The sequence below is a fragment of the Virgibacillus necropolis genome (assembly GCF_044793635.1).
In the GTDB taxonomy this organism is placed as follows: Bacteria; Bacillota; Bacilli; order Bacillales; family Amphibacillaceae; genus Virgibacillus_F; species Virgibacillus_F necropolis_A.
The window spans coordinates 980,416-1,038,086 of sequence record NZ_CP084992.1; the positions used below are offsets into that span (position 1 = coordinate 980,416).

Annotated in this window: 55 protein-coding genes, 1 tRNA gene and 1 other RNA gene (2 of these 57 only partly in view); 13 read left to right on the forward strand and 44 right to left on the reverse strand. The window is 38.1% G+C overall.

Going from position 1 to position 57,671, the window contains the following annotated elements; translation table 11 throughout:
- On the reverse strand, positions 1-8 hold the start of the coding sequence (locus LG329_RS04960; protein WP_404454125.1) for an ABC transporter permease. The gene continues 745 nt to the left of window position 1, outside the view; 8 of the gene's 753 nt are visible here — the first part of the coding sequence; it begins with the start codon at positions 6-8; the stop codon falls past the left edge of the window.
- Complete coding sequence (locus LG329_RS04965) at positions 1-924, reverse strand: ABC transporter ATP-binding protein (RefSeq protein WP_404454127.1); 924 nt, start codon at positions 922-924, stop codon at positions 1-3. The genes LG329_RS04960 and LG329_RS04965 overlap by 8 nt, the downstream gene beginning before the upstream one ends.
- Before the next feature lie 80 nt (positions 925-1,004).
- Positions 1,005-1,697, reverse strand: coding sequence for a response regulator transcription factor (locus LG329_RS04970; RefSeq protein ID WP_404454130.1), 693 nt, complete (start codon positions 1,695-1,697; stop codon positions 1,005-1,007).
- Positions 1,698-1,744: 47 nt separating this feature from the next.
- Positions 1,745-3,445, reverse strand: coding sequence for a beta-N-acetylhexosaminidase (nagZ, locus tag LG329_RS04975; RefSeq protein ID WP_404454133.1), 1,701 nt, complete (start codon positions 3,443-3,445; stop codon positions 1,745-1,747).
- Between the two features lie 200 nt (positions 3,446-3,645).
- Complete coding sequence (locus LG329_RS04980; protein ID WP_404454135.1) at positions 3,646-3,828, reverse strand: anti-repressor SinI family protein; 183 nt, start codon at positions 3,826-3,828, stop codon at positions 3,646-3,648.
- Between the two features lie 139 nt (positions 3,829-3,967).
- Positions 3,968-4,573: a TetR/AcrR family transcriptional regulator gene (locus LG329_RS04985; RefSeq protein WP_404454137.1), complete on the reverse strand. Its 606-nt coding sequence runs from the start codon at positions 4,571-4,573 to the stop codon at positions 3,968-3,970.
- Between the two features lie 747 nt (positions 4,574-5,320).
- On the reverse strand, positions 5,321-6,358 hold the full coding sequence (locus tag LG329_RS04990) for a M42 family metallopeptidase (RefSeq protein WP_404456409.1): 1,038 nt from the start codon (positions 6,356-6,358) through the stop codon (positions 5,321-5,323).
- Positions 6,359-6,573: 215 nt separating this feature from the next.
- On the reverse strand, positions 6,574-7,011 hold the full coding sequence (locus LG329_RS04995; RefSeq protein ID WP_404454140.1) for a CBS domain-containing protein: 438 nt from the start codon (positions 7,009-7,011) through the stop codon (positions 6,574-6,576).
- 246 nt (positions 7,012-7,257) lie between these two features.
- Between LG329_RS04995 and LG329_RS05000 the strand changes: the two genes are divergently transcribed.
- The gene (locus LG329_RS05000) at positions 7,258-8,844 is read left to right on the forward strand and encodes a peptide chain release factor 3 (protein ID WP_404454142.1); all 1,587 of its coding nucleotides are present in this window, start codon (positions 7,258-7,260) and stop codon (positions 8,842-8,844) included.
- A gap of 592 nt (positions 8,845-9,436) precedes the next feature.
- Here the strand turns inward: LG329_RS05000 and ssrA are convergent.
- The 6 genes from ssrA to secG all read right to left on the reverse strand — a co-directional run bounded on the left by ssrA (position 9,437) and on the right by secG (position 14,975).
- Positions 9,437-9,776, reverse strand: a transfer-messenger RNA (tmRNA) gene (ssrA, locus tag LG329_RS05005).
- A gap of 121 nt (positions 9,777-9,897) precedes the next feature.
- Complete coding sequence (smpB, locus tag LG329_RS05010) at positions 9,898-10,359, reverse strand: SsrA-binding protein SmpB (RefSeq protein ID WP_404454144.1); 462 nt, start codon at positions 10,357-10,359, stop codon at positions 9,898-9,900.
- An 84-nt stretch (positions 10,360-10,443) separates the two neighbouring features.
- Positions 10,444-11,253 carry a zinc transporter ZupT gene (gene zupT / locus LG329_RS05015; protein ID WP_404454146.1) on the reverse strand — a complete coding sequence of 270 codons (810 nt, stop codon included), beginning with the start codon at positions 11,251-11,253 and terminating at the stop codon, positions 10,444-10,446.
- Between the two features lie 359 nt (positions 11,254-11,612).
- Positions 11,613-13,841, reverse strand: a complete 2,229-nt coding sequence (rnr, locus tag LG329_RS05020) for a ribonuclease R (RefSeq protein ID WP_404454148.1) — start codon at positions 13,839-13,841, stop codon at positions 11,613-11,615.
- 52 nt (positions 13,842-13,893) lie between these two features.
- Positions 13,894-14,646, reverse strand: a complete 753-nt coding sequence (locus tag LG329_RS05025) for an alpha/beta hydrolase (RefSeq protein WP_404454151.1) — start codon at positions 14,644-14,646, stop codon at positions 13,894-13,896.
- 98 nt (positions 14,647-14,744) lie between these two features.
- A complete protein-coding gene (secG, locus tag LG329_RS05030) occupies positions 14,745-14,975 on the reverse strand; it encodes a preprotein translocase subunit SecG (RefSeq protein WP_404454153.1) in 231 nt (76 codons plus the stop codon).
- Positions 14,976-15,147: 172 nt separating this feature from the next.
- Between secG and LG329_RS05035 the strand changes: the two genes are divergently transcribed.
- On the forward strand, positions 15,148-16,065 hold the full coding sequence (locus tag LG329_RS05035) for a lysophospholipase (RefSeq protein WP_404454155.1): 918 nt from the start codon (positions 15,148-15,150) through the stop codon (positions 16,063-16,065).
- Between the two features lie 352 nt (positions 16,066-16,417).
- Positions 16,418-18,130 (forward strand): phosphoenolpyruvate--protein phosphotransferase, encoded by a 1,713-nt coding sequence (gene ptsP / locus LG329_RS05040; protein WP_404454157.1) that lies wholly within the window; start codon positions 16,418-16,420, stop codon positions 18,128-18,130.
- A gap of 42 nt (positions 18,131-18,172) precedes the next feature.
- On the opposite strand, the gene LG329_RS05045 is transcribed toward ptsP, so the two are convergent.
- The 9 genes from LG329_RS05045 to LG329_RS05085 all read right to left on the reverse strand — a co-directional run bounded on the left by LG329_RS05045 (position 18,173) and on the right by LG329_RS05085 (position 27,929).
- Complete coding sequence (locus tag LG329_RS05045; protein ID WP_404454159.1) at positions 18,173-18,751, reverse strand: nitroreductase; 579 nt, start codon at positions 18,749-18,751, stop codon at positions 18,173-18,175.
- Positions 18,752-18,885: 134 nt separating this feature from the next.
- Positions 18,886-19,839 (reverse strand): nucleoside hydrolase, encoded by a 954-nt coding sequence (locus tag LG329_RS05050; RefSeq protein WP_404454162.1) that lies wholly within the window; start codon positions 19,837-19,839, stop codon positions 18,886-18,888.
- A gap of 128 nt (positions 19,840-19,967) precedes the next feature.
- Entirely contained in the window at positions 19,968-21,254 is a 1,287-nt protein-coding gene (gene eno, locus LG329_RS05055; protein WP_404454165.1) for a phosphopyruvate hydratase, read from the reverse strand.
- Positions 21,255-22,805: a 2,3-bisphosphoglycerate-independent phosphoglycerate mutase gene (gene gpmI / locus LG329_RS05060; protein WP_404454168.1), complete on the reverse strand. Its 1,551-nt coding sequence runs from the start codon at positions 22,803-22,805 to the stop codon at positions 21,255-21,257.
- Entirely contained in the window at positions 22,802-23,560 is a 759-nt protein-coding gene (gene tpiA, locus LG329_RS05065; protein WP_404454171.1) for a triose-phosphate isomerase, read from the reverse strand. The genes gpmI and tpiA overlap by 4 nt, the downstream gene beginning before the upstream one ends.
- A gap of 476 nt (positions 23,561-24,036) precedes the next feature.
- Complete coding sequence (locus LG329_RS05070) at positions 24,037-25,218, reverse strand: phosphoglycerate kinase (RefSeq protein WP_404454174.1); 1,182 nt, start codon at positions 25,216-25,218, stop codon at positions 24,037-24,039.
- Between the two features lie 251 nt (positions 25,219-25,469).
- Positions 25,470-26,477, reverse strand: coding sequence for a type I glyceraldehyde-3-phosphate dehydrogenase (gene gap, locus LG329_RS05075; RefSeq protein ID WP_404454177.1), 1,008 nt, complete (start codon positions 26,475-26,477; stop codon positions 25,470-25,472).
- Positions 26,478-26,524: 47 nt separating this feature from the next.
- On the reverse strand, positions 26,525-27,544 hold the full coding sequence (locus LG329_RS05080; RefSeq protein ID WP_404454180.1) for a sugar-binding transcriptional regulator: 1,020 nt from the start codon (positions 27,542-27,544) through the stop codon (positions 26,525-26,527).
- 127 nt (positions 27,545-27,671) lie between these two features.
- Positions 27,672-27,929, reverse strand: coding sequence for a glutaredoxin family protein (locus LG329_RS05085; RefSeq protein WP_404454183.1), 258 nt, complete (start codon positions 27,927-27,929; stop codon positions 27,672-27,674).
- 226 nt (positions 27,930-28,155) lie between these two features.
- On the opposite strand from LG329_RS05085, the gene LG329_RS05090 reads away from it, so the two are divergent.
- A complete protein-coding gene (locus tag LG329_RS05090; RefSeq protein WP_404454186.1) occupies positions 28,156-28,743 on the forward strand; it encodes a protein kinase family protein in 588 nt (195 codons plus the stop codon).
- 233 nt (positions 28,744-28,976) lie between these two features.
- Here the strand turns inward: LG329_RS05090 and LG329_RS05095 are convergent, their stop codons facing one another.
- Both LG329_RS05095 and LG329_RS05100 read right to left on the reverse strand, forming a co-directional pair.
- Positions 28,977-30,278, reverse strand: a complete 1,302-nt coding sequence (locus tag LG329_RS05095) for a transposase (RefSeq protein ID WP_404451027.1) — start codon at positions 30,276-30,278, stop codon at positions 28,977-28,979.
- Positions 30,279-30,714: 436 nt separating this feature from the next.
- A tRNA-Arg gene (locus LG329_RS05100) sits at positions 30,715-30,787 on the reverse strand.
- Between the two features lie 402 nt (positions 30,788-31,189).
- On the opposite strand from LG329_RS05100, the gene LG329_RS05105 reads away from it, so the two are divergent.
- The 9 genes from LG329_RS05105 to clpP all read left to right on the forward strand — a co-directional run bounded on the left by LG329_RS05105 (position 31,190) and on the right by clpP (position 40,390).
- Positions 31,190-32,191 carry an ABC transporter ATP-binding protein gene (locus LG329_RS05105; protein WP_404454189.1) on the forward strand — a complete coding sequence of 334 codons (1,002 nt, stop codon included), beginning with the start codon at positions 31,190-31,192 and terminating at the stop codon, positions 32,189-32,191.
- The gene (locus LG329_RS05110) at positions 32,188-33,177 is read left to right on the forward strand and encodes an ABC transporter ATP-binding protein (protein WP_404454191.1); all 990 of its coding nucleotides are present in this window, start codon (positions 32,188-32,190) and stop codon (positions 33,175-33,177) included. Before LG329_RS05105 ends, LG329_RS05110 begins: the two co-directional genes overlap by 4 nt.
- A 47-nt stretch (positions 33,178-33,224) precedes the next feature.
- The gene (locus LG329_RS05115; RefSeq protein WP_404454194.1) at positions 33,225-34,841 is read left to right on the forward strand and encodes an ABC transporter substrate-binding protein; all 1,617 of its coding nucleotides are present in this window, start codon (positions 33,225-33,227) and stop codon (positions 34,839-34,841) included.
- 116 nt (positions 34,842-34,957) lie between these two features.
- Complete coding sequence (locus LG329_RS05120; RefSeq protein ID WP_404454197.1) at positions 34,958-35,962, forward strand: ABC transporter permease; 1,005 nt, start codon at positions 34,958-34,960, stop codon at positions 35,960-35,962.
- A 70-nt stretch (positions 35,963-36,032) separates the two neighbouring features.
- Positions 36,033-36,944, forward strand: coding sequence for a nickel transporter permease (gene nikC / locus LG329_RS05125; RefSeq protein WP_404454200.1), 912 nt, complete (start codon positions 36,033-36,035; stop codon positions 36,942-36,944).
- Positions 36,945-37,025: 81 nt separating this feature from the next.
- The gene (locus tag LG329_RS05130; RefSeq protein WP_404454201.1) at positions 37,026-37,619 is read left to right on the forward strand and encodes a DUF6305 family protein; all 594 of its coding nucleotides are present in this window, start codon (positions 37,026-37,028) and stop codon (positions 37,617-37,619) included.
- Positions 37,620-37,638: 19 nt separating this feature from the next.
- A complete protein-coding gene (locus tag LG329_RS05135; protein WP_404454203.1) occupies positions 37,639-39,030 on the forward strand; it encodes a sensor histidine kinase in 1,392 nt (463 codons plus the stop codon).
- On the forward strand, positions 39,005-39,616 hold the full coding sequence (locus tag LG329_RS05140; RefSeq protein ID WP_404454205.1) for a response regulator: 612 nt from the start codon (positions 39,005-39,007) through the stop codon (positions 39,614-39,616). The genes LG329_RS05135 and LG329_RS05140 overlap by 26 nt, the downstream gene beginning before the upstream one ends.
- Before the next feature lie 177 nt (positions 39,617-39,793).
- Positions 39,794-40,390 carry an ATP-dependent Clp endopeptidase proteolytic subunit ClpP gene (gene clpP / locus LG329_RS05145; protein WP_404454207.1) on the forward strand — a complete coding sequence of 199 codons (597 nt, stop codon included), beginning with the start codon at positions 39,794-39,796 and terminating at the stop codon, positions 40,388-40,390.
- A gap of 214 nt (positions 40,391-40,604) precedes the next feature.
- On the opposite strand, the gene LG329_RS05150 is transcribed toward clpP, so the two are convergent.
- The 19 genes from LG329_RS05150 to LG329_RS05240 form a co-directional block, all read right to left on the reverse strand.
- On the reverse strand, positions 40,605-40,868 hold the full coding sequence (locus LG329_RS05150; protein WP_404454209.1) for an HPr family phosphocarrier protein: 264 nt from the start codon (positions 40,866-40,868) through the stop codon (positions 40,605-40,607).
- 92 nt (positions 40,869-40,960) lie between these two features.
- Positions 40,961-41,911 (reverse strand): DNA-binding protein WhiA, encoded by a 951-nt coding sequence (whiA, locus tag LG329_RS05155; protein WP_404454212.1) that lies wholly within the window; start codon positions 41,909-41,911, stop codon positions 40,961-40,963.
- Positions 41,912-41,953: 42 nt separating this feature from the next.
- On the reverse strand, positions 41,954-42,913 hold the full coding sequence (yvcK, locus tag LG329_RS05160) for a uridine diphosphate-N-acetylglucosamine-binding protein YvcK (RefSeq protein ID WP_404454215.1): 960 nt from the start codon (positions 42,911-42,913) through the stop codon (positions 41,954-41,956).
- The gene (gene rapZ, locus LG329_RS05165; RefSeq protein ID WP_404454218.1) at positions 42,910-43,800 is read right to left on the reverse strand and encodes an RNase adapter RapZ; all 891 of its coding nucleotides are present in this window, start codon (positions 43,798-43,800) and stop codon (positions 42,910-42,912) included. Before rapZ ends, yvcK begins: the two co-directional genes overlap by 4 nt.
- A gap of 13 nt (positions 43,801-43,813) precedes the next feature.
- Positions 43,814-44,278 carry an NUDIX hydrolase gene (locus tag LG329_RS05170; protein WP_404454220.1) on the reverse strand — a complete coding sequence of 155 codons (465 nt, stop codon included), beginning with the start codon at positions 44,276-44,278 and terminating at the stop codon, positions 43,814-43,816.
- 573 nt (positions 44,279-44,851) lie between these two features.
- Positions 44,852-45,802, reverse strand: coding sequence for a thioredoxin-disulfide reductase (gene trxB / locus LG329_RS05175; protein ID WP_404454223.1), 951 nt, complete (start codon positions 45,800-45,802; stop codon positions 44,852-44,854).
- 92 nt (positions 45,803-45,894) lie between these two features.
- Complete coding sequence (locus tag LG329_RS05180; protein ID WP_404454225.1) at positions 45,895-46,899, reverse strand: tetratricopeptide repeat protein; 1,005 nt, start codon at positions 46,897-46,899, stop codon at positions 45,895-45,897.
- A 244-nt stretch (positions 46,900-47,143) separates the two neighbouring features.
- Positions 47,144-48,805 carry a glycerol-3-phosphate dehydrogenase/oxidase gene (locus LG329_RS05185; protein ID WP_404454228.1) on the reverse strand — a complete coding sequence of 554 codons (1,662 nt, stop codon included), beginning with the start codon at positions 48,803-48,805 and terminating at the stop codon, positions 47,144-47,146.
- Between the two features lie 245 nt (positions 48,806-49,050).
- On the reverse strand, positions 49,051-50,544 hold the full coding sequence (glpK, locus tag LG329_RS05190) for a glycerol kinase GlpK (protein ID WP_404454230.1): 1,494 nt from the start codon (positions 50,542-50,544) through the stop codon (positions 49,051-49,053).
- A gap of 124 nt (positions 50,545-50,668) precedes the next feature.
- Entirely contained in the window at positions 50,669-51,208 is a 540-nt protein-coding gene (locus LG329_RS05195; RefSeq protein ID WP_404454232.1) for a glycerol-3-phosphate responsive antiterminator, read from the reverse strand.
- Positions 51,209-51,230: 22 nt separating this feature from the next.
- A complete protein-coding gene (locus tag LG329_RS05200; protein ID WP_404454233.1) occupies positions 51,231-51,749 on the reverse strand; it encodes an acyltransferase in 519 nt (172 codons plus the stop codon).
- Between the two features lie 3 nt (positions 51,750-51,752).
- The gene (gene ppaX, locus LG329_RS05205) at positions 51,753-52,388 is read right to left on the reverse strand and encodes a pyrophosphatase PpaX (protein WP_404454235.1); all 636 of its coding nucleotides are present in this window, start codon (positions 52,386-52,388) and stop codon (positions 51,753-51,755) included.
- Entirely contained in the window at positions 52,363-53,322 is a 960-nt protein-coding gene (locus tag LG329_RS05210) for a nucleoside recognition domain-containing protein (RefSeq protein ID WP_404454237.1), read from the reverse strand. The genes ppaX and LG329_RS05210 overlap by 26 nt, the downstream gene beginning before the upstream one ends.
- A 24-nt stretch (positions 53,323-53,346) precedes the next feature.
- Positions 53,347-54,192 (reverse strand): prolipoprotein diacylglyceryl transferase, encoded by an 846-nt coding sequence (lgt, locus tag LG329_RS05215; protein WP_404454239.1) that lies wholly within the window; start codon positions 54,190-54,192, stop codon positions 53,347-53,349.
- 5 nt (positions 54,193-54,197) lie between these two features.
- Entirely contained in the window at positions 54,198-55,139 is a 942-nt protein-coding gene (gene hprK / locus LG329_RS05220) for an HPr(Ser) kinase/phosphatase (protein ID WP_404454241.1), read from the reverse strand.
- Between the two features lie 900 nt (positions 55,140-56,039).
- Complete coding sequence (locus LG329_RS05225; protein ID WP_404454244.1) at positions 56,040-56,399, reverse strand: phage holin family protein; 360 nt, start codon at positions 56,397-56,399, stop codon at positions 56,040-56,042.
- Positions 56,399-56,593: a PspC domain-containing protein gene (locus LG329_RS05230; RefSeq protein ID WP_404454247.1), complete on the reverse strand. Its 195-nt coding sequence runs from the start codon at positions 56,591-56,593 to the stop codon at positions 56,399-56,401. Before LG329_RS05230 ends, LG329_RS05225 begins: the two co-directional genes overlap by 1 nt.
- A 24-nt stretch (positions 56,594-56,617) precedes the next feature.
- Complete coding sequence (bshB2, locus tag LG329_RS05235) at positions 56,618-57,289, reverse strand: bacillithiol biosynthesis deacetylase BshB2 (RefSeq protein ID WP_404454248.1); 672 nt, start codon at positions 57,287-57,289, stop codon at positions 56,618-56,620.
- Between the two features lie 30 nt (positions 57,290-57,319).
- On the reverse strand, positions 57,320-57,671 hold the 3' portion of the coding sequence (locus LG329_RS05240; RefSeq protein WP_404454250.1) for a YojF family protein. The gene runs 8 nt beyond the window's last position; only the last 352 of its 360 coding nucleotides appear in the window; its start codon lies beyond the right edge, outside the window — the gene reads right to left on this strand; the stop codon is at positions 57,320-57,322.

Here is a 57,671-nt window from a genome sequence, read left to right on the forward strand (position 1 = left end):
TTACCCATGCTGCACACCACCAACCAAGTTGGTAAAGTAGCCTTCTAAGTCTTCACCCATCGGCATAAACTGTTCGATGACCAAACCTGTAGCCGATAGCGCTTGCGAGACTTTACCTGGTTGATCAACATAGCTGTATAATTTGATCGTACCATCAGGCATCACCTCAAAATCGGTGGTAACAAGTTCGTTTTCAATCATAGTTACTGCTTTGTTCGAATTATCTACCTTAATGTGCAGGTATTGTTGACATTTTTCATGTAGGTCCTTCGCTGTTAACTCCTCAAGCAACACTCCCTTATGAATAATCCCATAATGGGTCGCAAGTAAATGGAGTTCACTTAAAATATGACTGGATATTAAAATGGTAATTCCATTTTCACGATTAAGCTTTAATAATAGCTCTCTCATTTCAACAACACCCATTGGATCTAATCCATTGGTTGGCTCATCAAGAATTAAAAATTCTGGATCACCTAGTAAAGCAATTGCGAGGCCGAGCCGCTGCTTCATGCCCAGTGAAAAGTTTTTTGCTTTCTTTTTACCGGTCCCTTGTAATCCAACTAGTGTAAGTATCTTTTTAATACTATCGTTTCCTGGAATCCCTTTTAGAAGTCGATGAGCCTCTAAATTCTCATTTGCGGTCATATTTGGAAACAATGCTGGCCCTTCAATGATTGTACCAATTCGCTTCCGGGCTTGAATAAGTTCACGCCCATTGCTTTCACCGAATAATTCGACCGAACCATTAGTAGGAAAAGCAAGTCCTGTAGCCACTTTTATTAACGTTGATTTCCCAGCCCCATTCTGCCCGATAAAACCATATATAGAACCCTTTCTTATTGAAAGGTCAACTTTATCCAGAGCAAATTGGTTTTTGTATTTCTTTGTTAGGTTATTTGTTTTAAGTACATAATCGTCCATACCCGTTTACCTCCCTCATGTATAGTTTAATTATAAAAACGAAAACATAAGAAAGGCTTAAGACAATCCTTAAGAAAACCTTAAGTTTTAAGTCGATAACCCATCCCCCAGATTGTTTCGATATATTCTTCTTCCGGATTGGCCTTCGATAACTTATTTCTTAGGTTACTCATATGAACATTAATCGTATTATCATCACCATGGAACTCTTCATTCCAGACACTTTCAAACAAATTGGCTTTCGTAAATATTTTTTTAGGAGATGATAAAAGAATAACTAGAATTGCGTATTCGCGTGCAGTAAGAGTAAGCACATTCGCGTTTACCTGCACTGTCTTGGAATCTGTATCAACGGAAATATCCTTATATATTAATTCTTTCCTTGTTTGGGGTTCCGTGTTGCGCCTGTATCTCCTTAGGTGCGAATCAATTCTTGCAGATACCTCATCAATATCAAAGGGTTTGGTAATATAATCATCTGCACCTGTTCGTAACGAATCGATTTTCGTCTGCTGGTCTAACTTTGCTGAGATTATAATAACAGGGACAGGTTTTTGTTCAACGACCTTTGCAAGTATTTCCTCTCCTGTCATACCGGGAAGCATTAAATCCAGCAGTACCATATCCCAATCCTGTTTTTCCAAATAAATCATTGCCTCTGTTCCTGAATAAGCAGGTTGTGCCAGATAACCGCTTTTTTCTATGATGTTACATAACAATTGATTAATATCATTATCATCTTCAACTACTAAAATATTAATTGGATCATCCATTTTATCTACACCTTGTTTGTTGAGTTTAATACCTATAGCATATCATTTTACTCATACTTATTAAGCACTTTTTTTATCGATTGATTCAGTTCATTTACATTGATGTTTTCTACTTTTTTATTTTTTAAGTCATACTTTTGTTTTAATTCAATGATTCGACGTACACTTTCATTGATTCTTCCCTCCGATATTTCACCTTGTTTAACAGCACTTTTTAATGCATCTATTGTGGACGTAATTTTGTCATAGTCATGGGCTACCAAAATAATGTCACTACCTGCCTTCACAGATTTAACAGCAGCATCACCAATGTTAAAATTGTTTGTTATTGCATCCATGGTCATGTCATCCGTGATCACGACCCCGGTAAAATTAAGTTGCTTTCTTAGGATGCCGGTAATAATTTTTTTAGACATAGATGATGGATTTGTTGGATCAAGTTTTGGTAGTAAAATATGAGCAACCATTACAACGTCAGCGCCGTTGGAAATAGCATTTTTAAATGGGATAAGTTCTAGGTTGTTCAATTCTTCCAGACTTTTATTGACTTTCGGTAATTTTAAATGTGAGTCAACAGATGTGTCACCATGTCCCGGAAAATGTTTAATGACCGAAATTATCCCCTGTGATTGAATTCCCTTCATGGTTTGAATCCCTAACTTGCTTACGATCTCAGGGTTATTACCAAATGAGCGATTTCCGATAATAGGATTATTTGGATTACTATTTACATCAAGCACAGGCGCAAAGTCAACATTAAAGCCAAATTCATTTACTTCTTTTCCTAAAAGTTTACCTATTTCATAGGAATACGTAGCGTTGTTTACCGTTCCAATCTCTTTATTCGCAGGAAAATTAATTAGATCCCCAGGCAGCCTGGAAACCGCTCCCCCTTCTTGATCTATGCTCATAAAGAGTGGCAGTAGGTTTTCTTCATTTTCTGTTTTTATCTGATTGAGTAGGTTCTTGGTTTGCTTAGGACTTGTGAGATTGTTCGCGTAAAAAATAAATCCTCCAACTTTGTGCTTGTTCACTAATGATTTAGTAGTTGAATTGATTGTAGTACCGGAAATGCCAGCAATAATCATCTGACCAATTTTTTCATCAAGACTCATTTTTTCGATGACTTTTGAAAATGATTTTTCATTTTTATTCTGGTTACTTACCTGTGTGAAAACTGAAACATGATGCACTTCAGGGTTTTCTTCACCTTTTGGCAAAATCCATTTTAGTTGATAGTTTTCATTAACATGGTAAACAAGAATAATCTGATCATGTGTTTTATCTTTATAATAGCGGACATCGTCTGGAACACCATGAGCCGCTTTGATTTGGTTTAAGTGTATTTTTTGCAACTCAGAATGATATGACCGTACATCAAAAATAAGGTCACCCTGATAACCGACCGTTACATTGTATGCCGAATAAGTTTCATAATAGCCGTTCGGGGTTTTAGTCGATTTCTCTGGATCTCCCCACTTTTTGTATACATCCTGTATTTTTGTTTTGCCAGCAATTATTGATGTATGCAACACCTTGCCTTTTTTAGCTAGCGTAAAAATGTCATTGATTAATGTATCCGTACTACTATGTTCATCATCTGGATTGGACGGCGGTTTTTCCTCGATTTCGGGAAACTGAGCTTTATCGGAACTGTCTTTATCTTGATTTTTCTCATCACCTAAAAACCAGCTGATAACCAGAACTCCAGCTAGAGAAATAAGTAAGAATCCGACCTTTTTAAGCATACGATACCCTCCACAACTAAAAAGCATTACTATCTATACTACTCACAAAACATGTATTCTATAATTTCTTCTTTCCACTATGAACCTAATGTCTTACTATAATTATATGTACCACAAGTAAAATAATCAAAAAAGACCTACCATTAGTGGTAAGTCCGATAAGTATATTGACTATGACATAACTCAGTATAGTTAACAATTTAATTCCTTTTGTCCTGGATAAACTGCAGATAAATTTTTTTACTCCTAAAATCTCGGTGTTCTATGATAAACTTTCTAACTTCTGTTGAAGTTAGCCCTGCACTTTTTGCATGTAAAACAAGATCAACCCACTCTTCATCAAGACTATTCTCCAGCGATTCCTTCATCGAACTCTTGATCATAATCAACTCCCTTAAATTTTTAAAACGACAAGGAACCCTTGTTTTATAAGAATATTTATCTTGGTTGAAATGTGGATTTCTGCTGTTTTTACCCTAGTACCCAGCCGTTTCATGTTTACACGGATACGAATAATAACAGTTACCTGTCATTATTATTGGAAATGATCCCAAATAATAAAAGATTTACTATATCATCTGCAAGCCTCTCTGGCCCTTTTAATCCCGTAAATAATTTAGTGACAGTTAAACGCTCCATTATACCTACTAAACTTTCCGCAACAATTCTTATATCAACGATTGATTGGAAATAACCTTCATCCATTTCACTCTTAAGGTTATCCGTTATTTGAGTTGCTAACTGACTTTTCATTTCTTCCGCTTCTGGTGCAATAAAAAATCCAATTGATGTTAAATTCGGGTTTTTCATAAAGAAGGTAAATATCGCAGTTAACCCTTCTTTGATTTTATCCGGTAAAGATTTTAATTCAATTCCCGATTCAAGACGGCTTTTTCCAACAAGTCCAAATAAATTAGTACGAAATGAATGGATCAGTTCTTGAAAAATCTCTTCCTTACTTCGGAAATAAAGATAGAATGTGGGCTGTGTTAACTCCGCCCGTTTAACAATGGTACTTATTGTCGTTTCATAATAGCCTTTACGAGCAAATTCCTCAGCAGCAATTTTCAGTAATAGGTCTCTACTCTGTTCCCCATTCGCTCCTTTTTTTCTTCCTCTTTGACCCATAAATGACAACCCCATGTTTGATTAGATATGTAAGTATATTACTAATTATTATTATCCTCCATAGACCATCACTAAGTCAAGATAGATTTCAGAATATTATTTGAAATCCTTGTAAAAAAGGAACCTCCCACTATTTTAACGGGTACCATTACCTATCACGAACATTAGAAATGCACAATAAAATGACCATCAACGCGATGCTTTGATGGTCATTTTTTGTTGGCATAGTAGTATTTTCAGTTAAATATCCAATAAGATTTTAGTGTGAATTGTACCCAAATTTTATTAAACTGTGTCATAGCATACCGTACCGCTCCGGAAAAACACTCCGCTGGTGCAATGTCCATTAATGGAATGATAGAAATCACTTCATTGACTAGAACTTGAATTTACACTATTATGACAGTTGATTTTCGCTGCGGACAAGTTGACTCCTGTGGGAACAGCACGAGTCTAAAGACCTCGCAGCGGTGGTAGGTGATGAGGGCCGACTAAAACCGTTCTTCGCGGACATCAGATACGCTATTTATAGATAACAAACAATATTAAGGTGTTAAACGGACACCAGGTCCCTTATCTGGAAGAAATACCCCTATTTCACTTCGATATATGTGAAATAAAGGATTGTATGTCCGCATACCGCCTGAAAATCATTGTTTTAATAGAAATAGCGAATCGTAGGTCGGACATTTCCAGTTAATGTGTAGCTATCCATCATTGGTAAGTTCTTTTGCTCAAGGAATAACTTTAATTTGAAACCATGCCGGAAAAAATATAATGGTAAAGCAATCGCTCTGTATAATCCAATGATGACACATGTGTTCTTTCAAATGCGTGGGAGGAATCAATTCCTGGTCCAATAAGTCCATGAATAATATCATGACCTGCCGCAATAGCTGCGGATGCATCTGATCCATAGTGCGGATAAATATCCAATTTATAGCCAATATTATTTGACTCTGCTAACTCAACAAGATGTTTGCGTAGACCATAATGATATGGTCCACTTGAATCTTTTACACAAATGGATACTGTATACTCATCAGTCGATTGACCATCACCAATAGCACCCATATCAACAGCTAAATATTCAATGGTTTCTTCTGGAATATTTGAATTACCACCATAGCCAATTTCTTCGTTATTGGAAATGAGGAAATGAGTCGTGTATGGCAGTGTTGCATTCTCTTCTTTTAATCGTTTTATCAGCTGCAATAGGATGGCAACACTTGCCTTATCATCTAGATGGCGAGATTTAATGAAGCCATTATCCGTAATTTGGACGCGGGGATCAAACGAAACAAAGTCCCCTACTTCAATTCCAAGTGCACGAATTTCTTTATCATTTTCGACCTGCGCATCGATTCGGACTTCCATGTTTTCTTGATTACGCTTAGCAGTTCCAGCATCCTTATACACATGAACTGAAGTTTGATGCATTAAGATTGTTCCCGTGTAAATCTTTCCTGTAGAAGTATGGATTTCACAATACTCACCTTCAACCGAGTTATAACCAAATCCGCCAATAAGGTCGAGACGAAGACGTCCATTATCTTTAACTTCTTTAACCATTGCACCTAGCGTATCAACATGTGCAGTCAACATTCTATGTTCTTTATTATTTGTTCCAGGAAGTGTTGCGATTAAACCTCCTTTACGATTTCGCGTTGTTTCTACTTTCAATTCCTTTAAAAATTCCTCAACAAATTGTATTACTTTTTTGGTGTTGCCTGAAGGACTTGGTATGGAAACCAGTTGTTTAACAAGTTCTTTCGTTTCATTCATGTTCGGATATGTATTCAAAATAATCTCTCCTTTCACTACTATTCTATCGATAAATGCTGTATTTTTCCAAAATTCAACACAAATAATACATGAAAGAAATTATTAAGTTTCAATATTAACTAAAAAACTTCTATAGAAAATGTGAAAAGAACGTCAAACATAAATCAATGTTTAACGTTCTTTTCCCTTACCTTTATATTAATATCATTTCACACCTATTGTTGAGGACTTGAAGGTGCCGATATACTTGAAAGCGCCTGTCCTGCTTCATTTCCAAGTTGTTCATTACTAGCCAGATCACCTAATGCAACCATCCCGACAATTTGTCCATTTTCAACAACAGGTAAACGACGAATTTGTTGTTGGGCCATTAATTCAGCTGCTTGATGAACGTCCATGTCTGGTGTCCCCTGTACTACTTGTTGAGCAGTCATCACCTGGGAAATTGGTGTTTGTGAAGCTTCCCCCTGTGCTGTAGTGCGTAATGTAATATCACGATCCGTTATAATCCCGACCATCTGACCATTATTATCGGTAACTGGGATTGCCCCAATATTATGTTCACTCATGATGGCTGCTGCTTCTTGTACGGATTGCGTCTCAGTAATTGTAAAAACACTTGGAGTCATAAAACTTCTTAATTGCTGATCCATGACATAACCTCCTTTTCATAAGTAGGATTTGTCAATTTCGTGCATTTTATAATAGAGAGATTTTTCCATACTTGGATGGATTGCTACTTGCGTTGTGTTAATTGACTTAAATCCACTAATCATGCTATCTTTTGATGGTAGTAATAAGCAATTAAAGGAGAATTATCCCAATGTAAACTTAAAATCCCCGAATACAAGTATAACGATGAAAAACGAACAAAGTATAGAAATGGAAGGGATTTTTTTATGAGTCTACATGATGAGGTTAATAAACGAAAAACATTTGCTATCATATCGCACCCTGATGCGGGAAAAACAACATTAACAGAAAGATTACTTCTGTTTGGAAATTTAATTCAATCAGCCGGAACAGTTAAAGGTAAAAAATCCGGAAAATTTGCTACATCAGACTGGATGGAAATAGAAAAGCAACGTGGAATCTCGGTCACATCAAGTGTTATGAACTTTCTATACGATGGAAACCAGGTAAATATCCTGGATACTCCTGGTCACGAGGACTTCAGTGAAGATACCTACCGAACGTTGACCGCTGTAGACAGCGTTGTCATGATTATTGATGCTACGAAAGGGATCGAGTCACAAACGATAAAGTTATTTAAGGTTTGTCGTATGCGTGGTATACCTATTTTTACTTTTATAAATAAATTGGATCGTGAAGGAAGAGAGCCACTCGAATTATTGGAAGAAATCGAGCAGGTTTTAGATATCGAGACCTATCCGATGAGTTGGCCAGTGGGAATGGGAAAACGATTTCTCGGAGTTTTTGACCGCCACGAAGAACAATTTGTTCAATATAATGGAAATGAAGAAGAAACGTATATTCCATACGCAGATTTAGATAATCCTGAACATCAGAAAATGAGATCCCTGGAAGAATATCAAGTAGCAGAAGATGAACTTTCTTTATTGGATGAAGCCGGAGATAAGTTTTCATTAAATGCTGTTTTATCTGGAAAACAAACGCCAGTATTTTTCGGAAGTGCCTTAGCGCCATTTGGGCTACAAACATTTTTTGATACCTTTATTTCTATGGCACCAGCACCTACACCGAGAAAATCAACAAGCGGAGCCATTCTTCCAGATAGCCCGGATTTTTCTGGATTTATCTTTAAAATTCAAGCCAATATGAATCCTTCACATCGCGATAGAGTTGCGTTTTTACGTGTATGCTCCGGTAAATTTGAACGTGGAATGACTGTGAAGCTCGCAAGAAACAACAAACAGATTAAACTGGCACAATCACAGCAATTCGTTGCATCTTCAAGGGATACAATCGAGGAAGCGTATGCAGGTGACATTATCGGTATTTATGATCCGAACGTCTATCAAATCGGAGACACTCTAATTGAAGGTAAAGATGACTTCGAATATGAAGAATTACCACAATTTCCACCAGAAATATTTAAAAAGGTGACAGCAAAGAACGTGATGAAGTCCAAACAATATAGAAAAGGCATTGAACAGCTTGTACAGGAAGGTGCAATCCAATTATATTATAGACACCGCACAGAATCATTCATTCTAGGAGCAGTAGGTGAGCTGCAATATGAAGTATTCAAATATCGGATGAAAAACGAGTACAATGTGGAAGTCCTGTTAGAATCAATTGGAGAAAAAGTACCCCGCTGGCTACAGGCAGACCAAGTAGATGAATCTCTCTTTGATGAGCAGAACTTACTCGTCCGTGATCGAGAAGGAAATTACATTGTATTATTTAGAAACGAATATGCGCTTCGATGGTTTAAAGATAAAAACCCTGACGTTGAATTGATTGATTTGCTTGAAGTGAATCGGTATGATCAGGAGTATTAACTTATCATTTTACATTTCATTGACCGTCATAAAAGCCTTTCAGCAAAAATGCTGAAAGGCTTTTTAAATGATAAGTTTAATTTTTTGTTTTCATTGCTTTCGATTTTATAGTTCATTGTAAAACAAAAAACCACCAACATATGTATTGGTGGAGACGGTGGGACATGCTCTTCCATGCTTTCGACATGGCACTGACTATATCTTGAACCTAATCATTATTAGGCTCTCCGGCGTCTTATGCAGAATATATATTTACCTTATGAAGGCCGGATTCTGCATCCTAGTACTACCATGAATGGCAGTCTATAAGTCGATACACGGCTGTTGGATTGCTCCACATACCGCTCGGCATTGCCCTATTACTTAGTGGATATTCAAAATTTAACCAAATGATAAGCTGCGCATCTCTTCGTTGGCTTGTCTTTGCGGTCCTCATGTAGTCAACTACATTCCGGTCCTCAAGACTACACCGCATCGATCTGCTTGCTTCTAATTTGTTTATATTTTGAATTCATTATCTAATAAGCAACTTAGGTTTCACCGATAAAGCCGGATTATCACTTTTGTATTACTACAAAAGGCGACTATTTACTAATCGAACCCACGTCCAAGGATATCGCCACTCAAGCTTCTACGCGTGTAGTTGGTATATTATCATTCGCTAGCATTTCGGCCTACCAACAGGCTTCAATGTAGCTAGTCTGATTAGTTTCAACCACTATCCGCAGACGGAGGATAATAGTGTAGCCCGCTTCATTTGAGACCCTTCAATCTGCATCACGGGCGAATGCAGGAAGGATCGCTTTAGAACTACTTACGCAGCTGCTAAAGCAGGTTGATTATTTTTGCCAGTTATATTTAGGCGAGTAACGTTTTACGAGCCGTAACCTCGACGCGCAACCTGAGCTCAATCTATCCCTGTCGAATCCTAAACGTCCCCGTTAAGAGAAGCGCTCGGAAAAAATTGAGCATCTATTAAATTGTGTTAGCTTTTTTTGTTACAGTACTTATTATAGCATATTCAGCTTAAATTGCAACAACCTATAGGTCTTTCTACTCACGGTCCTTTATAGCACGGTCGATGTCACGCTTCATTTGCTTCTGCTTCAGATCTTGCCGTTTATCATACTTTTTCTTTCCTCGACCTACACCAATCAGGATTTTTGCATAGCCATTTTTAATATAAATCTTTAGTGGTACCAATGCATAACCCTGTTGCTGTGTTACGCCGATTAATTTATCAATTTCTTTCCGATGCAACAGTAATTTCCGCGTTCGAGTTGGGTCATGGTTAAATCTATTTCCCTGTTCATAGGTTGAAATATGCAGGTTGATTAGCTTTAATTCACCCTTATCGATTCTTGCATGTGAATCCTTAATGTTTACGCGACCAGCACGAATGGACTTTATTTCTGTTCCTTGTAGTACGATTCCTGCTTCATATATTTCCTCAATAAAATAATCATGGGATGCTTTTTTATTTTGAGCTAGTGTTTTTCCAAGTCCTTTTGGCATAGTGTTTCCTCCTACTGCTTACGTCCACTTATTTTATCAAAGATTCTAGTTTATTCCAATCATAATAAGCCGCAGCACGTCGATTTAGATGAATAACAACAAACTAACCGCCATTAATGCCATACCTCCAACCAATCCATAAATCGATGTGTGTGCTTCATCATATTTTTTTGCAGCCGGTAACAATTCATCAAGTGATATAAATACCATGATCCCTGCTACACCTGCAAATATTACACCAAACATTACATCATTCAAAAAAGGCATGAGAATTAAAAACGCCAGAACAGCTCCTACTGGTTCAGATAATCCCGACAAAAATGATAGCTTGAATGCCTTTTTCTTATCATTTGTTGCGTAATAAATTGGTACGGACACTGCAATTCCCTCAGGTATATTATGAATAGCAATAGCTACAGCAATTGCAAAACCGACCTCTGGATTTTGTAATGTTGCGGTGAATGTTGCAATGCCTTCAGGGAAATTGTGAATTCCGATCGCTAAGGCGGTGAATGTCCCCATTTTTAATAAGTCTGGATTATGGATTGCTTTACTTGAGTCCTTCATATCTTCTACTTTCTTCAGTTCATGTGGATTGGATTGCTTCGGAACAAAACGATCAATTAGTGCTATTACTAATATTCCACCGAAAAATGAACTTACAGTTAGCCAACTGCCGGCAACTTTCCCAAGATCACCAATTAAGGCATCTTGTGCTTTTACGAAAATCTCTATCATAGACACATATATCATTACACCTGCAGAAAATCCTAAAGCAAATGATAAAAATTTTGTGTTTGTTGTTTTTGTAAAAAAAGCTAATACACTTCCAATTCCGGTTGCCAAACCAGCAAACAAGGTAAATAAAAACGCAAGAATAACTTCTTCGGACATCATTCATCCTCCTCTTTTGTTGTACATGTTTATCAAAGTTTCCCTTGGTAAACATTTTTATATGTAGTTATACATTATGCTATAAGCTAACAAAATGCAAATGTTTTTAAAACCTTTTTTTCGACACGGAACAAAAGCGCAAGCGCCTTGGTCAGCCCCGACAAGTTTAAGTCGAATCTCTTAGTGATGATTTTTATCACAAAGAGATTTGACTTAAAACCTCAGGCGGTCTAGGCGCTGGAGCTGGACGTGGCTGACAAGTAGATACGTTATCCCCAATTATAAGATTTTTTTGTTTACGCTAAACAGTAAAAAAAGACTAATCCAGCGCTCTGCCGAATTAGTCTTTCGTGAAAAGGTTATTTTTTACGTTTACCTTTTGTGTTGGTTTTATTTTGCTTTTTCTTATCTTTATTATTTACTTCACCTGTACTAGGTTTCTTACCTTTTTTACCTGAACCATTTACCATTTCAAAATCGACCACTCGTTCATCAATATTTACAGCAATAACGCGGACTTCAACCGCATCACCGATTCTGTAGATATTACCTGTACGTTCACCAATCATTGCGTAATTACGTTGGTCATAATGGTAATAATCATCAGTTAGTTGACTAACATGGACAAGACCCTCTACAGTATTTTCCAATTCAACAAAAAGTCCAAAGTTAGTAACAGAACTAATAACACCTTTAAAAACTTCGCCGATTTTATCTTCCATGAACTCAGCTTTTTTCAAATCATCTGTTTCGCGTTCCGCATCAACTGCCGTACGTTCTTTACCGGATGTATGACGTGCTATTTCAGGCATGCTTTCTTTCCACTTCTGAATTGTCTTGTTGTCCATTTTCTTATCAATTAAATAGGTACGTATTAATCGATGTACGATTAAATCCGGATACCTTCTAATCGGTGAAGTGAAATGCGTATAGAAATCTGTTGCCAATCCGAAATGTCCAATACTGTTCGGATCATATTTCGCCTGTTGCATGGAACGAAGCATCAACTTAGAAATAATCATTTCCTCTGGTTTATCTTTTACATCTTCGATAATCTTCTGCAATGCTTGCGGGTGAATCTCATTTGCTGTTCCTTTTACTTTATACCCAAGTCCACCGATGAACTCAAAGAAATGTTGTAGTTTAGACTCATTTGGATCCTCGTGGATACGATGGATAAATGGTACATCCATCCAATGAAAATGCTCGGCAACCGTTTCATTTGCTGCAAGCATAAACTCTTCAATTAAACGTTCAGCAACTCCGCGTTCACGGATAACAACATCAACCGCTTTACCAGCATCGTCTACCAGAACTTTCGCTTCTTTAAAATCAAAATCAATGGCACCACGTTTTGCCCGTTTATGACGTAGAATAGAAGCCAATTTTTCCATTCCTTCAAACATCGGAACAAGCGCATCATATCGCTCGCGTACCTCTTCATCTTTATCGACTAAAATTTTATTTACATCACTATATGTCATGCGTTCATTCGTTTTAATTACACTTTGAAAAATGGAATGATTGACAACCTCACCAGATTCATTTATTTCCATTTGACACCCAAGCGTCAGTCGATCAACCTGTGGATTTAATGAACATATCCCATTCGACAGACGATGAGGAATCATTGGAATTACACGGTCAACTAAGTAAACACTTGTCCCACGTTCAAAAGCTTCTTTATCCATTGGTGTATTTTCACCCATATAATAACTAACATCGGCAATATAGACACCTAGCTGGTAATTCCCGTTATCCAATTTCTTTACGGATACGGCATCATCCAGATCTTTTGCATCTGCGCCATCAATCGTAACAGTTACCTCATCACGCAAATCTTTACGGTTTTTAATTTCATCTTCATTTATTGTTTCTGGTGTATTTTCTGCTTGATCCAATACTTCATCAGGAAAATCGATGGTAATCCCATGCTTGTAAATAATCGAAATAATATCAATTCCAGGATCATTTTTATGACCCAGGATTTGAATGATCTCTCCTTCAGCACTCTTTCTTCCCTCAGGGTATTTCGTTATGTTGGCAATGACTTTGTGCCCACTTACAGCACCTTTCGTAGCACTTTTTGGAACAAATATGTCATTTGGAATTCGCTTATCATCGGCAATCACAAAACCAAAGGAGCGATTGTCCTCGAATGTTCCGACTACTTGATGTACAGCTCGTTCTAAAATGCGAATTACCGTACCTTCAGGGCGGTTACCCGCGTCATCTTTTTTCTCTAAACGAACCAGAACGGTGTCATTGTTCATTGCTGAAGCTAAATCAGAATGATGAATATACACATCCGTCTGCTCTTCATCTTCAGGAATTAAAAAAGCAAATCCTTTCGCATGCATTTGGACTCTACCTTTGATTAGGTTCATCTTTTCGGGTAATCCAAATCTATTTTTCCTGGTGCGAACAAGCTCGCCCTTTTCTTCCAGTTCATTTAGTGATTTAATAAGAATTTTAAAGTCCTCGGAATCATTGATATCTAATGCTTCTTTTAGCTCTTCCACTGCCAAAGGCTTCGTATTATTTTCTTTAAAATATCCTTGTAATGTTTCTACCATATTATCTGCCATTTGTTCACCTTCCTTCTCTTTTATTGTTACCCTATTTTACCAATCTATAATGCTAAACATTTGATTTCCAATCAAGGTCTTCTAAAAAGTCGTAAATATCTTCATGCAATTGTTCCTTTTTCTTATCAAGTGTAATCACATGACCAGAATTTTCATACCATTTAATGTCCTTTATATCGGATTCTATATTTTCGTAAATGTATGTAGCACTTTCGGTATTAATCATTTCATCCTTTTCAGCTTGTACAACAAATGCAGGCGTATAAATAGTATCGACATTGCCTTTTACATCAGTAATTAACTGGCCCAATTGTTCAAACATTGATGCAGATTGATTCATCAGGCTGTTAATTTCTTCCTCTATTATATCATTGTTTTTTCCTTCAAGCTGTTTGTATTCTTTTGCAAAAGTTTTAAATCCGATTGTTAATTGTGTTTCATTGTCAAAAAACATCGGTGCACACATCGGAATAACACCCTTTACTATTTCCGAATACGCCAATTTTAAACCAAGTACACCACCAAGTGACAATCCAACGACTGCAATCTCTGTATGCCCTAAATTCTTCAAATGGTTATAGGCACCCCTAACATCCTCCCACCATTGTTCAGGAGTAGCGTCAATTAGGTCTTCTGGTGGTTTACCATGTCCTCTGTAGATGGGTGCATGACAGGTGTAACCCTTTTTTTCCAAATATCTGCCAAGCATACGTACATCAGCAGTATGTCCAGTAAATCCATGTAATAATAATACAGCACGTTCTCCTGCTTCAAATGTAAAAGCTTTCGGTTCTTTTATTTTCATATTCATCAATCTCCTTTGATACTGGTACCAAGTATTGTTGCCTCTGAATAATAAATAATCCCTTACCACATTAAATGCGATAAGGGGTTAATTGTCTGTTACATAACATATGCACTTATGAAAGCTAAAACAAAAAACAGTGTACCAGTTATTACGGTACCTCGGTGTAAGATTAAATCAACACCCCGAGCCTTTTGTTTCCCAAATAATTGTTCAGCACCACCAGAAATTGCTCCAGAAAGTCCCTCGCTTTTACCTGATTGTAAAACAACTAAAACGATCATAATAATAGCATCTATTACTAATATAATATTTACTATTTCTTCCATGCTAAAACGACACCCCTTCATTAGAAAAAACGTACAAATACCTATTTGTACTTTAGCATAATTTCTGTTTATTTAGCAAGTTTATTTTTAAAATACGACTATATTTTGGACGTAACACTTATTTCAGCTTATCATAGAAGGAATAGAATTTGTAGAAAAGGATGGATAAATGATGATGGATAAAGATTTTTGGTTAACCATGTATGATGATGTCGAAGTCTATGTTAAAAAGTGGTTCAAACCTGGACATAAACCAAAAGCAATTGTTCAGATAGCTCATGGCATGGCTGAACACATTAACAGATACGATACATTTAGTGAACATTTAGTAGAAAACGATATTGTGGTATTTGGAAATGATCATCGTGGGCACGGTCAAACCGGTAATAAGCAGGGCACACTTGGATATTTTGCAGGAGAGAAAGGATTTGAAAAGGTAACAAATGATCTTTATGAAGTAACAATGGAAATTAGAAAAGAATACCCTGACACCCCTTTATTTCTCTTAGGGCACAGCATGGGTTCCTTTTTAGCAAGAGCCTATATCCAACGTTATAGCCAGGAGATTAATGGCATTATTCTTTCTGGAACAGGTTATATTCCAAGAATACGATCAGGTGCTGGAAAACAGCTTGCATCTGTATTACCACCAAAAGAAGAAACAAAGCTTATGAATATGCTGACATTTGGCTCTTACAACAAACGAGTTGAAAATGGAAGCACATCCTATGACTGGTTAAGTCGCGATAAGGAAATGGTTCAATCATATATTGATGATCCTTACTGCGGATTTGTTCCAAAAGCACGGTTCTTTTATGACCTTATGGACGGAATTGGCATGATACAGGACGCGAGGCGTAACGAGGCGATTCGCAAAGACATCCCGATGCTTCTAATAAGTGGGGATGCAGATCCTGTTGGTGACTACTCAAAAGGCATTTGGAAAACAGCCAGTTTATACGAAAAAGCCGGACTTGAGAATGTTGCTGCGATGTTCGTCCACGATGGCCGTCATGAACTGTTAAACGAAATGAATAAGGAAGAAGTTTTTAATTTAATTACCAATTGGCTACAAAAACAAATGAGCTAAGAAAAGCGCAAGCGCCCGTTAAGCGACGTATGGACTGTGCCCACGCAACGTGGGTAGTTCGATGTTGCCACGCAAAGTGGCGGTTTAAATCGAACCTTCCTTCTAACAACCGATGTTGACTTATCGTACGGAGGTGAAGGAAGTCCACTAGTCGCTGGGCTCTGGAGCTAGACAGACTTTCATTTATACTTTCCCCGCTGCTAAGAAAACTTATAAAAAGCCCAAAGTTAACTTAAGCGTTTACATCCCTTTTTCCAGTTATAAGCATACTTGATTCCTTGAAAGACTAGGTTTTTGTGGGTAAAATGGAACAAGGTTATGAATTTATTTTGAAGGGTTGGACATATAATTTATGAAACAAATACAAGGAATTGCCGCTTCAAGTGGAATAGCAATCGCAAAAGCATATCAACTGGTAACACCTGATTTAACTTTCGAAAAAAAGACTATAGATAATCCTAACGATGAAATTGCAAGACTTGATAAAGCATTGGAAACGTCAAGATACGAATTAGAAAAAATTAAAGAACATGCAAAAAGAGAAATCGGAGACGAGCATGCGGAAATTTTTTCAGCGCACCTCCTTGTGTTAAGTGACCCGGAATTAATTAAGCCAATTAAAGATAAAATCACAAGTGAAAATGAGATGGCTGAAGCAGCATTAAAAGAAACAGCGGACATGTTTATCGACATGTTTAAAAATATGGATAACGAATACATGCGCGAACGTGCTGCTGATATTCATGATGTGACAAAGCGTGTAATGGCTCATTTACTGGAAGTAACATTTCCTGATCCAGCATTAATCGATGAGGAAGTAATTGTTATCGCCCATGATTTAACGCCATCTGATACAGCTCAACTAAATCGTGAGTTTGTAAAGGGCTTTGCAACAGACATCGGAGGACGTACTTCCCATTCTGCAATTATGGCGAGATCGCTTGAGATTCCAGCTGTTGTAGGAACGAAAGAAAGTACCCAAACAATTAAACAGAACGATATCGTTATTGTTGATGGAATGAATGGTATAGTTTTAATTAATCCAACCGAGGAAGAGTTAAACAATTATAAAGAAAAACAAGCAGAACATGAAACACAAAAAGCCATATGGGCAAAGATGAAGGATGAACCATCTGTAACATCAGATGGAAAACAGGTAGAGTTGGCAGCTAATATTGGCACACCGGAAGATGTAGAAGGTGTGTTGAATAATGGTGGAGAAGGAATCGGACTTTACCGTACTGAATTTTTATACATGGGCAAAAACCAACTTCCTACTGAAGATGAGCAATATGATGCATATAAATCTGTCCTGGAAAAAATGGGTGACAAACCTGTTGTCGTGCGTACTTTAGATATCGGCGGCGATAAGGAATTAAGCTATTTGGATTTACCGAAAGAAATGAATCCATTTTTAGGATTTAGGGCAATTCGTTTCTGTTTAGAAAATCAATCCGTTTTCCGCACACAATTACGTGCGTTACTACGTGCAAGTGTACATGGCAATTTAAAAATTATGTTCCCAATGATTGCAACACTTGAAGAATTCCGTCAGGCTAAAGAAATTTTATCGAATGAAAAAGACAACTTGACTGGCGAAGGTATAGCTGTTTCTAGTGATATTGAAGTTGGAATCATGGTGGAAATTCCTTCAACTGCTGTAACTGCTAGACAATTTGCAAAAGAAGTTGATTTCTTCAGCATTGGAACAAACGATTTAATTCAGTATACAATGGCTGCAGACCGTATGAATGAACAGGTTGCTTATCTATATCAACCATATCATCCAGCAATTTTGAATTTGGTTAATACAGTAATTGAAGCCGCACATAATGAAGGAAAATGGGTTGGCATGTGTGGTGAAATGGCTGGAGATCCGATTGCAATTCCTATTTTGCTTGGACTTGGCCTGGATGAATTCAGCATGAGCGCAACATCGATTTTACCAGCAAGATCTCAGCTCCGGAACTTATCTGAGAAGGACATGCAATCTTATAAAGATGCATTGCTATCGATGGGAACTGCAGATGAAGTTGTCGAATTTGTAAAAGAAAAGACAGAGTAAAAATAAAATCCGCATGAAGCTGCTTAGCTTCATGCGGATTTTTCAGTCTCGAATTACTTCTAATTTTTGTTCAATGGGAGTTCTCCCCTTATCTCGTGGAACACTTTTCGGGTACCCAATTTGTAATACAGCGGCTATTTTATGCCTGTCTTTCTCTAATCCTATAGCACGGGCAAATCCTGGGTCATGTATGAACGGGGTTATTGTCCATAGCATGCCAACACCAAATTCCCATCCAGCTAATTGTGCATTCTGAATAAACGCACAGACGGCAGCATTTTCTTCCTCAGCACGAACTTGATCGGTTTCTTTTTCATAATAAACGACTGCATGATGTGGAATACGTAATAAAAAGTCTTTCATCGAATCGATCATTTTAACTGTTTTAACGTCATTATCTGTCTTTAACATTCCAATTCTTTGATAGCTTTCAATTATATTTTCCACGAAGTTAACTTTTCCTTGCTCCTGGTACAGCTTTATTTCCCATGGCTCCTTCATATAATGCGTCGGGGCGTATGAGCCATATGTAAAAATCTCTTTCAGCCTGTCCAATGGTACTTCTTCTCTTTTAAATGTATGTATGGACCTTCTTTCCCTGATTGCCTGCAGAATATCCACGATAATCACCTCGTTACCTATTATGTTACCAGAATCTGAACGAGGATTGGTGGATATATTTTGATGTGGGTTGATAAAATTGAATAACGGCCGATATTATAAAACTAAAGTCCATATAGCAACAAGATTTAACTTCAACCTTGTTCCCCAGTCATTACAGACATGAATTCGGTATAAAACTTACGGTAATCCAGACTAAAAGCAATTCGATGTTTCTTTTCACCAGCATTCCCATTATTTATATATGGGCGAATATCAGCAATACTTTGCCCTCTTTCTTCCCCTCCTCTCGCTTGAACGATATGAACTGGTAACATATCATACGTAAACATGTCTTCATGTATCGGTGCCATCAGAGTAAGGACATCATGCATCGGACTACCTTGTATGGTAGGGTTGCGGCTTTTATAAAAATCATAATAATAGTCTAACAACGGTTTTATAATCTTTGCCTTTCCAATATTGGCTATATAATCTACCATTTGCGGTGTTACAATCGCTTGGAGCGTGACATTCAGCGGAATGATTGTTACGTTATGGGCTTGTTCCAACACAATCTTCGCCGCTATTGGGTCTGCATAAAGATTAGCTTCCGATACAGCAGTAACATTACCAGGAACCCAGAATGCGCCACCCATAATATAAAATCCTTTAACCTTACTCATTAAAGTCTGATATAAAATAAACATGGTAGCAAGTGAGGTCAGCCTGCCAATATTAACGATAATTAATTCTTCCTGATATTTTTTTATAATATCTACAATCTGAAAAAAATTTTCAATTTCATAGTCTTGATTAGCCGTTGAAGGAATGATTGGACCAAGGCCATATTCCCCGTGGATTTCTGGAAAGAACTTCGGTTTTTCCCCTGTCATGGGAAGCTCAGCCCCACTAATAATAGCAAGTTCGTCTGGAATATTGAATAACTCCTTAATATACCTAACATTAGCTAACGCTTTATCCTGTGGAACATTACCATAATCAGCAACAACACCTACCACCTCTATTTGTTCATTTAGATGAGCATATATAAGAGCAACAGTATCATCTATACCAATATCACCAAATAGCAAGACCTTCTGTGTCATTTGATCCACTTCCTTCATAACTGCATTTTTCTATGTGTATGCAAGTGGAAGGATGTCCTATGAAACATTAGGACCTGCGACCAAAGAAAAAGAGAGACAGATCTCCCTGCCTCTCTTCAAAATAACTTTTACTTATTCAAATTATAAAATGCATTCAATCCTGCATATTGACCAAGACCAGATAGTTCATCTTCAATACGTAGTAACTGGTTATACTTAGCCACACGGTCTGTACGTGATGGAGCACCAGTCTTAATTTGACCAGCATTAGCTGCAACAGCGATATCTGCAATTGTTGCATCTTCTGTTTCACCAGAACGATGGGAAATAACTGCCGTATAGCCTGCGCGTTTTGCCATTTCGATTGCATCAAATGTTTCCGTTAATGTACCGATTTGGTTTACTTTAACTAAGATGGAGTTTCCAACACCCTGTTCGATTCCTTGAGACAATTTCTTCGTATTCGTTACGAAAAGGTCATCCCCAACTAATTGAACTCGGTCACCAATACGGTCTGTCAGCATTTTATGGCCATCCCAGTCGTTTTCGTCTAATCCATCTTCAATAGAGATGATTGGATATTTATTTACCATCTCTTCGTACCAATCAACCATTTCTTTTGATGTGCGGACGACACCTTCACCTTTAAGGTTGTACTTTCCATCCTCATAAATCTCAGATGCAGCAACATCCATTGCAAGCTGAACTTCTTCTCCAGGTTTATATCCTGCAGCTTCAATTGCTTCTACAATCGTTTGTAGTGCTTCCTCATTTGATTTTAGGTTTGGAGCGAATCCACCTTCATCACCAACACCTGTATTATAGCCTTTGGACTTTAATACTTTTTTCAATGAATGAAAAATTTCTGCGCCAGTACGAACCGCTTCTTTAAATGTTGGTGCTGCAACAGGCATAACCATAAATTCTTGAATATCTACATTATTGTCTGCATGCTCCCCACCATTTAAAATGTTCATCATTGGTGTTGGAAGTGTTTTGGAATTAAATCCACCTAAATAATTATACAACGGAATTTCTAAGTAGCTAGCCGCTGCATGCGCTACAGCCATTGATACACCAAGGATTGCGTTCGCACCTAGTTTCCCTTTATTTTCAGTACCATCTAATTCGATCATGATTTCGTCGATAATGTTTTGGCGTGTAACATCTACACCAAGTATTTCTGGCCCAATAAGCTCATTTACATTTTCAACTGCTTTTTGTACGCCTTTTCCTAGGTAACGATCTTTGTCGCCATCACGTAGTTCAACTGCTTCATATTCACCAGTTGATGCACCACTTGGAACTAAGGCAGCACCAAATGCGCCTGACTCTGTAAAAACTTCTACTTCAACTGTCGGATTTCCACGTGAATCTAATACCTCTCGTGCATAAACGTCTGTAATGTATGGCATTTAAATCGCTCCCTTATTTTTTATTAAAGATGTGCCAGTCATTTCTGCTGGCAAATCAATATTTAGCAAGTCTAAAAGCGTTGGTGATAGGTCTGCTAAAATTCCACCTTCACGTAATGTTGCGTTTTCTTGTGTCACGATGACCGGCACGGGATTTGTCGTATGTGCTGTCATTGGACCACCCTCAGGTGTAATAACCTCGTCCGAATTACCGTGGTCTGCTGTAATAATAGCATTACCACCTAATTCTACTATTTTATCAACAATTTTGCCAAGACATTCATCAACTGCTTCAATTGCTTTTATTGTCGGCTCCAGTTTTCCAGAGTGCCCAACCATATCAGGGTTGGCGAAATTTAAGATAATCGCATTCGGTGGATTAGAATTCAATTCCGTAAGTAATGCATCTGTAACTTCATATGCACTCATTTCAGGTTTCAGGTCATAGGTCGCAACCTTTGGTGAATCAATTAAGATTCGTTTTTCTCCTGGGAATTCCTTTTCCCGACCACCACTCATGAAAAACGTCACATGTGGGTATTTCTCTGTTTCAGCGATACGAATCTGTTTCATATTCTGCTGGGACAAAACTTCTCCAACCGTGTTATCGAGATTAACAGGATTGTAGGCTACGTACCCATCTACCGATTCACTAAAATTCGTGAGCATGACAAAATGTAAACCTTTTGGTACCTCTTCCCCACGGTCAAAATCACGGAAATCATCATCAGAAAATGTGCGTGAAATTTGAATAGCCCGATCTGGTCTGAAGTTGTAAAAAATAATTGAGTCTTCATCCTCGATAGTGGCTCTCGGCTCACCATTTCCATCCGTTAAAACAGCTGGAATAACAAATTCGTCATGGATCCCATTTTCATAGGAATCATCGACCAATTCGTATGGATCTGTATACTGTGGTCCTTTTCCATAAACCATGGCATCGTATGCTTTTTTCACACGATCCCAGCGCTTATCTCTGTCCATAGAGTAATAACGGCCAGATATCGTTGCGAATTGTCCTACACCATACTCGTCCATTTTTTCTTCTGCCTGTTTTATATACGTTTTCGCAGTTTGTGGACCTACATCTCGTCCATCCAAAAATGCGTGTACATAGACATCTTTCAAATCATTATCACTTGCCAATTTTAAAAGTGCAATCAGGTGACTAATATGACTATGCACGCCACCGTCTGATAATAACCCAAAAATGTGTAATGCTTTATTTTTTTCTTTTGCGCTTTTGATAGCACTGATAAACGCATCTTTTTCAAAGAAGTCGCCTTCTCTTATCGAAAGGTTAACTCTGGTTAAACTTTGATAGACAATTCTTCCGGCACCAATGTTTAAATGCCCGACTTCTGAGTTACCCATTTGACCTTCTGGAAGTCCAACAGCTTCCCCACTTGCTTGGAGCTGATTATGTGGATACTTACTCCAATACCGGTCAAAATTAGGCGTGTTTGCTTGTTTAACCGCATTTCCCATCTCTGTATCACGAAGTCCAAATCCATCTAGGATGATTAATGCAGCTAGTTTTTGATTCGTCATTTTTTACCGGCCTCCACTAGCTGGATAAATGAGTCTGCATCAAGACTTGCACCGCCAACCAATGCACCATCAATATCAGATTGCGCTAGTAACTCATCAACATTTGCTGGTTTAACACTACCACCATATTGAATGACAACTTGATTAGCAGTTTTCTCTGAAGTCATCTCTTTAATCACATTACGAATATGCAGGCAGACCTCATTGGCATCACTACTTGAAGCAGTTTTACCAGTTCCGATTGCCCAAATTGGTTCATAGGCAACAATAGTTTTTGCAATTTGTGCCTCTGTTAATTCTTTCAAACCTTCTTTAACCTGTTTTTCAATATGATTCATCGTTTCATTTGCCTCGCGTTGATCAAGCGTTTCACCGACACATACAATTGGTGCCAGGTCATGATCAAATGCTGCATGTACTTTTTTATTAACTGTTTCATCTGTTTCAGCAAAATATTCCCTGCGTTCTGAGTGGCCAATGACAACATGTGTCACGCCCAAATCTTTAAGCATTACAGGGCTAACTTCACCTGTATATGCTCCGTTTTCTGCAAAATGCATATTTTGGGCAGCAATTTTCACAGATGTGTTTTTTGTCTGATCAACGAGTTTCGCCAAGAAAGGGAAAGGCGCACATACAATTGCTTCAACACCTTGATCAGTTGGATCCTTTTTCACAACCTCTTGAACGAATTGTTCCGCTTCTGCTAACACTTTATTCATTTTCCAGTTTCCAGCAATTACTTTATTGCGCATCGTCTCACCTCATTTTTTTATTTAGGCTGCATTAGTAAAGATTGTTGCTATTAATATAAACTGTGCGTAACATGCCGCTCCGGAAATACACTACGCTTTCCGCGGGCTCGCGTTGAGCCTCCTCGCGCGCAAAAACCGCTCACTGCGGGGTCTCAGCGTCTTCGCTGTTCCCGCAGGAGTCTACGTGTATTTCCACCGCTAGGGTGGTGTCCAATAATGGAATGATAGTAATAACTTTATTGGTAAGAGCATGAATTTCCACTATTATGGCAGTTGATTGTAGCGGAGGACAGTTGACTCCTGCGGGAACAGCACGTGTCCGAAGACCCCGCAGAGTGGTTTTCTCGAGGAGGCTGAGGCCGTGCCCGCGGAAAGCAACTGTCCGCAGCGGAAATCAACCAGCAGTTACGACGTATTTTATATCAACTACTTATTCAGTTTTTTTGTTAAAAGCACCAATCTATTAGAAAACAGCCTTATTTGTCATCTAATGCTTCTAAACCTGGAAGTACTTTTCCTTCCATAAACTCAAGTGATGCTCCGCCACCTGTTGATACATGATCCATTTGATCAGCAAAACCAAATTTTTCAACAGCCGCAGCAGAATCTCCACCACCAATTACAGTATAACCGTTTGTCTCTGCTAATGCTTCTGCAACTTTTTGTGTTCCACCTGCAAATGCATTAAATTCGAATACACCCATTGGTCCGTTCCAAATAACAAGCCTGGATTCAGCAACAATTCCACTGAATGTTTCACGTGTTTTTGGCCCGATATCAAGTGCTTCCCAATCAGCTGGTATCTCATCGATAGCAACAATTTTGGTATTAGCACCTTCTGAGAAATCATCTGCGACTACGGCATCTTCTGGAATTAACAAGCGAACACCTTTTTCTTTCGCTTTTTCCATAAATTGTTTCGCAACATCTATTTTATCTTCTTCAAGCAACGATTTACCAATTTCATGTCCTTGCGCCTTAACAAATGTGTAGGCAAGTCCACCACCAATAATTAGGTTGTCCACCTTATCCAACAAATGATTAATTACATCAATTTTGTCTTTTACCTTAGCACCACCAATTATTGCTGTAAAGGGGCGTTCAGGGTTTTCTAAAGCTTTCCCTAACACATCGATCTCTTTTTCCATCAAAAACCCAGCAGCAGATGGTAGCTTTTGAGCTACACCAGTTGTCGATGCATGGGCACGATGAGCTGCACCAAATGCGTCATTAACATATACATCTGCCATATCTGCAAATGCCTGTGCAAGTGTTTCATCATTCTTTTCCTCACCAGGTTCGAAACGAACATTCTCGATTAGTAAAATATCGCCATCACCTAAACGTGACAATGCCTCGTTAACTTCTTTACCGTGCACAGCATCGGTTTTCGTAACATCTTTGCCAAGTAAATCACTTAAACGTTTGGCAACAGGATCAAGTCGTAATTCTTCGACCACTTCACCTTTGGGACGACCAAGATGGCTTGCCAGGATTACGATCGCACCTTGTTCTGTTAAATAATCAATAGTTGGAAGCGCAGCCTTTATTCGAGTATCATCAGTTACCTCGCCATTCGACATCGGTACGTTAAAATCAACACGGCAAAAGACTTTCTTTCCTTTTAATTCAAGGTCTTTCAGAGTTTTTTTATCCATTCGTTAAAAATCCTCCTTGCGTTATAATTTATGTATTTATTCTCCTGGTTGTTTTCCCCATATACCGGACAATAATCCGTAGTAAAGAAAAAGAGGAGGAAAAAGTTCCCCCTCTAGTATATATGAACTTTCTGTCTAGCTCCAGCGCCCAGCGACTAGCAAATAGATCGTTCTGATGAATACGGACATTTCCCCGTACTTTCACGGCCCTATCTATTTGTACGTCGATAAACGAGCGCTTGCGCTTTTCCTTATAGTCCTTGGTTTTTAATATAAACTGCTAAATCAACACAACGAGCTGAATATGCCATTTCATTGTCATACCAAGATACTACTTTTACCATATTATCTTCAAGAACCATCGTTGATAATGCATCAAACAATGATGAATTTGTATTACCTACGATATCAGCGGATACAATTGGCTCTTCAGTATATCCAACAATTCCTGCTAGATCCCCTTCTGCAGCTTCTTTAAACGCTTTGTTTACGTCATCTGCAGTAACATTTTCATCTAGTTCAGCAACAAGATCTACGATAGAACCATCTGGTGTTGGGACACGAATTGCCATTCCGTTTAGTTTACCTTCTAGTTCAGGCAATACTTTTCCTACAACTTTTGCAGCTCCAGTTGTAGTTGGAATAATATTTTGTGCTGCTGCACGTGCGCGACGATAATCTTTATGTGGTAAATCAAGAATTTGTTGATCATTTGTATAAGAATGGACTGTTGTCATTAGGCCACGTTTAAGACCAAATTTATCATGTAAAACTTTTGCCAATGGTGCGATACAGTTTGTTGTACATGAAGCATTTGAAACAATGTGATGTTTTTCAGCATCGTAATCCTGCTCATTAACACCCATTACCATTGTAAGGTCTTCTTCTTTTGCAGGAGCAGAAATAATAACTTTTTTAGCACCAGCATCAATATGTTTTTTAGCATCTTCGCGAGCTGTGAAACGACCTGTAGATTCAATTACAACTTCTACACCAAGGTCTCCCCAACCTAAGTTTGCTGGGTCGCGTTCTGTTAACACTTTAATTTCTTTTCCACCAACAACGATGTTTGACCCACTTACCTTTACTTCTTGTTCAAGCTGACCATGTACAGAATCGTATTTTAATAGATGTGCAAGCATTTCTGCATCCGTTAAGTCGTTTACAGCTACAACCTCAACATCGTTATTTTTTAATGCTTGACGGAATACATTACGTCCAATACGTCCAAAACCGTTAATACCTATTTTTACTGTCATTTTATTTCCTCCTAATTGAATGGTTTAATATTTTTTATTGAAAGAATTTATTCATTGATGATTGCTTCAGCAGCACCTTCATCAGTTATGAGTAAATCCGCTTCTCCCTGATTAAAATAAGATGAAATGGCCCGAGCTTTAGAGTTCCCACCGGCAATTGCCACTACCTTATTCACTGACTTTAAATCTTCCAATTGAATCCCAATCGTTCGTACCTTGTGAACGACATCACCAAAGCTATTAAAATAATAGCCAAATGCTTCACTTACCGCTTCATCCTGTTCAAGCTGATGGATGACTTTATCATTTGTTTTTCTTCGGTTCGCCATAGTTAGGGCATCACCAATTCCATGCAAAATAATGTCAGCTGAACGAATCAGCTCCGTAATCTCCTGGATGGATGGCTCCTTTAACATCGTTTGGTACGATTGTTCACTTAGCGGATCTGGTACATATAACATTCGGTAATCGCCATGCGTATGTTTTGCCATTTCAGCAACAATCGTATTTGCCTGGCTTTCTACCTTTTCTCCGATTCCACCACGTGCTGGAACAAACAAACAATTATTCGCATTTTTAAATGGTGACATGACATGCGCAACGGCTGCCATAGTCGAACCACCCGTAACAGCAATAGTTTGTTTGGTTGATACCTGGGTTTTTAAATAGGCTACTGCTGCTTTTCCCATTTCTTGTTTTACCCAATCATCGTTATCACTATTACCACGGACAACTATAACCTGTCCTATGTTCAATTTCTCTTGTAGCTGTGTTTCTAAAACGCTCAATCCTGTAACATCTCTCATAAATAAGGCCAATTGATTGAGTATACCTTTCCCCTCTTCGGTAATCTGCATTCCTTTTCCAGAAACATCAATCATATGGTGCTTCTGCAAAAAATCAACCTCACCACGAACAGTACGTTCTGTCATCTTCGCTCGTTCAGATAGACTTCGTCGTCCGATTGGTTGAAAAAGATTGATTGTATGCAAGACTGCATATCGTTGCTTCATTACCTCCAACAGGTCAGGAAATATCTTTTTTTGCAATTCAATTAATGATTGCATAAAGTAAGTAACTCCCTTTACATCGGACAAATAAGTCCCGGATGGTTATTTTTTGTCCTGCCAACTGTAAAAAAATACGCAAATGCTTTATTTGCTTATTTTTATTTTATCACAATAGATTCATAATTCAAGCCTTATGTTTCCTATGTGCTTCTTTAAACGCTGCTTCTAGTGTCTCAAAAGAAATTTCCTCACAGTTTAACTCGATGCCATCAATATTAACAACAGGAATTGATAAATGGTATGCTTCCAACCAATTGTCATTCGAATAAATATCTCTCATTTCGAGTGTGCAAGGATAATCATGCTGCAGCATTTCAACTAATGCCAATGCCTCATCACAAAGTGAACAATTTTCTTTTGTATAAAAGTTAATATGTATCATACTGAATCACCTCTATTTTGTGCGTTAGATCAAAATCTATTCATATTTTGACATAATTGAAGGAACTTTTCACGTTATAACACAATATATCTAGTTCTCTTTCCTTATACCTAACAATACAATAATACAATATAGTAGCGATAATGCTTTTCACCCTATATTATAGATGAAAGGGGTGTTTAACTTGAATTCGACCGTCGACCTAGTCAATAGTATTAAATTAAAAATGGACAAGAATGGCATCTCTATCCTAGAAAAAGATTCGACTTTGGAATTCATAGGAGCGGGTAGAAGTGCTGTTGTCTTCAAAATACTATCTACTAACAAAGCACTCAAAGTATTTTATCCAAATTTTACGGGTATAGCCAAAGAAGAAGCAGAAATATATGAAATTCTTAAAGGGAATCCGTATTATCCAACATTATATGAAGCAGGAGAAAATTTTCTACTTATAGATTATATTGAAGGCTACACATTATTTGAATGTCTGTCACAAGGAATCCCGCTTAATGAGTCAACAATTAATGAAACGGATTACGCTCTTTCTTTAGCTAGAAAAGCTGGATTAAACCCTTCAGACATTCATCTCCGAAATATAATACTGACCCCTGAGGGAAGGGTTAAGTTAATTGACGTAGCCAGATTCAGACAAACGAAAGATTGCCAGCAATGGACCGATCTTAAGAAAGTCTTTTTTACCATGTATAGTAAAACTTACTTCCCTAAAAAAATCCCCGTTTCCGTGTTGAACACAATTGCTTATTTATATAAGAAGCGTATTCTTCACGCAGATTCTTTTAGGAAAACTAGTTAAATTAATTATAAAAAATCTAATAGTATTTAAGAAAAACCGGGCATAGACCGCCCGGTCCTTTTCTGTGCTAGAGAACATCCGTTAGTTTGTATTCCTGGCCATGTATTCCCTTGTAATACTCTGGATACATTTCTCCACCACAATGTTCGCATCTAAACTGAGGCGGATCCGTTGGATCACCGCCATCCATCAAATCAAAATCTCTAACTACATCATAAGGTATTTTTTCTTCCTCATGACACGTTAAACAAACAAAGTTGATTTTCGTTTTCTTTTTCGCTAAGTGGTCGTTCCCCTTTTTCTTTTTCCCTTTTTTGCGGTTTTTGGATTGGTGTGTAATAAGCTATCACCCTTTCTAAGTACTTTCTTGCTTCCTTGGTTAAAGCTACTTTTATTTCTAATTGTCCATTCTCAAGACAGACCTCTCCCTGATACACATAATAATTATTGCAGTGCGGGCATATTAGGGGATCTTTTTGTCCACCAGCGATAACACGTTCTCTCCATGTTTGACGGCGTATTGTTTTCCACACTTTTATGATCCAACGCCGCCTTCCTTCTTGCCACTTACTTAATAGCTTCTTACTTAGACGTTTACTTCTTCTTGAATACATACCATAGTGGCGTATTGTTTTAAATTGGTCATCTGGTATATGACGAATCAAACGACTGATAAAGGCTTCCACCGTCAGCGTTTCATGCTTTTCTTTCCCATCTGTTTTATCGATGTATTTAAAAGTCACCTGTTGTCCATCATATGCCTCGATCCGATTGACTCCAATCGCTGGTCGACGAATATAACGGCCAATGTAACGAAGTTGTTCCTTTATTTTCCCCTTCTGTTTCGGCGCATGCACATAGAAGCCTTCCCCATTTTCGGAAAAAGCCTTTTGCAGTCGTGGTTGTACACGCCTCTTTTCCTGTTTGGTTAAGTTCCTACGGATTAACTTTAATACCACCGTTTGCCATTGCTTTCGAAGCATTTGGAAAGGGATATAATCATAGTCCTTCCATTTTCCTTTTCTCGTTATCCCTCCCATGGTTACCAACATATGGACATGGGGATTAAAATTTACCCTGGAGCCAAATGTGTGTAATCCGGAAATGATACCTGGTGTCACCTTTGCCTTCTTTTGAAAAAAGTTTGTAATTAATTTAGCTGCCTCATCCATTAGCGGTTTCAAAAGATGACGGTGTAAAAGAAATATTTCCCGTAACCCTTCATCGATTGTAAAAATCATGTGCCGATGATTTACCTGTAAAACGTCTTCCGTTAATAATCGGCTCCACTCTTCACTTTCCCCAATAGAACAGGTCGTGCAAAAACGCCCTTTACACCGGAATGCTACTTTATGTACGTCGTTACAGCCCTCGCAAACAAAGAGTTTGAATCCATTTTTCATATCTCCACAGCCTTGAAATTTTTCTACCTCCTTCAGAACGACTGGGCGGATTTTTTCTCTGTGTTTCTTCTTGAATGTTTCCCAATGATTGTAGTTATCAAAAAAGATTCGTTTCAGAATATTTTTCTCCATACATAGAAACTACCACAGTTACCTTTACTGTAGTAGGGGTTAATTTTATACTTTCTTTCCTTTTTAGAAAAGCGCAAGCGCCTTGGTCAGCCCCGACAAGTTTAAGACGAATCTCTTAGTGATGATTTTTATCACAAAGAGAGTTGACTTAAAACCTCAGGCGGGCTAGGCGCTGGAGCTAGACAGATTAACGCCAAAGTTTTATACTTTCTTTCCTAATAAGAAAAGCGCAAGCGCCTTGGTCAGCCCCGACAAGTTTAAGACGAATCTCTTAGTGATGATTTTTTTCACAAAGAGATTTGACTTAAAACCTCAGGCGGGCTAGGCGCTGGAGCTAGACAGATTAACGCCAAAGTTTTATACTTTCTTTCATAAAAAGAGGACAAGGGAGCGAAACATCGCTATATCCCTTGTCCTTTTTGCGTTTACCTATAAGCGCGCCCAGAGGGATTTGAACCCCCGACTCTTGGTACCGGAAACCAATGCTCTATCCCCTGAGCTATGGGCGCATACTAATTTTTAAAATCGACACATAGGATATTATAACGCCCCATGAGTAAACAAACAAGTGTTTTTTCTAATTTGATCTTGAATTGTCTGTTCTGGGCGGGTGTTTCCCGAGTTTCAGGTGGTGGGTCACTTGAATGCGTGGCTCCGTCTCCCGAGTTCGTGTTGCGCTCTCCTGAATGCGTGGCTCTGTCTCCCAAGTTCACAGCTACCCTTCCCGGATGCGTAGCTTTGTGTCCCGAGTTCGGGATACGCCCTCTCGTATGCGGAAAATGCCACCCAAGCGGAAAGCTTTTCCTCATTATTTTTGAGAAAAATGAGAAAAAAACAAATTTGTTACAAAACTATGTATAATAATTCAAAAGAGTCAAATTATTTTTACATCACAAACAAGGAGGATACAAATGAGCACTGATACTCCTATTTTACAAGTTGATCAGTTACATACACATTTCTTCACCAAAGCTGGTGTTGTGAAAGCTGTTGATGGTGTCAGCTTTGATGTTAAGCCTGGGGAAACCCTGGGTATAGTTGGTGAATCTGGTTCTGGGAAAAGTATTACCGCGATGTCAATCCTCGGACTGGTCCCGTCACCACCTGGTGAAATTGTAAACGGCGAAATCTTATTTAATGGAGAGAATCTTTTACATAAGTCAGAGAAGGAAATGCGTCAAATTCGCGGAAAAGAAATTGCGATGGTTTTCCAGGATCCTATGACATCTCTTAATCCTGTATTTACAGTTGAGAAACAAATAATTGAAACACTTCTGGCACATGAAAAAATGTCCAAAAAGCAAGCAAGAGAACGCGCTATTGAGCTGCTGAATTTAGTCGGTATACCTGATCCAGCTAAACGTCTTAAGAATTATCCGCACGAATTTAGTGGTGGTATGCGACAACGAGTCATGATTGCCATGGCATTATCCTGTAATCCTTCCCTGCTCATTGCTGATGAGCCAACAACAGCATTAGATGTAACCATTCAAGCACAAATCCTAGAGCTATTTAAAAAAATGCAAAAAGAATTGAACATGGCAATTATCATGATTACGCACGATTTAGGAGTTGTTTCCGAGGTTTGCGACCGTGTCATGGTGATGTACGCTGGTAAGCCAGCAGAATTCACCGATACCATAAAACTTTTTGACAATGCAAAGCATCCTTATACATTAGGTCTGATGAATTCCATTCCTAAAATAACAAATAAAAAACGGAAACTAGAAGCCATCGATGGCGTACCACCAGATTTACGCGCGTTACCACAAGGTTGTAGTTTTGCACCTCGCTGTAAAAATGTGATGAAAAGCTGCTTAACCGCCGATCCCGGGTACACAGAAGTAGACAACGATCATTATGTCCGCTGCTTATTATACGAAGAAACTGATGAAAAGGCGGTATCAGAATGACAAATTTATTAGAAGTAAAAAACTTAAAAAAACATTTCCCATTAAAAAGCGATACGTTATTTTCCCGAGAGAAACCTGTATTAAAAGCGGTAGATGGTATATCATTCGCGATTAAACCCGGAGAAACCTTAGGGTTAGTTGGCGAAAGTGGTTGCGGCAAATCCACGGCTGGACGAGTTTTACTAAAGCTACTTGAGCCTACTGACGGAGAAATATTTTTTAAGGGTGAAAATATCACGAATTACAAAGGTGAACAGTTACGTAAATTGCGTCGCGAAATGCAATTGATCTTCCAGGATCCGTATGCATCATTAAATCCTAGAAAGACCATCGAACAAACAATCACAGAGCCAATGAAAATTTTTAATATGGATAAGCATGAACGTACAAAAAAACTGAATCGATTACTCGACGTTGTTGGACTAAGCTCCTATCACAAACAGCGTTATCCACACGAATTCAGCGGTGGTCAACGGCAAAGAATCGGTATCGCTCGCTCATTAGCACTTGAACCTGAACTAGTTATCTGCGACGAACCAGTATCCGCACTTGATGTTTCCATCCAAGCACAAGTAATTAACTTAATGGAAGATTTGCAGGATGAATTCGATTTAACGTATATGTTTATTGCACATGATTTAAGTGTTGTGCATCACATCAGTGATCGTGTAGCAGTCATGTATCTTGGTAATCTAGTTGAAATTGGTGATGCCGACGAACTTTATGCCAATCCAACACATCCATACACACAAGCATTGTTATCGGCAATCCCGGAAGCACGACCAGAAAACACAAAACAACGGATCATTTTATCTGGCGACCTTCCATCACCTGCAAACCCACCCACTGGATGTAAATTCCACACACGGTGTCCATATGCAGAAGAAATTTGTCGTATGGAAACACCAGAATTGAAAACAGTTTCAACAAATGGGCAACAGTCTGCTTGTCATTTTGTTAAGGAGGTGGTTGAGGAAGAAGTCTAATTCATTTTCCAACCAACTTTAGCACTAAAATTTAAGGGGGATTTGATTTGAAAAATCGTAATTATTTATCACTATTTAGTCTTTTATTACTTGTAGTGCTAGTCCTTAGTGCATGTACAGGGGACAGTACATCAAAAGATGCAGACGCAACTGACGATACAAAAGGAAATGATGACAAAACCTTAATCTTTGGTCGTGGAGCCGATTCGATTCAACTTGATCCATCTAAAGTAACGGATGGAGAATCAATTTATGTAACGAATCAAATCTATGACACGTTAGTTCGATACAAAGAAGAAAATACAGAAGTACGTCCTGCCCTAGCTACAGAATGGAAAGCAAGCGAAGACGGAAAGACTTGGACATTCACATTACGTGAGGGCGTTAAGTTCCATGATGGAACAGATTTCAATGCAGAAGACGTTGTATTCAACTTTGAACGCTGGGCAACATCTGGTGAGTTCATTTATTACGGATACATGTTTGGCGCATCTGAGGGTGATTTAGGTGGGATTATTGAAAAAGTAGAAGCGACTGGTGACTATGAAGTCCAATTTACACTATCTGAGCCAAATGCACCATTCCTTCAAACATTAGCAATGCCTCCATTTGCAATTGCTAGTCCTGATGCAGTTAAAAAGTATGGAGAAGATTACTTTAAAAATCCGGTGGGAACAGGACCATTTGTATTTGAAGAATGGATTCCAGATGACAAAATTACACTATCTAAAAACGAAAACTATTTTGGTGAAGTTGCCAATGTAGATACTGTTATCTTCCGTACAATCCCAGATAATGGTGCACGTTTCTTGGAGCTTCAAGCGGGTTCCATTGATATGATGACCGGTTTAAACCCACAAGACATTCAAACAGCTGAAGGTGATGAGAATTTACAAATTATCCGCAGACCGTCTATGAATGTTAGTTACATGGCAATGAACACAAGTAAAGAAGGTCCGATGTCTAGTAAAAAAGTTCGTCAGGCAATTAACTGGGCAATTGATAAAGAAAAACTTCTCACTTTATACGAAGGAATTGGAAAGCCAGCTAAAAATCCAATACCACCTTCTCTATGGGGATACAATGACGAAATCGAAGACTATGGATTTGATGTTGAAAAAGCTAAATCATTGTTAGCAGAGGCAGGCTACGCTGATGGATTTGATATACAACTATATACATTTGCAAATCCTAGACCATATATGCCACAACCAAAAATAACTGCTCAAGCAATTAAAGAAATGTTAAAAGACGTTGGCATTAACGTAGAAATAATTGTAAATGACTGGGATACCCACCTTTCCGTAACTGAAAATGGTGAGCATGACATGGCGTTCTTAGGCTGGACTGGTGATAATGGTGACCCGGATAACTTCTTATACGTATTGTTAGACAAAGATAATGCGAAGAAAGGTTCTGCCGGTAACATCGCTTTCTATAAGAGTGATGAAGTACACGATCTATTAAAAGCAGCACAAACTGAAATGGATCAAGCGAAACGAACAGAATTGTATCTGAAAGCACAAGAGCTTATTCATGAAGATGCACCATGGTTCCCGATTGCTCATACGACACCACCAATTGCAGCAAAGAAGAGCATTGTGAATTATGTTCCACATCCAACTGGTAGTGAGCCGTTAAACTTACTGGACATTAAAGAATAGCAATAACTTTTAACTGGTTTCATATACTCCCTGGAGCCTATTACCAGGAACAGCCTTGCGAGCTGTTCCTGGCAATACTCCAAATAAAAGCTGATTTACAATGGAGGAATTCAACCATGCTGAAATACATAATACGAAGAGTTCTCATGCTTATCCCTGTTCTCCTTGGTGTGACTGTCCTCACATTCTCATTACTTCATCTCATACCAGGTGATCCCGCAAAAAGTATGCTTGGTGAAAAGGCAACAGAAGCACAACTGGAGTTGCTACGTGCTGAACTTGGACTGAATGATCCGTTAATCGTACAATATGGAAACTTTTTAGGAAACATTATCCAAGGTGATCTCGGTGAATCTATCCAATCAAAAGAAAATATTGCCACTGAGATGATGGTCAAACTCCCAGCCACGGTTGAGTTAACCATTTTCGCAATGATATTAGCTGTTACAGTAGGGGTTTTAGCTGGAACGATTGCAGCCGTAAAACAATACTCCTGGTTTGACAATATAAGTATGACCGGAGCTTTATTCGGTGTTTCACTTCCAATATTTTGGCTGGGGTTAATGATGATATGGCTCTTTTCCGTACAATTCAATATTTTACCCCCCTCAGGTAGACTAACTGCTGGGATAGAACTGGAAACCATAACAAACTTCTATTTACTAGATAGTATGTTAACTGGAAATTGGATAGCCTTTAAAGATGCATTCTTACATTTATTAATGCCGGGACTTGCACTTGGTACTATCCCGATGGCAATTATTGCCCGGATGACGCGATCCAGTATGTTAGAGGTTATGCGACAGGATTATATTCGCACAGCAAATGCGAAAGGGTTAAAAAAGCATTTGGTAGTCTTTCAACATGCACTGAAAAATGCTTTCTTACCTGTGCTAACCGTGATTGGGTTACAGTTTGGACTATTATTAGGCGGGGCCGTCTTGACCGAAACAATCTTTTCCTGGCCAGGCGTTGGTCGCTATGTATATCTAGCAGTATTAGGGCGTGATTTTCCAATCGTACAAAGTACCATCCTGATTATTGCCCTTATATTCGTACTAGTAAACTTAATTACAGACATCTTATACAAATACTTTGACCCAAGAATAAAGTTTGAATAAATTGACGGCAGCTTCTTGGAGCCGCAGCTAGATAGAAATAGTAGCTATATTAAAGAAAGGATGTGTATCTATGTCATTACAACCAGATCCAATTCCGAATCCAGATTCTGTAGAAATTGATGAACATAAACAATCTAAAGCTAGCAGACTATGGGTAGATTCCTTGATGCGAATAGTAAAAAGTAAGACATCCTTTATTGGACTATTGATAATTCTACTCTTGATTGTTACAGCTCTATTAGCACCACTAATAGCAACACACAGCCCTACTGAGCAACATATCATTAATAACTACCAGTCGCCTTCAGCAGAACACTGGCTAGGAACTGATGCGCTGGGACGTGATATTTTTAGTAGAATTGTTTACGGATCACGAATTTCGATTCAGATTGGTCTGATTGCTGTAGGTATATCCATGATTATAGGGGTCACTTTAGGTGGTGTAGCAGGATACTTTGGCCGTTGGATTGACCAAGTCATTATGCGTTTAGTAGACATCCTGTTGGCATTTCCTAGTATTCTATTAGCAATTGCCTTAGTAGCTGTTCTTGGACCTAGTTTACAAAACGCTATGATTGCGGTAGGGATAGTAGGCATACCACAATTTGCGAGAATTGTACGGTCTGCCGTACTAGCCGTAAAAGAAACCGAATATGTTGAGGCAGCAAAGTCCATTGGAGCAAAAAATGGTAGAATATTAACCCAGCATGTATTACCAAACTGCGTAGCACCAATCATTGTTCAAGCAACTCTAGGTATTGGTACTGCTATTTTAGATGCTGCTGGACTAAGTTTTCTAGGTTTAGGGGCACAACCACCGACACCTGAATGGGGAGCCATGCTAAGTGATGGTCGTGCAGCCTTACAAAACGCACCATGGGTTGTAGCATTTCCAGGTGTAGCAATTTTCTTAGTTGTACTCGGATTTAACCTTTTCGGTGATGGACTTCGAGACGCATTAGATCCTCGTTTAAAAGAATAGAACAAAAATTTGCAAAATATAGTATGATTAAGGTAAAGCAAATGCTTTACCTTTTTTATTAGTTTCCAAGGAGGTTGTATGATGTATAAAAAGTTCATTCCTTCGCTCGTTTGTCTTGCCTTTGCCTTCATATTTCTTTTAGCTTCTAATGCATTAACAAAGAGTAACTACATAAATTCATACCCCCATCTCCCTGCACCAATTGGACAGGAAAAGTTACTCATCACTTCTGCGGGCCAATCTGCTGAAGGAATGATTGCACTAAATATGGCTGAAAACCTGAATTTACACGTTGATTATCGCCCACTAGCTCTCGCAACAGATCTTTATGATTACAAAAGCGTAGTCATTATATTAGGATATAGCCCGAATGGTTTGGCACAAACACAGCGGTCATTCGAAGAGGAAAAGAAACGTATAAATGCCTTACTTGCAGAAGCAAATAATACGAATTTACCAATTATCCTGGTTCATATCTCTGGTAAATTTCGTGAAGAGGATTATACAAGGCAATTTATAGAAGACGCCATACCGTATGCGGATTATTTTATCGGTTTAAAAGAGCTAAGCCTGACAAATGAAGTTATTATGAAATTAAAGAAAAATAACGTCCCAACAACACTAGTAAATGATGTAGCGGACATGCAAATTCCGTTCAACTCAGTATTCCGATAAAGTGATGGGAGCTTTTATCATGAATAAGCAAAAAAACAATATCCTTAAAGGCGCGATAGGATTTATTCTACTTACATACGGCCTAATAATTCCTGTGTTTATCAAAGATTGGTCATTGTATATCATCTCAAATATTAATCAAAGCATTTCCCTTCATGATAGTGGCCGTTTATTAATTACGTCCTTCTCCTTTGCTGCGAAATACGTATTAATCTTTCTTTTTATCTATTTTGGCTCAATGCTCATTAGTAGTTTTATCATAAGAAGTTTAGAATCAGTTGCATTTTCCTACCTTTTTATATTGATTACGATGTTAACAATTTTTTTATATAACCAGATCTATCATGAACAGATTTCTTATATGAGCAACCTGCTCTCTATCGGAATTCTATTAACTCTTCATCATTTTATTCCAAAACAAAAATACTTCCTTGGCATTTACTTTATTATCTTATTTTTTATTTTGACCGCCTTTCAGTGGCTACAATTAATTCCAGCACTCTCTAATCTGGGAATTGGGACAAATGATATTGCGGTTAGTCTAAAAATAGCTGATATGTACTTTACTGGTAATCAATTATTTAATACCTTAGGAACAATATTTTTCATCGCATTTATAATTATCGCTATCATTTTCACAACATTAATCCACCTAATTAATAAACAGCTTTATACATTGAGAAAGTATCAGGAACAGGAAGAAGAATTAGAAGAAACACGTGTAGCACTTGGAGAAAAAATCGTCTATGAGGAAATCAATACCTTAGTGCATGATTTAAAAACACCCCTTGTTACAGTTGAAGGCCTTACTTCTTTAATCCAAATGAAGTTTCCAGCATCAAAAGAGAATTCCACCATTACAACCTATTTTATGCGAATGGATAACTCGATTGAAAAAATGAAAGACATGATCTCGGAAATCTTATATGAAAATATTAAACAACCGATTGAGGTAAAAGAACTACTTGCATACGTTACAAGCCACCTGGAACTAGATAAACAGGAAATAGAATTAGAAATCAATTTGGAAAACAATTTACCTACTATTTATATAAATAAAATCCGTTTTGCGAGAGCCCTTTCGAACATTTTAGAAAACGCTATCACTTCATTTGCTGGAAAAGCAGGATTTATTGATATCCACGTCAAAAGATTAGGTAATAGCATTTTGTTTCGAATTCATGATAATGGCCCTGGCATTCCACCTTCCCACCTAAAGAGTATTTGGGAGGATGGTTTTAGCACAAAAAAATCATCGGGAATTGGACTAACGTTTGTTAAAAGAATTGTAGAAAACCATAATGGAAGAATCACGGTAAGCAGTATTCCTGGTACCCATACTCAAATGAATATCATCCTACCAATACATAAAGAAGGTGAGATAAGTGAACGCAACCGTGTTAATAGTTGATGACAACGAAGATATACGCTTTACACTACAGGAAATTTGTAAATTTGCAGATTGGAAAGTGCATGAAGCTTCAACAGGTAAAGCCGCAGTTGATCTGTTTCAAAAGCTAATCCCCGATATCGTGTTAGTGGACTATCATATGCCGGAATGGGACGGAGCAAAAACAACCAAAGAACTTAGGAAGCTGGATGCACGTGTTCCAATTATTATTTTAACAGTTGATGAACGGCAGGAAGTTGCGGACATGTTTCTTGACGCAGGCGCTACAGATTTTGCCCTCAAACCAATTAAGGCACCCGACTTGATATCAAGAATTCGAATCAATTTAAAAATTGGAAAGCTAACCGAAGACAAAAACGAGGTATTTGTAGAAAAAGGAATCAATCAAAACACATTATTGTCCATTAAAAATTGCTTAATTGAACAAAGTTCCCCTTCAACAATTGATGAAATACAAAAAGAGCTTCCAATTGCATACCAAACGGTACATCGATACTTAAATTATTTAGAATCAAAAGGACAAGTTGATATCATTGCACAGTACGGGAAAAAGGGTCGTCCAAAAAATAAGTATCAATTAATATGACAGCATTTCACAAGGAATGTAAGTTGAATGGTTTAATATAATTCGTATTGGGAATGATGGAAAGTGAATTTTATGATCAAATCCTGATGTTTACGTTTGACCTTTTTTGACCTATTAGTTATCATAAAATTATCCAATCAAACTTTATTAGTTTGAATTTAAAAGGAGGAAATAGCTATGAATTTAATACCAACAGTCATTGAACAGACAAATCGTGGGGAACGTGCATATGATATCTATTCACGTTTACTTAAAGACCGTGTAATCATGTTAGGAAGCGCAATTGACGACAACGTTGCAAACTCAATTGTAGCACAACTACTATTTTTAGAGGCAGAAGATCCTGACAAAGACATTTCATTATACATCAACTCACCTGGTGGTTCCATCACAGCAGGAATGGCAATTTATGATACCATGCAATACATTAAGGCTGACGTATCAACCATTTGTACAGGAATGGCAGCTTCAATGGGTGCATTTCTATTAGTTGCAGGTGAAAAGGGTAAACGTTATGCACTTCCAAATAGTGAAGTAATGATTCACCAACCATTAGGTGGTACACAAGGTCAGGCTTCAGATATTGAAATTCATGCAAGACGTATTATTGAAATGCGTGAAAAAATCAATGAAATTCTTGCTGAGCGCAGTGGTCAATCGATTGACGTGATTGCAAGAGATACGGATCGTGATAACTTTATGACAGCGAATAAAGCTGTGGATTACGGTTTAATCGATAAAGTTTTAACAAGAAAATCAGATAAAGAAAAATAAAAAATTAACACCCTGTCTAGGAGAAAATCCTATGCAGGGTGTCTTTTCTTCAAAATATAAACGAAAGTGTCTAGCTCCAGCGCCCAGCGTCTAGTGGACTTCCTTCACCTCCGTACGATAAGTCAACATCAGTTCGCTTTAGCTCACCGTGTTTCCTTTATCTCCTTCGGTTCAGTCCAATCCATACGTCGCTTAACGGGCGGTTGCGCCTTTCTTACTTAGTCTTACTATTCGTTACAAGCGTTGCTAGTTCCTCGAGTGCCAATTCTTCATCTGATCCCTCTGCAATTAGTGTTACTGTTTCCCCAGTTCCAATCGCCAGGCTCATTAAGCCCATGATACTTTTGGCATTAACTCGTTTCCCGTCTTTTTCAAGAAATAAATGAGCTGCATAACGATTTGCTTCTTGTACAAAATGTGCTGCAGGTCTCGACTGAAGACCTGTTTCAAGCTCAATTGTCACTAACCGATCAACCAAATTTACCACCCCTTCTTTTTTGTAAGCGCATTCATTCGTGATAACTTATAGAGCGCAAATTTATATCTGCGCTACTATAGATATTCTAAAATCTATTGCTTAATTCCCTCATCACCATTTCTTATCTTATCGGCATATTGATCTATTTTTTTTAATCGATGATTCACACCCGATTTTGATATCTTACCTGTTGAGACTAATTCACCAAGCTCTTTTAATGAAATATCCTCATGTTGCACACGCAACTCAGCAATTTCTTTTAATTTATCAGGCAAAGCATCTAACCCAACAGTCTGATCAATTAACTTTATATTCTCAACCTGTCTAAAGGCGGCACCAATTGTTTTATTTAAATTTGCAGTTTCACAGTTTACGAGTCGATTAACAGAATTCCGCATATCGCGAACAATTCGAACGTCCTCAAATTTAAATAATGCGTTATGGGCTCCAATTATGTTTAGGAACTCTGTCATCTTTTCTGCTTCTTTAATATAGGTTATAAACCCATTTTTCCGTTCCAGTTTTCTTGCTCGCAGATTGAATTTGTTAAGTAAATCACATAATGCGTCGTTATGCTCCTGATAAAAATTAAAGATTTCTAAATGATAAGATGATGTTTCTGGATTATTTATTGAGCCACCTGCAAGGAATGCTCCTCGTAAATAGGATCTTTTACAGCATGATTTTTTGATGTAGGTTGGTGAGATGCTACGAACAAATGTATAGGGTTCCTGTAAAATATCAAGATCAGATAATAACTTACGAACATCCTGTTTCATTCGAACGATATAAACATTATTCTTTTTCAGCTTCATTTTCCGCCTAACCAACAATTCGACTGGTAAATCATATTGTGACTTTATTAAGGTGTAAATTCTGCGTGCAATCGCCGCATTTTCTGTTTGTACATCCAGCAGGTATTCTTGCCTGGATACAGAAATCGCTCCGTTCATTCGAATCAATGCGGAAAGCTCGGCAAAGGTACAGCATGAATCTACTTCTATAGATGTTAGTTCTTTTTTAATTTCGGATGCAAAAGACAAACCCATCACCTCCCCTTTAAACCTCATATGAGGGTGTTGCTGCTATTCATTAAGCATGGATAACAATAATTTAGCAATTTTATTTGTGTCGTGTCTAATTGTCGTTTGATCATAGTTTATGATATCACCTTCAATAATACGAATACCCATTTCGAGGAGACGATCCGTGTCATAGATAACTGGCTCAGCATTTTCCTCTGCGTAGATGTCACGAACTGTTTTTTGAATAGGTTCATTATGCACAATTATAGAGTCCATACATCCTTCGCCAACATGGTCAATAATTGCCTGTACATGTTCAGAGGCTGTGTAACTAGTTGTTTCTCCTGCTTGCGTCATTACGTTACATACGTATACTACTTTTCCATTTGATGATCGAATCGCCTCATCAATTTTAGGAATAATCATATTTGGAAGTATGCTTGTATACAAACTGCCAGGAGAAACTACTATAAGGTCAGCCTTTTCTATTGCACGAATTGCATTTGGTAAAGGATTGATCTCATCTGGACTTAAAAATACACGTTTTATTCGTTTGTTAGCAAGTGGAATATTTGACTCTCCAATAATAATAGATCCGTCTTCCATTTCTGCATGCAACGTTAAATTTTCAGTTGATATCGGATAAACTTTTCCTCTCACATTAAATACACGGGAAATTTCTTTGATTCCTGTATTAAAGTTCCCTGTAATGGAAGTCATTGCAGCAAGCAAAAGATTTCCCATCGAGTGACCAATCAGACCGTCACCGTTTGCGAACCGATGTTGGAATAACTCTAATAACATCGGTTCAGCATCAGATAATGCAGCAATCACATTCCTGATATCACCAGGTGCGGGAATTGCCATATCATTACGTATTCTACCAGTGCTTCCGCCATCATCGGAAACTGTAACTAACGCGGTTAAATGAACGGGCAGTTGCTTTAATCCCCGCAACAAAACAGGCATACCGGTCCCGCCACCGATAACAACTATATTTGGTTGATTTTCTTCCGTCATGAGGACTTCCCTTTTCTTTTGTCTATATCCCGATGGCTAATATGCGTTATATAATTCGATGAGAGTTTTTTAGCAAAATATTCGGAAATGGCAACTGATCGATGCTGTCCACCAGTACATCCAATTGCTACTACTAATTGAGACTTGCCCTCTTTTTTATATTGAGGAAGCATAAATTGAAGTAAATCAAGTACTTTCTCATTAAACTTTTGCGTATCTGACCATTTAAACACATAGGAAGATACCTCAGGGTTTAAACCTGTTAAAGGCTGCATATGTGTAACATAATGTGGGTTTGGCAAAAACCGAACGTCAAACACTAAATCTGCATCGATTGGTACACCATATTTGAACCCAAACGAAACCATGTGTACAGAAAAGATTTCTTGTTTATCATCATTATATGCTTTTAATATTTTTTCACGTAGTTCTCTCGGCTTTAGAATTGTTGTATCGATAATTCTTTGGGCTCTCCCGCGAAGCTCATCAATAATAACACGTTCTTGTTGAATTCCCTCAAGCGGCAATCCCCCAACTGATAGAGGATGGGAGCGTCTTGTTTCTTTGTATCTTGTAACTAGTTCTTCATTCTTCGCATCCAAAAATAAAATATGTTCATGTAACCATTCTTCTTCACCCAGAATATCAAGTGCTTCAAACAATGAATCAAAAAACTCCCGTCCACGTAAATCCATGACGAGTGCCACTTTCCGAATATCATTGGTCGCATCTCTCATTAATTCAAGAAATTTTGGTAATAAGGCAGGTGGAAGATTATCGACACAGTAATATCCTAAATCTTCAAAACTTTGTACAGCAACTGTTTTTCCTGCACCTGACATTCCTGTAATGATTACTAATTTTGTTTCTTGTTCTTTCTCAGCCATCATGTTACCCCCTTTATGGTGTAGATGGATCTAATTGCATATCAAGCAAATCATAATCTTCTGTATATGAAAAAGAGCCATACATCATACCGCTCTTAGACAAGACATGCTCAAAAATCTTTTTATCTCCTTCAGCCATAGGTAATTCATTAATTTTATCTTGATCGACCCATTCAAGGATACCTTCATCACAATGTTCCGTTTGCACTCCCTCAAACGCATTACAAATAAACGTAAACATCATCCATTCCTGGACCACACGATCCGCGTTTTGAACAATAAATGTAAATGCTCCTGCAAGCTCTGGATTTTGTAAATGTAAGGATGTCTCTTCCCGATATTCCCGGATTACTGATTCTTTGATGGACTCACCTTGCTCCATCTTTCCACCTGGAGTAGCATACCAGCCGCGCCGAGGTTTTTTAAGTAATAAAATTTTATTTTGTTGAATTAATATACAATTGGTAACTCGTTGCATCTATTTAACACCTCTTTCTAGAGGACTATTGCTATTTTGGTTCTTTATTTATGCGTTCAGTCGCCTTCGCTTTTCTCTGTCTAGCTGCGCGGGCTAGCGGTTCGTGACGTAAGCAATGAACACTTCAAACGCAAAACCCATGCGTTTTTCGGTTCCTTGCTTATGCGTCCGCTTCTGAACAGTCGCCTCCGCTTTTCTTGTCTAGCTGCGGCTCCTAGCGACTAGCAGATAGTTGGTCCTGTTGAACGTACGGAAAGTTCACCGTACTTTTCACATGCCCATCTATCTGTACGTCGCTGAACAGTCGCCTCCACTTTCCTTAATTCCATTATACAATGAAAAAATTCAAACCAACAAGCTTTTGATTTGGAAATTATAGTTGGTCGACAGGAACGGACAAGCTTTGATAACACAAAAAAAGATGCACAGGTGCGAGTCACCTGTGCATAAAACTAATTTATCTATTAAAAGGGGGTCAATTAGTTAATTATATTGTACCCTAAAAATATTTCGAACGTGTTACAACAGCGTTAAGAAGTAATTACTTTCTTAGAAAACTTTTCTATGCGTATTTTATTTAGCTGCTTTTAATTCTTCTAATAAATTCTCAATATACCCTTGTGCAGATTGAGCAGCGATACTTCCGTCCCCGGTTGCAGTCACAATTTGTCGAAGTTCTTTTTCTCGGATATCTCCTGCAGCAAATACACCAGGTACACTTGTTTCCATGTTTTCATTTGTTGGAATATACCCTTCATCATCTGTTATACCTAATGATTTAAACGGTTCGCTTAATGGTACCATTCCGATATAAATGAATACACCCTGTGCATCAAATTCGCTTGTTTCCTTTGTATTACGATTCTCAAGTGTTACACTATTAACTTTTCCTTCAGGACCATTGATTGTATTAACAACTGTATCCCAGATAAATTCAATTTTATCATTGTCGAATGCGCGTTGTTGAATAATTTTTTGTGCACGTAATTCATCACGACGGTGAACAATCGTTACTTTACTTGCAAAGCGCGTCAGGTAGATCCCTTCTTCTACTGCAGAATCTCCACCACCAATTACAACAAGCTCTTTATTCTTGAAAAATGCGCCATCACATACGGCACAATAAGAAACACCACGACCACTAAGTTCTTCCTCACCAGTAATTCCAAGTTTTTTATATTGTGCTCCGGTAGTGATAATAAGTGTGCGCGTTTTGTATTCATGTTTGCCAGCTTTCACTAGTTTATAATCACCATGATCGACAACTTCCTTTATATCGCCATACGCGTATTCAGCACCAAATTTCTTAGCGTGCTCAAACATTTTATTGGATAAGTCAGGTCCCAAAATATGTTCATAGCCAGGATAATTTTCTACATCCTCTGTGTTTGCCATTTGGCCACCTGGAATTCCTCTTTCAATCATTAACGTTTCTAAGTTTGCACGAGATGCGTAAACCGCTGCAGTCATTCCCGCTGGTCCAGCCCCTGCAATAATAACATCAAACATACGATCCTCGGACATTACGAACAGCCCCTTTAATTTTCTTTATATTTATACTTAAAGCCATATATATACTATAAGATGTGAACATGTACGTCTAATTTTCTGCTCATTTACAGTTTACATGGATGAATTTCCTTTTTTAATAACGGATGACGTGTGCATCCTTCTTCCCATAATGACTTTGCCTTTTCAGTCTCACCATTATGATATGCAGCAATACTGTACCAACGATAGTAGGATGGATGCCCCTTTAATGTTCCTTTTGACAATAACCTAAATCGTTTATATGCATCTTGGTAAAATTCAGTCCTTGCCAAGGTGGTTGCTATTTTCAATTTCTGTTGTTCATGAATCGAATATACATTTAGTAATGCCTTTATGTGTTTCGTATATTCCACGTTTCCACGTTCAAAATAAAAAATTGCTAAATTTATATGAGAACATAAATCGTTTGGTGTTTCTTTTAAAACATCCAATTCCATCATCATAGCATCCTCTTGATGTCCGCTAAAGAACAATGCTTGTGTATAATCGTGCTTAATCATTTTATGTTCTGGGAAAAGAGCAATCATTTCTTCTAATAAAGGCAAGGCTTTGCTCCATTCAAAATATTCCATATGATTAAAGACCGTTTCCTGATAAATAAGGAGCTCATCCTCTTCTTCTATATCCCATTCTTCGTCTTCATCAGTCTCATCTATATCAAGCATTTCTAGTAAACTATGTGCTTCCTCATGGAAATCACCATCCGGCTCATTATTAAGGTATGACTCTGCATATTTTTTTGCATCATTTAACAAACCTAAATGTGCATAATTATTTGCTAATAAGTAATAACAATCCACATATTTATCACCTGTCGACTGCAGCACTTTTGTTAATAATTGGTTAGCAGCGTGGTAGGCGCCTATTTCGGTATAAACGATTGATAATTGACATTGGTAAAGCGGTTCTACTGGTGCAAACTCAATCGCTTTTTTCATCCATTTTACAGAAACATCAAATTTTCTTTTCTGAAAGGCTTCTACACCTTTTGTAAAATAAAATTCACCATCAGGAATAAAAGGGACAACATTGTTTACTTTTTTATTTACAACTTTTTTCACGTCTTGCATAGTTATCCCCCTATTGTCGAAACATATCGAATCAAAGTATACCATACATAGAAATAGAATTATAGATGGTGATAGACTTTTGCATCAGCAACTTTTGGGTTATAAGGATTTCCCTTTTTTCTGCTTAGAAAACGCCAGGTCTTAATAGCGAAAGCCTTAGTTGCACTTATGCAGTAAGAAAGGATTTATACCTTCTTAACTGCCAAAAAACCTTTATCCCGCCACGGATAAAGGCTTCGATTCATTATTTAACGGGCGTTACTGCCTCATGTAACAACTTATCAAGTTCTGCAACATAATCTTGTTTTTGTTCTTCGGACCATTTTAACATAACAGCCATATAATCAGTCACCGCTTCTTTATGTTCCCGTAACCATTCAATATCAAAATACAATGCCCCAGTTCTCCGAATAAAGAAATCAACTGGCTTGTAAACTAATTCTTGTTCTATTCCATATAAAAGTTCTGCAAAAACTATTGGGTCAATGTTCGCTTGTTTTGCCTCTTCTTGTTTGTTTTCATAAAAGGAAAGTACTACATCTGTGTTTGATCCATATTTTTGAACGAGTAGATCTGCAGTTTCCTCGTTAATTCCTATACCAACGGCCTCAGCAACCTTTCGTTTTTTGAACGCCGCGAAACCTTTAGAGCCACCAACCTCACCACCTGAAATTGGTAAGTCATACGTTTCTGATTTTGTATAAATAATCTGTTCTTCTTTTTTCAACTGATCAACCACGGTGTTTACTGCTTGTTCAGCCATTTTTCGATATCCTGTCAGCTTTCCTCCAGCCATGGAAATTAGCCCTGAATCAGAGATGAATATTTCGTCTTTTCGTGAGATTTCATCTGGACTTTTTCCTTCTTCAGAAATTAATGGGCGCAAACCTGCCCAACTTGACTCTACATCCGCTACCGACATAGCAAGTGAAGGGAACATATAATTAATTGCATGAATTAAGTAATCCCGATCATCTTCTGTCATCGTAGGATGTTCGATATCCCCTTCATAGGTAGTATCTGTCGTTCCAACATAAGTCTTGTTATTCCTTGGAATGGCAAAAATCATTCGATTATCTGGTGCGTCAAAGTAAATCGCCTGTTGTAATGGAAACTTTTCCTTAGAAAATACAAGGTGTACCCCTTTTGTTAAGTGAAGTGTTTTGCCTTTTTTGGATCCATCAATTTCACGAAGGTCGTCTACCCACGGTCCACCAGCGTTTACCACTTTTTTTGCGAAGACTTTCATTTGCTCTCCAGTGATCCGATCTTCTACTATTGCTCCAATTACTTTCTTACTTTCATCATATAAAAAGTCCACTGCTTTCGTATAGTTGATTACGTGTGCACCATGTTGTACTGCTTTTTTCATTACCTCAATGGTTAACCTCGCGTCATCTGTTTTGTATTCGACATAATAGCCAGCGCCTTTAAGTCCATCCTTTTTAATAAGTGGTTCACGTTTTAATGCTTCATCCGGACGAAACATTTTTCGATGCTCATCTTTTTTTACACCGGCTAGGAAATCATAAACCCGTAAACCAATATTTGTTGTTAAAGGACCAAAATTTCCTCCTTTGTGAAATGGAAGCATCATCCATTCCGGTGTTGTCACATGTGGTCCATTTTCATACACAATCGCACGTTCTTTACCAACTTCTGCAACCACTTTTATCTCAAACTGTTTTAAATAACGTAGCCCACCATGGACAAGCTTAGTGGAGCGGCTTGACGTTCCCGCAGCAAAGTCGCTCATTTCGATGGTACCCGTCTTCAAACCTCTCGTTGCAGCATCTAATGTTATTCCAGCTCCAGTAATCCCTCCACCAATTACAAGAAGATCTAATTGATGTTCTGTTAACTTTTGATAAATTTCTGTCCGCTTGTGACTCGAAAATATAGTCATTCTTACACACTCCTTCTACCCGATATAATATTTCATCTACTATACAATTACCCTAAACTCTAAACTTTCATGTACCTCATCGTATCAGCCAATAATTAGAAAACCGCATGCGCACAAATAAAAAAAACACAAAACGAACCAATGTGCATACATTAGTGTTTTGTGGTTTCTCCTTCTCTCCGACCAATACTATTAACTTACTTACATCATACCATAGAAGTTAATTTACATAAAGTAAATTGTACTTATTTAAATACTTGCGCTGCTTTTACAGCTTTTTTCCAGCCGCTATATAATTCCTCACGCTCATTTTCATCCATGTTACTATCAAATGTTTTATCGACTTTCCATTGATTAGCAATTTCTTCTTTGTTTTCCCAAAAGCCAACAGCTAAACCAGCTAAATATGCTGCTCCAAGTGCCGTTGTTTCATTGACAACAGGGCGTTCAACTGATGTTCCAACCATGTCGCTTTGGAATTGCATCAGGAAGTTGTTTTTAACAACACCACCATCTACACGTAGTTTTTTCAGGTCTATTTCAGAATCTGCAATCATTGCATCAAGTACATCACGCGTCTGATATGCCAGTGATTCAAGTGTTGCACGAACAAAGTGCTCTTTTTCAGTACCCCTTGTTAACCCAAATACTGCACCCCTGACATCACTATCCCAATATGGTGTACCTAGTCCAACAAAGGCTGGCACAACATAAACACCATCTGTGGAATCAACTGCCTCTGCCAGTGGTTCACTTTCTGCTGAGCTTTGGATTAGTTTTAACCCATCACGCAACCATTGAATTGCTGAACCTGCGATAAAAATGCTACCCTCTAACGCATACTCAACCTTACCATCGACGCCCCACGCCAGGGTTGTTAATAAACCGTTTTTAGATTTAACACCTTTGTCCCCCGTATTCATTAACATGAAGCAACCAGTTCCATACGTATTTTTTGCCATTCCTTTTTCAAAACACGCTTGCCCAAACAGTGCAGCTTGTTGATCACCAGCAATTCCAGCAATTGGTACCTCATGCCCAAAGAAGTGGTAGTCTATCGTGTTTCCGTAAACTTCAGACGATTGCTTTACCTCTGGAAGCATCGATTTTGGTATAGTAAGGATTTTTAACAGCTCATCATCCCATTCCAAATCATAAATGTTATACATCAATGTACGTGATGCATTGGAATAATCCGTAACATGCGTTTTCCCACCAGTTAGTTTATAGACTAGCCATGTATCAATAGTACCAAATAATAAATCACCATTTTCCGCTCTTTCCCGTGCACCTTCCACATTATCAAGAATCCATTTCACCTTTGTACCGGCGAAATAAGGGTCAATTAACAAACCTGTCTTGTCTCTGAATGTATCATTATAACCATCTTCCCGTAGCTTTTTACATATATCAGTAGTTTGTTTTGACTGCCATACAATCGCCCTGTAAATTGGCTTACCAGTGTTTTTATCCCATATAACAGTTGTCTCACGTTGGTTTGTAATTCCAATACCTTTAATTTGACTCGGGTCAACATCCGATTTTCTAAGTACATCTGAAATACACGCAAGCATCGACGTCCAAATTTCATTTGCGTTATGCTCCACCCATCCAGGCCTCGGAAATAATTGTTCGAATTCCTTTTGGCCGGTTTCCACGATTTCCCCATCATGATTAAAAAGAATTGCTCGTGAACTTGTTGTCCCTTGATCTAATGATAAAATATACGTTTCCACCATTATTCCTCCTCTTTACTATATATCTATATGTTCTAGTTTCTTTTCTCCATTCCCTGCAATTTTCATGATTTACTACCTTCGTGTGTTTTATCAACTAAAAAACCACCCAAAATTGGATGGTTTTTTACCATAAAGCAGTTTTAGACGTTGATACAGCTATTGCACCAGCATTCAATGCCTCTTCAACCTCTTTACCTTCCGTAATAAGCCCACCAGCAATAATTGGAGTCCCAATCCTTTGGGATAGGTTTTCTATAAAGCTTGGTATTAATCCTGGAAGTACCTCGATACAATCTGGTTTTATTCGCTCAATTAACGTTTGGTTATGCTCAAGTGCCAAACTATCCAACAAAAACATACGTTGGATGGCCATAATTTGATTTTTTTTTGCTAATTCAATGACATATCCTCTAGTAGAAATAATGCCATCAGGCTTTATCTCACGTAAAACATATTCCATACCATATTCATCTGTCTTTAATCCTTGAATTAAATCAAAATGAATGATTACCTTTTTATCTGAACGGTGTGCGTATGCTACTAAGTTTTTTAATTGAGAAAGCCTGGTTTCCAATAAGACAATCACATCGTGTTTAGATCCTAATGCTTTATCAAAATCTTTCATTGTGCGTACAGCAGGTAATATACCGGATGGTAGATTCATTTTTTTCACCCTCCAATTAAGGTTAAAATGTATCGTCTAACGATCTACGTTCCATCTCTTCTCTAGAGTAAATTATTTTCATCGGATTCCCTCCAACGAAACAACCCGCTGGGACGTCCTTGTGAACCAAAGTACCTGCAGACACAATCGCATGCTCACCAATCGTTATGCCAGGAAGAATGGTCGAGTTCGCACCAATCATAACATTGTCACCAATAGTGACCTCACCAATTCGGTATTCTTTAATTAAGTACTCATGAGCTAAAATTGTTGTATTATAGCCGATAATTGAGTTCGTCCCGATTGATATTTTTTCCGGAAACATCACGTCAGGCATTACCATTAATGCAAAAGCGGTTTTATTTCCGACTTTCATTTTCAAAAATGTTCGGTACAGCCAATTTTTCATAGACAAAAATGGAGAATACCGTGCTAATTGAATGACAATGAAGTTTTTCATTACCTTCCAAAAAGAAACCGTTTGATAAATTTGCCATAAGGAATTAGCTTTTTCCACACGGTAACGTTTTGTATTTCGCATGTGTCACACTCCTACAATTGTATACAAATCACGCATATCCTCAAGCATATAAGTTGGATTCAACTTTGCTAGGGTTTCTTTCCCCTTAATTGTCCAAGCGACACCAGCTGTTTGCACACCAGCATTTTGTCCAGCCTCAATATCGTGGAAGTTATCGCCAACCATTAATGTAGAAGAAGCATCAGCACCTAAATTTTTCATTGCCTTGATAATTGGCTCAGGGTGCGGCTTTGCGTGGGATACATCGTCTAACGTAATGACGGTATCAAAGAGTGACTCAATTCCGACAAGCTTCAATCCCATATTAGCTCCTGTACTCATTTTGGTTGTTACAATGCCAAGTTTAACACCAGATTCTTTTAACTGTTTTAACGTTTCAACGACAAAGGGATATGCTTCAACATAATTGTCATGGTGATGTAAATTGTGATCCCGATAAACTTGAATCATTTCATCCGACTTAATTGGGTCTACATGATCAAACGTATCTTTTAACGATGGACCAATAAATGCTAATGTTTCTTCTCGTGTAATCGGTAGTTTATAGTGTTCAAAGGTATGCAAAAAAGATGCGATAATTAATTCATTTGTATCAATTAATGTTCCATCAAGGTCAAAAAGTATTGTATGAATTTTCATTTGCTGTTTCCTTCCCTTTTACATGATCTGTTCGCTTCCAAATTATCGAAACAATCATTGTTAATAAAATAGCTGTAACAAGCCGTATCGCAAGCAATGGCCAGATTGGAATACCGAGAGGAATAAAGATAAGTGTATCCTCTACAACAGCATGACACGAAACAAGGAATATTAATGCTAAATACATATCCCGCCTCGACACACCATCTTCCTTAACGGCCTGTATCATGAGACCTGCTCCATAGGCTAATCCTATTGTAAGACCTGCAACTAAAGTCATTGATGTATTTCTTTCCATGCCCAATAGTTTTGTAAAAGGAGCTAATCCATTAGATAATTTCGTTAGCCAGCCTTTTTCACGCAAATATTGCATGATTACCATAAGAGGTATGACAATTAGCGCTAGCTGGCCTACAGCTATTAATGCGGTTTGCACACCTTGTAAAGCAATCTCACTCCAGCCATTTACCGCTCCTTCCGATGATGAAATTAAACCATATTGTGCTTGTTCAGTTCCACCGTCCCACAGTAAATTAATTGTAATACCTGCAATTACGGCTAACGATAAACGTATTCCCCCAATGAGCCATGCACTTACTCCAACCCTTGATGCCACAGTCGACTCAATAAACAGGTTATGGGAAAACGAAAGCATCATCGCCATGATAAAGACTTCTTTCACGGTGAAATCAAAAGAGACAATCGCAGCAATTCCAGCGTATAAGTTCAATGCATTCCCAAGAACCAGAGGAACTGCCGCTTCACCTGATAATCCGAACAGCCCCATAACTGGACTGATTTGTTTAATAATCCATGGCAGGACTGGTGTATACTGAAGAATGGTTATTAATAAGGTAATAGGAAAAATAACTTTACCTAATGTCCATGTTACTTGTAAACCCTGCTGTAAACCACGTTGTAAAATTCCGTACACACTAGATCCCTCTCCCTGTTCGTATTACTTCTTTTTCTTCATTGAAGTTTTTGATCCATCATATCTTCTATCGGCCATTTTTGTTTTTCTGCGATACACAATAAGCGCGATTGCACCTACCACTAGTATAACTGAAATTAATTGTGCTGCGCGAAGCTGTCCAACCACATACAGACTATCTGTCCGCATTCCTTCGATAAAGAAGCGACCAACAGAATAAGAAATTACGTAACTTAAGAATACTTCACCGCGCAATGGATTATATCTTCTTAAAATAAGTAGGAAAATCAATACGAGAATATTCCAAAATGATTCATATAAAAAAGTAGGGTGATACATCGTGCCACCAATGCACATTTGGTTCATAATAAAGTCTGGTAAGTATTGATGAAAGTTATTATATGTAGCTTCTGTAATAGGTCCGCCATGGGCTTCCTGGTTCATAAAGTTTCCCCAACGCCCAATAGCCTGACCCAAAATAATACCTGGTGCTGCAATATCAACTAACTGCCAAAAAGATACTTTTTTAACACGTGCATATACTACTGCCGTTAATACCGACCCAATTAATGCACCATGTATAGCAATTCCACCGTTCCAAATCGCAAAAATATCCCACCAAGGTCCACCTGCATATTCTTCCCATTCAAAAATTACATAGTATGCTCGTGCAGATATAATTGCAATCGGAATTGCAAAAACTACAAGATCAACAAATGTATCTTTTTTCAAGCCTAAACGATCCGATTCTTTTGTAGCTAAATACAGACCGAGAAAGGCTCCGACCGCAATAATAACTCCATACCAATAAATGGTTAATGGACCTAACTCTAAAAATACTCGGTCAAGTGCAGGTGCACTACATGTCATTTAAATCACTCCAATCCATTATTCTCATTGCCCTGGTCAATCATACTTGATAAACGTTCAGAAAATTCCTCTGCTGCATTAACACCCATTCGTTTTAATCTAAAGTTCATCGCTGCAACTTCAATAATGACTGCTAAGTTGCGCCCCGGTCTTACTGGAATGACAGCCTTTGGTACGTGAACATCCATAATTTTCATATGTTCCTCATCAAGTCCTAAACGATCATATTGCTTTTTCTCGTCCCAAACTTCCAAATGAATGATAAAAGAGATCTTTTTATAATTTCGCACTGAACCTGCACCAAATAGTGTCATGACATTGATGATTCCTAGACCCCGAATTTCTAATAAATGTTCGATAAGTGGCGGAGAATTCCCAATCAAACTATCGTAATCCTCCTGACGAATTTCAACACTATCGTCTGCGACAAGGCGATGACCACGTTTCACAAGCTCAAGTGCTGTTTCACTCTTACCAACACCACTTTGTCCTGTTATCAGAACGCCGATTCCATAAATATCAACTAAAACACCATGAATGGCTGTTGACGGAGCAAATTTTGCTTCCAAATAATTAGTTAATCTACTTATAACACGAGTAGTTTTTCGTGGTGAATGCAAAATCGGAACACCCGACTGATTTGCAGCATCGATCATTATATCTGGAATTTCCATATCACGTGTTACCACGATTCCTGGTGTAACATCTGTGCAAAGGCGATCAAATCGTTCCCTTTGTTTGTCCTTACTTAATTCTAAAAAATAAGCCATTTCCGTCTTACCTATTAACTGTAGACGTTCCTTTGGGTAATACTTAAAAAAACCAGTAATTTGAATTCCAGGACGTGCTATGTCACTTGTTGTAATTTCTCTATGTACGCCATCTTTACCTGCTACTAATTTCAAATTAAAATTTTCTAATAGATCTTCTGTGCGAACAATTGTCATTTTATGTCCCTCCGCTGTTCTGAACCTAACTGTTTTTCATTGTAGCATATATTTGCAAAGTGCAGAATTAAAAAAATTAGGCTCTTTTAGTAAAGATTGATATGAATGCACATCAGCATTGGTAATATGCGAGGCTCCTCGAAAATATATATACATTTTCTTCGTGCGATGTAATGCTGTCGTAGTTTTCCTTATCCTGTGGGAAGAGTAAGCTACGCAAGACCCCACAAGCGAGGAACGAGTGTCTAGCTACGGCTCAGAAGACACTACGAAAAACGAACAAAGTGAGTTTAGGTAGATATCGCACTGTACCCGGAGTGGTGAAAGCGAGTATATTTCCACTGCGGCATACACAACTTCCTATACAGCAACACCTTTTCATTTATTAACATTAAACTTTTAGAAAACGGCCAAAGTTAATAATTAGAGGCTCTTTTCGTATGCATTGTTGCTTTTAATCTTCATAATAAATATATATTGCGTCATAGCATACCGCTCCAGAAATACACTACGCTTTCCGCGGGCTCGCGCTGAGCCTCCTCGCGAGCAAAGACCGCTCACTGCGGGGTCTCATCGTCTTCGCTGTTTCCGCAGGAGTCTTCGTGTATTTCTTCCGCTAACATGGTGTCTGGAAGCAGTACCATAGAGCTCCTTTCACTATTATGGCAGTTGATTGGAGCGGAGGACCGTTGACTCCTGCGGGAACAGCACGAGTCTGAAGACCCCGCAGCGGTGCTCTTCCGCGAGGAGGCTGAAGCCGTGCCCGCGGAAAGCAACGGTCCGCAGCAGAAATCAACCAGCAGTTAGTCGCAATATATATCTATTCTCTTAAAAGCAACAATCTTTGGGAATACAGCCTAATTAAAAAAAACGCAGGAACATAGCCTGCGAAATTTTTATCTATTTTTTTAATGTATCTTTTACCAACTGATTTAAAAGTAAATTCAAGATTGATATAACAATAGATGCGATAAGTGCTGTACCGAAACCATAAATAATAAATGAATCATCCATTAAGCCTTGAGTAATCATTAATGTTATGGCATTAATAACAAAAAGGAACAATCCAAATGTCACAAAAGTAATAGGTAAAGTCAAAATTATTAATATTGGCTTAACAATTATATTTAAAATGGATAGAATTATACTCGCGATAAGTGCTGTACCAAATCCTTCTACTTGGAAATCATCGAATAATTGCGCCACTCCAATTATCGCAACAGCATTCAGAAATATGGACAAGAACCAACGCAAAAACATTAGCGTAACTCCTGATCACTCGGAATAATCATCATTGCCGCGAAATAAATTAATAACAACACAAACACGCTCATTATGGTTAGAATCACAAAGACCAAACGTACTACAGTTGAATCAATATTAGCGTATTCCGCTACCCCACCTAATACTCCCGCAACCATTCGATCAGAACTCGATCTGGTTAACCGATTCATTATCGCAATACCCCCTTGTTTTTACTATAAATCATACTTCCAAATATAAAACTGTTCTTTGCCCAGCCTTTTTTTCGCTTCCTCTTTCAGGTCTGCTGCAATTTCAGGATTTTCTCGAAACTTGCCTAATATTCCATCTGCCTGTGATTTGTGTGCAGAGATAGCTTCCATTTTTTTATCAAAATAAGCAGATATATCATTACGAACATCAGGCTTTCCTAAGTCATCATAAAATGTATTTGTAATAGCTTGTGCCCAAACAGTAGGATGATTTTCTGGATCCATTAAACGAACCGCTTCAATTGCCGCAGCACCTAATGCATCGTGGTCAGGATGTACCGCATGCTCCGGATAATGGGTAATTACTAGACTAGGTTCAATTTCTTCTAGGATGCTTTTTAGATTTCTGGCCACTTCCATCCGATCCTCGAATTCAAGTGTCTTATCCCGGTAACCTAACATACGCAGGTCCATGTCAAGAATTTGACAAGCTTGAATTAATTCCTCTTTTCGTATTTCCGGTAATGTTTCGCGATTAGCAAATGTTGGTGAACCCATATTACGTCCCATCTCACCAAGTGTTCCACATAAATAGGTGACAGGAACGCCTTGTTCACGGAACTTAGTAATTGTACCAGAAGCACCGAAAGACTCGTCATCTGGATGTGGATATATGACTACTACATGCTTTTCCATTCTATTCACCATTCCTTTTTTTGATTCTATTTAATGTTTATGCTTAAAAGGGGTTTCACTAATCTCAAGTGATACCATCAGTCGACCTTCACGATCATGACCAGCCATTAGCAAACGATTATCACTATCTAACACCCAATCCGTCAACCCTTCTGCATATATCCAGCCAAGTTCCATTTTAAGTCCCGTTCGGTAGGTTTTGCCATTTCCCACAATTTTAGCTTGCGAAAAATTCACCTTCGCATTTCGAATATATGCACCAACATTGTATGCTTTATCATCAAAGTGACTAGCGTAGGCACCATTAGTTGTCTCTAAGTGTACATATACTTCTTTGTTACAAAATTGATCTAATATGTTTTGTACGTTATTTATTTCAATT

Bases quoted from the DNA above. Each gene is read 5' to 3' on its own strand.
- gpmI (WP_404454168.1), bottom strand. From the start codon at position 22,805: ATGACGAATCAAAAACTAGCTGCATTAATCATCCTAGATGGATTTGGA.
- LG329_RS05080 (WP_404454180.1), bottom strand. From the start codon at position 27,544: ATGCAATCATTAATTGAATTGCAAAAAAAGATATTTCCTGACCTGTTG.
- nikC (WP_404454200.1), top strand. From the start codon at position 36,033: ATGTCATTACAACCAGATCCAATTCCGAATCCAGATTCTGTAGAAATT.
- clpP (WP_404454207.1), top strand. From the start codon at position 39,794: ATGAATTTAATACCAACAGTCATTGAACAGACAAATCGTGGGGAACGT.
- gap (WP_404454177.1), bottom strand. From the start codon at position 26,477: ATGACAGTAAAAATAGGTATTAACGGTTTTGGACGTATTGGACGTAAT.
- LG329_RS05050 (WP_404454162.1), bottom strand. From the start codon at position 19,839: ATGACACAGAAGGTCTTGCTATTTGGTGATATTGGTATAGATGATACT.
- LG329_RS05180 (WP_404454225.1), bottom strand. From the start codon at position 46,899: ATGCAAGACGTGAAAAAAGTTGTAAATAAAAAAGTAAACAATGTTGTC.
- eno (WP_404454165.1), bottom strand. From the start codon at position 21,254: ATGCCATACATTACAGACGTTTATGCACGAGAGGTATTAGATTCACGT.
- secG (WP_404454153.1), bottom strand. From the start codon at position 14,975: ATGGAAGAAATAGTAAATATTATATTAGTAATAGATGCTATTATTATG.
- LG329_RS05025 (WP_404454151.1), bottom strand. From the start codon at position 14,646: ATGAAAATAAAAGAACCGAAAGCTTTTACATTTGAAGCAGGAGAACGT.
- LG329_RS04970 (WP_404454130.1), bottom strand. From the start codon at position 1,697: ATGGATGATCCAATTAATATTTTAGTAGTTGAAGATGATAATGATATT.
- LG329_RS04965 (WP_404454127.1), bottom strand. From the start codon at position 924: ATGGACGATTATGTACTTAAAACAAATAACCTAACAAAGAAATACAAA.
- LG329_RS04995 (WP_404454140.1), bottom strand. From the start codon at position 7,011: ATGGATCAGCAATTAAGAAGTTTTATGACTCCAAGTGTTTTTACAATT.
- LG329_RS05105 (WP_404454189.1), top strand. From the start codon at position 31,190: ATGAGCACTGATACTCCTATTTTACAAGTTGATCAGTTACATACACAT.
- LG329_RS05130 (WP_404454201.1), top strand. From the start codon at position 37,026: ATGTATAAAAAGTTCATTCCTTCGCTCGTTTGTCTTGCCTTTGCCTTC.
- ppaX (WP_404454235.1), bottom strand. From the start codon at position 52,388: ATGAAAATTCATACAATACTTTTTGACCTTGATGGAACATTAATTGAT.
- LG329_RS05095 (WP_404451027.1), bottom strand. From the start codon at position 30,278: ATGGAGAAAAATATTCTGAAACGAATCTTTTTTGATAACTACAATCAT.
- nagZ (WP_404454133.1), bottom strand. From the start codon at position 3,445: ATGCTTAAAAAGGTCGGATTCTTACTTATTTCTCTAGCTGGAGTTCTG.
- ptsP (WP_404454157.1), top strand. From the start codon at position 16,418: ATGAAACAAATACAAGGAATTGCCGCTTCAAGTGGAATAGCAATCGCA.
- lgt (WP_404454239.1), bottom strand. From the start codon at position 54,192: ATGACATGTAGTGCACCTGCACTTGACCGAGTATTTTTAGAGTTAGGT.
- yvcK (WP_404454215.1), bottom strand. From the start codon at position 42,913: ATGACGGAAGAAAATCAACCAAATATAGTTGTTATCGGTGGCGGGACC.
- LG329_RS04980 (WP_404454135.1), bottom strand. From the start codon at position 3,828: ATGATCAAGAGTTCGATGAAGGAATCGCTGGAGAATAGTCTTGATGAA.
- zupT (WP_404454146.1), bottom strand. From the start codon at position 11,253: ATGTCCGAAGAAGTTATTCTTGCGTTTTTATTTACCTTGTTTGCTGGT.
- LG329_RS05200 (WP_404454233.1), bottom strand. From the start codon at position 51,749: ATGCGAAATACAAAACGTTACCGTGTGGAAAAAGCTAATTCCTTATGG.
- hprK (WP_404454241.1), bottom strand. From the start codon at position 55,139: ATGACAATTGTTCGCACAGAAGATCTATTAGAAAATTTTAATTTGAAA.
- LG329_RS05035 (WP_404454155.1), top strand. From the start codon at position 15,148: ATGATGGATAAAGATTTTTGGTTAACCATGTATGATGATGTCGAAGTC.
- rnr (WP_404454148.1), bottom strand. From the start codon at position 13,841: ATGGCAGATAATATGGTAGAAACATTACAAGGATATTTTAAAGAAAAT.
- LG329_RS04990 (WP_404456409.1), bottom strand. From the start codon at position 6,358: ATGAATGAAACGAAAGAACTTGTTAAACAACTGGTTTCCATACCAAGT.
- LG329_RS05135 (WP_404454203.1), top strand. From the start codon at position 37,639: ATGAATAAGCAAAAAAACAATATCCTTAAAGGCGCGATAGGATTTATT.
- LG329_RS05070 (WP_404454174.1), bottom strand. From the start codon at position 25,218: ATGGATAAAAAAACTCTGAAAGACCTTGAATTAAAAGGAAAGAAAGTC.
- rapZ (WP_404454218.1), bottom strand. From the start codon at position 43,800: ATGGCTGAGAAAGAACAAGAAACAAAATTAGTAATCATTACAGGAATG.
- LG329_RS05170 (WP_404454220.1), bottom strand. From the start codon at position 44,278: ATGCAACGAGTTACCAATTGTATATTAATTCAACAAAATAAAATTTTA.
- LG329_RS05090 (WP_404454186.1), top strand. From the start codon at position 28,156: ATGGACAAGAATGGCATCTCTATCCTAGAAAAAGATTCGACTTTGGAA.
- LG329_RS05120 (WP_404454197.1), top strand. From the start codon at position 34,958: ATGCTGAAATACATAATACGAAGAGTTCTCATGCTTATCCCTGTTCTC.
- trxB (WP_404454223.1), bottom strand. From the start codon at position 45,802: ATGTCCGAGGATCGTATGTTTGATGTTATTATTGCAGGGGCTGGACCA.
- LG329_RS05085 (WP_404454183.1), bottom strand. From the start codon at position 27,929: ATGATACATATTAACTTTTATACAAAAGAAAATTGTTCACTTTGTGAT.
- glpK (WP_404454230.1), bottom strand. From the start codon at position 50,544: ATGGTGGAAACGTATATTTTATCATTAGATCAAGGGACAACAAGTTCA.
- LG329_RS05230 (WP_404454247.1), bottom strand. From the start codon at position 56,593: ATGAATCGGTTAACCAGATCGAGTTCTGATCGAATGGTTGCGGGAGTA.
- bshB2 (WP_404454248.1), bottom strand. From the start codon at position 57,289: ATGGAAAAGCATGTAGTAGTCATATATCCACATCCAGATGACGAGTCT.
- LG329_RS04985 (WP_404454137.1), bottom strand. From the start codon at position 4,573: ATGGGTCAAAGAGGAAGAAAAAAAGGAGCGAATGGGGAACAGAGTAGA.
- LG329_RS05110 (WP_404454191.1), top strand. From the start codon at position 32,188: ATGACAAATTTATTAGAAGTAAAAAACTTAAAAAAACATTTCCCATTA.
- smpB (WP_404454144.1), bottom strand. From the start codon at position 10,359: ATGCCAAAAGGACTTGGAAAAACACTAGCTCAAAATAAAAAAGCATCC.
- LG329_RS05185 (WP_404454228.1), bottom strand. From the start codon at position 48,805: ATGACTATATTTTCGAGTCACAAGCGGACAGAAATTTATCAAAAGTTA.
- LG329_RS05195 (WP_404454232.1), bottom strand. From the start codon at position 51,208: ATGAATCTACCATCCGGTATATTACCTGCTGTACGCACAATGAAAGAT.
- LG329_RS05225 (WP_404454244.1), bottom strand. From the start codon at position 56,399: ATGTTTTTGCGTTGGTTCTTGTCCATATTTCTGAATGCTGTTGCGATA.
- tpiA (WP_404454171.1), bottom strand. From the start codon at position 23,560: ATGCGCAATAAAGTAATTGCTGGAAACTGGAAAATGAATAAAGTGTTA.
- LG329_RS05000 (WP_404454142.1), top strand. From the start codon at position 7,258: ATGAGTCTACATGATGAGGTTAATAAACGAAAAACATTTGCTATCATA.